At 63.6% G+C, this 57671-nt stretch carries 55 protein-coding genes and 2 pseudogenes (1 of these 57 running past the window's edge); 28 read left to right on the top strand and 29 right to left on the bottom strand.

Annotated elements, in window-relative coordinates; all coding sequences use genetic code 11:
• Window positions 1-124, top strand: the end of a protein-coding gene (locus tag D8Y22_RS07080; protein ID WP_141464009.1) for a GNAT family N-acetyltransferase. The gene continues 926 nt to the left of window position 1, outside the view; only the last 124 of its 1050 coding nucleotides appear in the window; its start codon lies off the left edge, out of view; its stop codon occupies window positions 122-124.
• Between the two features lie 126 nt (window positions 125-250).
• On the opposite strand, the gene D8Y22_RS07075 is transcribed toward D8Y22_RS07080, so the two are convergent.
• Entirely contained in the window at window positions 251-1219 is a 969-nt protein-coding gene (locus D8Y22_RS07075) for a winged helix-turn-helix domain-containing protein (RefSeq protein ID WP_174811796.1), read from the bottom strand.
• Between the two features lie 160 nt (window positions 1220-1379).
• Here D8Y22_RS07075 and D8Y22_RS07070 point away from each other — a divergent pair, with 160 nt between their 5' ends.
• The gene (locus tag D8Y22_RS07070; protein ID WP_141464007.1) at window positions 1380-1670 is read left to right on the top strand and encodes a DUF7576 family protein; all 291 of its coding nucleotides are present in this window, start codon (window positions 1380-1382) and stop codon (window positions 1668-1670) included.
• 32 nt (window positions 1671-1702) lie between these two features.
• On the opposite strand, the gene D8Y22_RS07065 is transcribed toward D8Y22_RS07070, so the two are convergent.
• The 6 genes from D8Y22_RS07065 to D8Y22_RS07040 form a co-directional block, all read right to left on the bottom strand.
• The gene (locus tag D8Y22_RS07065; RefSeq protein WP_141464006.1) at window positions 1703-1981 is read right to left on the bottom strand and encodes a hypothetical protein; all 279 of its coding nucleotides are present in this window, start codon (window positions 1979-1981) and stop codon (window positions 1703-1705) included.
• Window positions 1982-2161: 180 nt separating this feature from the next.
• Complete coding sequence (locus tag D8Y22_RS07060) at window positions 2162-2845, bottom strand: class I SAM-dependent methyltransferase (RefSeq protein WP_141464005.1); 684 nt, start codon at window positions 2843-2845, stop codon at window positions 2162-2164.
• 101 nt (window positions 2846-2946) lie between these two features.
• Entirely contained in the window at window positions 2947-3720 is a 774-nt protein-coding gene (locus D8Y22_RS07055; RefSeq protein WP_141464004.1) for an NAD(P)H-hydrate dehydratase, read from the bottom strand.
• A 179-nt stretch (window positions 3721-3899) separates the two neighbouring features.
• Entirely contained in the window at window positions 3900-4514 is a 615-nt protein-coding gene (locus D8Y22_RS07050) for an ArsR/SmtB family transcription factor (RefSeq protein WP_141464003.1), read from the bottom strand.
• 158 nt (window positions 4515-4672) lie between these two features.
• Complete coding sequence (locus tag D8Y22_RS07045) at window positions 4673-5980, bottom strand: S8 family serine peptidase (protein WP_141464002.1); 1308 nt, start codon at window positions 5978-5980, stop codon at window positions 4673-4675.
• A gap of 149 nt (window positions 5981-6129) precedes the next feature.
• Complete coding sequence (locus D8Y22_RS07040; RefSeq protein WP_217350868.1) at window positions 6130-7443, bottom strand: BGTF surface domain-containing protein; 1314 nt, start codon at window positions 7441-7443, stop codon at window positions 6130-6132.
• 184 nt (window positions 7444-7627) lie between these two features.
• Here D8Y22_RS07040 and D8Y22_RS07035 point away from each other — a divergent pair, with 184 nt between their 5' ends.
• From D8Y22_RS07035 to D8Y22_RS22815, 14 genes and pseudogenes are all read left to right on the top strand, one after another.
• Window positions 7628-8257, top strand: coding sequence for a phosphoribosyltransferase (locus tag D8Y22_RS07035; RefSeq protein WP_141464000.1), 630 nt, complete (start codon window positions 7628-7630; stop codon window positions 8255-8257).
• Between the two features lie 193 nt (window positions 8258-8450).
• Window positions 8451-8837, top strand: coding sequence for a DUF5789 family protein (locus tag D8Y22_RS07030; RefSeq protein ID WP_141463999.1), 387 nt, complete (start codon window positions 8451-8453; stop codon window positions 8835-8837).
• Window positions 8838-8929: 92 nt separating this feature from the next.
• A complete protein-coding gene (locus D8Y22_RS07025) occupies window positions 8930-9541 on the top strand; it encodes a translation initiation factor IF-2 subunit beta (RefSeq protein ID WP_141463998.1) in 612 nt (203 codons plus the stop codon).
• A 145-nt stretch (window positions 9542-9686) separates the two neighbouring features.
• Window positions 9687-10322: an HAD family hydrolase gene (locus D8Y22_RS07020; protein WP_141463997.1), complete on the top strand. Its 636-nt coding sequence runs from the start codon at window positions 9687-9689 to the stop codon at window positions 10320-10322.
• Between the two features lie 43 nt (window positions 10323-10365).
• Window positions 10366-11322, top strand: a complete 957-nt coding sequence (gene cbiB, locus D8Y22_RS07015; RefSeq protein ID WP_141463996.1) for an adenosylcobinamide-phosphate synthase CbiB — start codon at window positions 10366-10368, stop codon at window positions 11320-11322.
• On the top strand, window positions 11319-12110 hold the full coding sequence (cobS, locus tag D8Y22_RS07010; RefSeq protein ID WP_141463995.1) for an adenosylcobinamide-GDP ribazoletransferase: 792 nt from the start codon (window positions 11319-11321) through the stop codon (window positions 12108-12110). Before cbiB ends, cobS begins: the two co-directional genes overlap by 4 nt.
• Window positions 12110-12781 (top strand): NTP transferase domain-containing protein, encoded by a 672-nt coding sequence (locus D8Y22_RS07005; RefSeq protein ID WP_141464023.1) that lies wholly within the window; start codon window positions 12110-12112, stop codon window positions 12779-12781. The genes cobS and D8Y22_RS07005 overlap by 1 nt, the downstream gene beginning before the upstream one ends.
• Window positions 12772-13851: a nicotinate mononucleotide-dependent phosphoribosyltransferase CobT gene (gene cobT, locus D8Y22_RS07000; protein ID WP_141463994.1), complete on the top strand. Its 1080-nt coding sequence runs from the start codon at window positions 12772-12774 to the stop codon at window positions 13849-13851. Before D8Y22_RS07005 ends, cobT begins: the two co-directional genes overlap by 10 nt.
• Window positions 13841-14902 carry an aminotransferase class I/II-fold pyridoxal phosphate-dependent enzyme gene (locus D8Y22_RS06995; RefSeq protein WP_174811795.1) on the top strand — a complete coding sequence of 354 codons (1062 nt, stop codon included), beginning with the start codon at window positions 13841-13843 and terminating at the stop codon, window positions 14900-14902. Before cobT ends, D8Y22_RS06995 begins: the two co-directional genes overlap by 11 nt.
• 33 nt (window positions 14903-14935) lie before the next feature.
• Window positions 14936-15733 (top strand): adenosylcobinamide amidohydrolase, encoded by a 798-nt coding sequence (locus D8Y22_RS06990; protein WP_141463992.1) that lies wholly within the window; start codon window positions 14936-14938, stop codon window positions 15731-15733.
• Between the two features lie 189 nt (window positions 15734-15922).
• Entirely contained in the window at window positions 15923-16441 is a 519-nt protein-coding gene (locus D8Y22_RS06985) for a hypothetical protein (RefSeq protein ID WP_141463991.1), read from the top strand.
• A gap of 145 nt (window positions 16442-16586) precedes the next feature.
• Complete coding sequence (locus D8Y22_RS06980) at window positions 16587-16796, top strand: hypothetical protein (RefSeq protein ID WP_141463990.1); 210 nt, start codon at window positions 16587-16589, stop codon at window positions 16794-16796.
• Between the two features lie 169 nt (window positions 16797-16965).
• A complete protein-coding gene (locus D8Y22_RS06975) occupies window positions 16966-17244 on the top strand; it encodes a HalOD1 output domain-containing protein (RefSeq protein WP_246084374.1) in 279 nt (92 codons plus the stop codon).
• A 260-nt stretch (window positions 17245-17504) separates the two neighbouring features.
• Window positions 17505-18662, top strand: a pseudogene (locus D8Y22_RS22815) (iron-containing alcohol dehydrogenase family protein).
• A 35-nt stretch (window positions 18663-18697) separates the two neighbouring features.
• Here the strand turns inward: D8Y22_RS22815 and D8Y22_RS06965 are convergent.
• From D8Y22_RS06965 to D8Y22_RS06960, 3 genes are all read right to left on the bottom strand, one after another.
• Window positions 18698-19945: a hypothetical protein gene (locus tag D8Y22_RS06965; RefSeq protein WP_141463989.1), complete on the bottom strand. Its 1248-nt coding sequence runs from the start codon at window positions 19943-19945 to the stop codon at window positions 18698-18700.
• Between the two features lie 107 nt (window positions 19946-20052).
• Window positions 20053-20220, bottom strand: a complete 168-nt coding sequence (locus D8Y22_RS22285; RefSeq protein ID WP_174811793.1) for a hypothetical protein — start codon at window positions 20218-20220, stop codon at window positions 20053-20055.
• 111 nt (window positions 20221-20331) lie between these two features.
• Window positions 20332-20868, bottom strand: coding sequence for a hypothetical protein (locus D8Y22_RS06960; RefSeq protein WP_141463988.1), 537 nt, complete (start codon window positions 20866-20868; stop codon window positions 20332-20334).
• Window positions 20869-21229: 361 nt separating this feature from the next.
• Here D8Y22_RS06960 and D8Y22_RS22810 point away from each other — a divergent pair, with 361 nt between their 5' ends.
• Window positions 21230-21736, top strand: a complete 507-nt coding sequence (locus tag D8Y22_RS22810; RefSeq protein ID WP_449421049.1) for a helix-turn-helix domain-containing protein — start codon at window positions 21230-21232, stop codon at window positions 21734-21736.
• Between the two features lie 78 nt (window positions 21737-21814).
• Here the strand turns inward: D8Y22_RS22810 and D8Y22_RS06950 are convergent, their stop codons facing one another.
• The 6 genes from D8Y22_RS06950 to D8Y22_RS06925 form a co-directional block, all read right to left on the bottom strand.
• Window positions 21815-23026, bottom strand: a complete 1212-nt coding sequence (locus tag D8Y22_RS06950) for an outer membrane protein assembly factor BamB family protein (protein WP_174811792.1) — start codon at window positions 23024-23026, stop codon at window positions 21815-21817.
• Between the two features lie 156 nt (window positions 23027-23182).
• Window positions 23183-24721 (bottom strand): hypothetical protein, encoded by a 1539-nt coding sequence (locus D8Y22_RS06945; protein ID WP_141463986.1) that lies wholly within the window; start codon window positions 24719-24721, stop codon window positions 23183-23185.
• Between the two features lie 6 nt (window positions 24722-24727).
• On the bottom strand, window positions 24728-26185 hold the full coding sequence (locus tag D8Y22_RS06940; protein ID WP_141463985.1) for an acyltransferase family protein: 1458 nt from the start codon (window positions 26183-26185) through the stop codon (window positions 24728-24730).
• Window positions 26182-29400: a tubulin-like doman-containing protein gene (locus D8Y22_RS06935; protein WP_141463984.1), complete on the bottom strand. Its 3219-nt coding sequence runs from the start codon at window positions 29398-29400 to the stop codon at window positions 26182-26184. Before D8Y22_RS06935 ends, D8Y22_RS06940 begins: the two co-directional genes overlap by 4 nt.
• 221 nt (window positions 29401-29621) lie before the next feature.
• The gene (locus tag D8Y22_RS06930) at window positions 29622-30833 is read right to left on the bottom strand and encodes an MFS transporter (protein WP_246084372.1); all 1212 of its coding nucleotides are present in this window, start codon (window positions 30831-30833) and stop codon (window positions 29622-29624) included.
• Between the two features lie 111 nt (window positions 30834-30944).
• Window positions 30945-31262 carry an Hsp20/alpha crystallin family protein gene (locus D8Y22_RS06925; protein WP_141463983.1) on the bottom strand — a complete coding sequence of 106 codons (318 nt, stop codon included), beginning with the start codon at window positions 31260-31262 and terminating at the stop codon, window positions 30945-30947.
• A 205-nt stretch (window positions 31263-31467) separates the two neighbouring features.
• On the opposite strand from D8Y22_RS06925, the gene rqcH reads away from it, so the two are divergent.
• The gene (rqcH, locus tag D8Y22_RS06920; protein WP_141463982.1) at window positions 31468-33669 is read left to right on the top strand and encodes a ribosome rescue protein RqcH; all 2202 of its coding nucleotides are present in this window, start codon (window positions 31468-31470) and stop codon (window positions 33667-33669) included.
• Here the strand turns inward: rqcH and D8Y22_RS06915 are convergent.
• Entirely contained in the window at window positions 33666-34667 is a 1002-nt protein-coding gene (locus D8Y22_RS06915) for a DMT family transporter (protein ID WP_141463981.1), read from the bottom strand. The genes rqcH and D8Y22_RS06915 overlap by 4 nt on opposite strands.
• 239 nt (window positions 34668-34906) lie before the next feature.
• On the opposite strand from D8Y22_RS06915, the gene D8Y22_RS06910 reads away from it, so the two are divergent.
• Window positions 34907-35701, top strand: coding sequence for a helix-turn-helix transcriptional regulator (locus tag D8Y22_RS06910; protein WP_141463980.1), 795 nt, complete (start codon window positions 34907-34909; stop codon window positions 35699-35701).
• A gap of 106 nt (window positions 35702-35807) precedes the next feature.
• Here D8Y22_RS06910 and D8Y22_RS06905 read toward each other — a convergent pair whose 3' ends face one another.
• The 7 genes from D8Y22_RS06905 to D8Y22_RS06880 form a co-directional block, all read right to left on the bottom strand.
• On the bottom strand, window positions 35808-37391 hold the full coding sequence (locus D8Y22_RS06905; protein ID WP_141463979.1) for an HTTM domain-containing protein: 1584 nt from the start codon (window positions 37389-37391) through the stop codon (window positions 35808-35810).
• Window positions 37392-37436: 45 nt separating this feature from the next.
• Window positions 37437-37913, bottom strand: a complete 477-nt coding sequence (locus D8Y22_RS06900) for a pyridoxamine 5'-phosphate oxidase family protein (protein WP_141463978.1) — start codon at window positions 37911-37913, stop codon at window positions 37437-37439.
• 97 nt (window positions 37914-38010) lie between these two features.
• Window positions 38011-39537, bottom strand: a complete 1527-nt coding sequence (locus D8Y22_RS06895) for a hypothetical protein (RefSeq protein WP_141463977.1) — start codon at window positions 39535-39537, stop codon at window positions 38011-38013.
• A gap of 623 nt (window positions 39538-40160) precedes the next feature.
• Window positions 40161-40289: a hypothetical protein gene (locus D8Y22_RS23120; protein WP_281282381.1), complete on the bottom strand. Its 129-nt coding sequence runs from the start codon at window positions 40287-40289 to the stop codon at window positions 40161-40163.
• Entirely contained in the window at window positions 40286-40702 is a 417-nt protein-coding gene (locus D8Y22_RS06890; RefSeq protein ID WP_246084371.1) for a hypothetical protein, read from the bottom strand. The genes D8Y22_RS23120 and D8Y22_RS06890 overlap by 4 nt, the downstream gene beginning before the upstream one ends.
• Window positions 40703-40938: 236 nt before the next feature.
• Window positions 40939-41190, bottom strand: coding sequence for a hypothetical protein (locus tag D8Y22_RS06885; RefSeq protein WP_141463976.1), 252 nt, complete (start codon window positions 41188-41190; stop codon window positions 40939-40941).
• Between the two features lie 182 nt (window positions 41191-41372).
• Window positions 41373-41984: a methyltransferase family protein gene (locus D8Y22_RS06880; protein ID WP_141463975.1), complete on the bottom strand. Its 612-nt coding sequence runs from the start codon at window positions 41982-41984 to the stop codon at window positions 41373-41375.
• A gap of 137 nt (window positions 41985-42121) precedes the next feature.
• Here D8Y22_RS06880 and D8Y22_RS06875 point away from each other — a divergent pair, with 137 nt between their 5' ends.
• Window positions 42122-42757 (top strand): helix-turn-helix domain-containing protein, encoded by a 636-nt coding sequence (locus D8Y22_RS06875; RefSeq protein ID WP_394348194.1) that lies wholly within the window; start codon window positions 42122-42124, stop codon window positions 42755-42757.
• A 346-nt stretch (window positions 42758-43103) separates the two neighbouring features.
• Window positions 43104-44642, top strand: coding sequence for a hypothetical protein (locus tag D8Y22_RS06870; protein ID WP_141463973.1), 1539 nt, complete (start codon window positions 43104-43106; stop codon window positions 44640-44642).
• Between the two features lie 739 nt (window positions 44643-45381).
• Here D8Y22_RS06870 and D8Y22_RS06860 read toward each other — a convergent pair.
• Window positions 45382-46341 carry an alpha/beta hydrolase gene (locus tag D8Y22_RS06860; protein ID WP_141463971.1) on the bottom strand — a complete coding sequence of 320 codons (960 nt, stop codon included), beginning with the start codon at window positions 46339-46341 and terminating at the stop codon, window positions 45382-45384.
• A 121-nt stretch (window positions 46342-46462) separates the two neighbouring features.
• Between D8Y22_RS06860 and pyrE the strand changes: the two genes are divergently transcribed.
• Window positions 46463-46993, top strand: a complete 531-nt coding sequence (gene pyrE / locus D8Y22_RS06855) for an orotate phosphoribosyltransferase (protein WP_141463970.1) — start codon at window positions 46463-46465, stop codon at window positions 46991-46993.
• A gap of 110 nt (window positions 46994-47103) precedes the next feature.
• Window positions 47104-48009: a hypothetical protein gene (locus tag D8Y22_RS06850; RefSeq protein ID WP_141463969.1), complete on the top strand. Its 906-nt coding sequence runs from the start codon at window positions 47104-47106 to the stop codon at window positions 48007-48009.
• 130 nt (window positions 48010-48139) lie between these two features.
• Here D8Y22_RS06850 and D8Y22_RS06845 read toward each other — a convergent pair whose 3' ends face one another.
• Window positions 48140-48424 (bottom strand): DUF5808 domain-containing protein, encoded by a 285-nt coding sequence (locus tag D8Y22_RS06845; protein ID WP_141463968.1) that lies wholly within the window; start codon window positions 48422-48424, stop codon window positions 48140-48142.
• A 424-nt stretch (window positions 48425-48848) separates the two neighbouring features.
• Between D8Y22_RS06845 and D8Y22_RS06840 the strand changes: the two genes are divergently transcribed.
• The gene (locus D8Y22_RS06840) at window positions 48849-51161 is read left to right on the top strand and encodes a BGTF surface domain-containing protein (protein ID WP_141463967.1); all 2313 of its coding nucleotides are present in this window, start codon (window positions 48849-48851) and stop codon (window positions 51159-51161) included.
• A 390-nt stretch (window positions 51162-51551) separates the two neighbouring features.
• The gene (locus tag D8Y22_RS06835) at window positions 51552-53999 is read left to right on the top strand and encodes a DUF7827 domain-containing protein (RefSeq protein ID WP_141463966.1); all 2448 of its coding nucleotides are present in this window, start codon (window positions 51552-51554) and stop codon (window positions 53997-53999) included.
• A 442-nt stretch (window positions 54000-54441) separates the two neighbouring features.
• On the opposite strand, the gene D8Y22_RS06830 is transcribed toward D8Y22_RS06835, so the two are convergent.
• From D8Y22_RS06830 to D8Y22_RS06820, 3 genes are all read right to left on the bottom strand, one after another.
• Complete coding sequence (locus D8Y22_RS06830; protein WP_217350866.1) at window positions 54442-54810, bottom strand: type II toxin-antitoxin system VapC family toxin; 369 nt, start codon at window positions 54808-54810, stop codon at window positions 54442-54444.
• Window positions 54811-54820: 10 nt separating this feature from the next.
• Window positions 54821-55045 (bottom strand): antitoxin VapB family protein, encoded by a 225-nt coding sequence (locus D8Y22_RS06825; RefSeq protein WP_141463964.1) that lies wholly within the window; start codon window positions 55043-55045, stop codon window positions 54821-54823.
• Window positions 55046-55274: 229 nt separating this feature from the next.
• Entirely contained in the window at window positions 55275-55562 is a 288-nt protein-coding gene (locus tag D8Y22_RS06820) for a transcriptional regulator (RefSeq protein WP_394348193.1), read from the bottom strand.
• 244 nt (window positions 55563-55806) lie between these two features.
• Between D8Y22_RS06820 and D8Y22_RS06815 the strand changes: the two genes are divergently transcribed.
• The 3 genes and pseudogenes from D8Y22_RS06815 (at window position 55807) to D8Y22_RS23325 (ending at window position 57211) form a co-directional block, all read left to right on the top strand.
• Entirely contained in the window at window positions 55807-56193 is a 387-nt protein-coding gene (locus tag D8Y22_RS06815; RefSeq protein WP_141463962.1) for a hypothetical protein, read from the top strand.
• A 121-nt stretch (window positions 56194-56314) separates the two neighbouring features.
• Window positions 56315-56659 (top strand): annotated as a pseudogene (locus tag D8Y22_RS23330) (toxin-antitoxin system TumE family protein); the annotation flags it as partial.
• Window positions 56660-56761: 102 nt separating this feature from the next.
• Window positions 56762-57211, top strand: a complete 450-nt coding sequence (locus D8Y22_RS23325) for an HVO_A0114 family putative DNA-binding protein (protein WP_141464020.1) — start codon at window positions 56762-56764, stop codon at window positions 57209-57211.
• The last annotated feature ends 460 nt before the right edge of the window (window positions 57212-57671 follow it).

The raw sequence follows: 57671 nt of genomic DNA, 5'->3' as shown, positions 1-57671 counted from the left end.
CTACGATCCGCGAGGGCGAGTGGGCGAGGTTCTCGACCTCGAGGACGGGGTCGGCGAGATGACGCTTTCCGTTGGCGTTACCGGCGGATCGATTCGGGACGAGCCGATCGCGCCGCTGTTCTAACGGCTCGGTCGTCGTGTCCGGAACTCGTGGCCCGCCGGCAGACTCATACGGTTTACTGTACGTCGTTTCCGGTGCAACCGCGTCCCCTCCTGCGGTTGCACCGGTAAACCGTTACAGCAATCCGTATCACGGATTGCAGACGGTGACCGAAAGCGATTCCTCGAGTCGGACGCGGATGTCCTCGCCCGCCGGAACGGGGATCGTATACTCGAGGACGACCGGGTCGCGCTGGGCGTATCGACAGGGCCAGTCGGGCGGCCGCGAGAGGGCACTCCAGGTCTGGTCGGTCACGTCGCGGCCGCGTTCGTACATCACGGCGACGACGTGGGGATCGGTGGCGACGACGATCGCCGGAAACGTCATCAGCGACCGGTTGCAGATGTCACACGAGACGGCCAGGAATTCGTCGGTCGTCCGGCCGCAGTGCTCACACAGCTGCTCGGCGTTCAGTTCGTGCTCGAGACAGGTCTCGAGGGTTTCCGTGGTCGTCGTTGCGCCACACTCCGGGCAGATGCCGGCGGCGAACGAGCGGTGAACCTGTAAGCCGAGTTGGAACGCGACCGCGAATATCTCGAGGGGGTCGCGGTCTCGAACGCTGGCCGGCGAGACCTCGAACCCGGCCAGCGTTCCGTTGGGAAGCGTATCGTCCTGGACGAACGCACCCGGACACTCGAGACAGCGGATAAACAGCCAGTCGTCCTGCAACGAGATCGCGGACGACCCGCCACAGTACGGGCAGGGCTCGTCGATCGGCAGCGTCTCGAACTGCGTCTCGTCGGCGATGTTACCCGTTCTGATCGCCCGAACGATCCGGACGCCCGCTTGACTGATTCGATAGCCGCCGTCGACGCGCTCGATAAACGACGCATCGCGCAGCGTTCGGAGGTGGTAGTTGAAATTTCCCGAGTCTCGAGTGAAGTCGCCGTCGAGTCGTTCACCGACTTGGCCCGCCAATTCGGCGTAGGCCAGGGGGTCGGCGGCGAACGAACCTGCGTCCTGTGCGCTCTCGAGGACGTCGAGAACGGCGAGTCGAAGATCGTGACTGAGGACACGAAAGGCATCGTCCGGCAAGTTGCTGCCGGAATCACCGGTCATAGGCGTGCCTCTCGCCGAAGGATGGTAACGTTTTGTCATTGAGCTAGATTTGTGGGGTAGTTTGCTGTCCTCCGTTGGCGAGAGTTTATCGCGGTCCAGACAGTCATCAGAAATTGACGGTCAGGGCGGCTTATTTATCGGTCCTCGTGGTGGATCGCGTATGGGAGATCCGAACACCGAATCGGGATCGGTGGCAGCCCCGCTCCGGCCTGGCGACCGCGACGGCGCGGACGACAGCGGCGGTTCGGACGCCGATCTCGACGCCGGGAGCGTTCGCTGTGACACCTGTGAGACGACGATCGGCCCGCAAGAATTCCGACTGACGCGACTCCTCGAGGACGGTTACACGACCCACGAGCGCCACTACTGTAGCGAGATGTGCTTCCCCGACGGTCAGGCACGCTCGAGTGGGGCCTCGGACGGCGTTCGCGACTGGTCGTACTGCCGATAGGCCGGTCGACCACAGTCGGTGAACACACGAGGCTACCCGACGAACGAACTCCAGCTCCAGCCGGCGATGGCGACGACGATCAGTGCGAGGACGCCGACGGCGGCCCACTGCTGAGTCTCGGTCGTCGCGATCGGTGCAAAGACGTCGACGACGCCGGTCGCTTGCAGTAACCCGACCGCGAGCAACAGCAACGCCAGAATCGAGACGACGGCGATCCCGACCCAGTTGCGGGCCATCTGCTTTCCATCGTGTTCGGCTTGGACCTTGTCCTCAGTCGGTCCCTCCGGTGGTTCTCGATCGGGTTCGGACATGTCGATACCTCCGTCTGTGAGACGGGAAACGGTTCCACCTGCAGACTCCGGCCGAAACCGGCTCACCGTCGGTTGCTCGAGCCGACTCCTGCTCCCGTCATACGGATTGTTGTAGCGTTTTACCGGTGATCACCGACCCCGTTCCGGGTGATCACCGGTAAAGAACTACAACGGTCCGTATCAGAGTACCGCCTCGAAGCGTCCGCCACGAGAGCGACGCATCGTTCCGCGGAAGATTGGATCGACCGGAAAGACGCCGAGATCGAGCCGTTCGACTTCCTCGACGGTCAGTGCGTCGTGGGCGACGAACCGATCGATCGTCTCGCGGTCGAGCTGGCAGCCGCCGGCGGATCGCGCCCACAGCGGCGTCAGTAGCTCCTGGACGGTCGCCCGCCAGCCGGTCGAACGGACGTGCTCGAGAAACCGAAACTCGCCGCCGGGTTTCAACACGCGCACGACCTCCTCGAGCGCCGCGTCGGGATCCTGTATCGTACAGAAGACGACGCCGGCGACGACGGTATCGAACGACGCGTCGGGATAGGGTAACGATTCGGCCCGCCCGCTCCGGAGGTCGACGGGAAAGTCGAGTTTGCGAGCGGTTCGGACAGCTCGCTTTCGCATGTGTGGGTCCGGTTCGATCGCGTGGTACTCGAGCTCCTGGCCGCTTTCGGCGACGACGAACCGAAACTGGTCGCCGGTGCCACAGCCGAGCTCGAGGACGCGACCGGAGAGCCCGCGAGCGAGGTAGCGTCGGTGGGGGTCGACCAGCGGTGACTGGGGCAACAGATCGTACAACCTCGCGAAAACCGGGTGAGCGATGTCGTGTTCGCGGCCGCACTCGGACGTGGTCGTGGCGTTGGGCATACCCTGCCTACGACGACGGCTGCTAAAGATTTCGGGCCCGGAACTGGTCTGTCCCGGAAACTGCTTGGACGGCCGCAGCTACGGCGGGCCGGTGGCTCCCGCTACCGGATCGTATCCGGAATCCGCTCGATCACGTCGGTCGCGACCATCCCGGGGCCGTACTCCGCAGTGGCCAGTTCGCCGCTCTTGCCGAGGATCCACGCGCCGAGTTCGGCAGCATCCGCGCGCTCGAGCCCCTGTCCGAGCAGTGAGCCGACGATGCCGGCGATCGTATCGCCGGTTCCGGCGACGGTAAGTGCCGACGTGCCCGTCTCGTTCCGGTTGCGATCGCCGTCGGCGACGATCTCGTCGACCTCCCCGGTGAGCGCGACGACGGCGTCGGTTTCGACCGTACAGGACTCGAGCGATCCGTACGCATCGCGAATCGGATCGTCCTCGGAGCCACTCGGGGTGAGCACTGCATTCGAGAGGTCGGCCTCGAGTGCGGGCTCGATCGCGAGGGCGTCGACGACGACCGGCACGTCGATGGCGTCGACGGCATCGCGGAGAGCGCCCGGGTCGGCGTCGACGAGGCCGGGACCGATGATCACCGCGTCGGCCCACTCGCTCAGTTCGCGCGTGCGGTCGACGGCGTCATCGTCGAACTGCTCACCTGCGTAGCGATCGACCAGCAGGTTCGGCGAGTGACTCGCGACGATCTCGTAGATCGGCTCCGCGACGAGCGCGCGGACGTGGTCTGAGCCGGTTCGCAGCGCTGCTTGTCCGACGAGAGCCGGTTGATTCGGATACGCGACGGCCCCGCCGACGATCCCGATGCAACCGTTGTCGTTTCCGCCTTCGGAGACGTTCGAGAGCGTCCGTTGGAGACGAGTCATAGCGCGTCTATCGGATGCGTGCGGGTAGCCGTTTGGCACGCGTGTTCCGGTGTCGTCGGTACTAGTACCCTCCCAACCGTCGACTGCTGGGTCGAACCGACACCCGCCAACTGGTTCGACCCAGCAGTGCAGGCTTGGGAAGCCACTAGCGGGCTCGCGGCGGTCGTCGAGAAATCGAGTCAGCGGTAGAGCGTCAGCGAGACGAGTCCAGCGATCAGCAGACAGCCGACAAAAAAGATCAGTCCGGGTTCGCCGGCCTCGAAGACGAGCCACGCGAGCAGCCCCTGCGTTCCCTCGAGTTCGGTCGCACGACTCGCCGTCTCGATCCCAGCCGCATTCGTTCCCTGGCGGGCGAGCAACTCGTAAATACCCCATTGGACGAACAGCGACCCTGCGGCGATAATTCCCAGCCCGGTGACGACCTCCGAGAGTGAGCGGTCGACCTGCGGCCGGATCTCTTCCCGGCCGACGAATACGAGGGGATCGCTCGCTGGTCCGTAGACGACCATCTCGTTGCCTTTCTCGGAATACCGTTTCCCGACCGGTTCGACGAGTGTCGCCTCCTCGAGCATCGAGACGTGATGAGAGACGTTCTGGACCGAGGTATCAAGTCGCGTCGCTAGCTCCGACGCCGTTGCCGGCTCGTCGAACAGACATCGGTAGGCGTTACGACGCGTCTCGCTCGAGAGCACGTCGAAGAGTTCGTCAGCCTCGTCGTGATCGACGTCGACGACCCGGAGGCTGGCCTCGGGCGTCTGTGACTCCGACGGGAGAATATCCGTAAGCGTCGACATTACGCCGCGATTAGTCGTAGAGGGAAACATAGTTTTCCATACGTTAAACGACGATTTGAGCGGTATCCGAACGGCGTTCCACAGGGTGGACGGAGTTGGCACACCCTCGTACTGGCCCAGGCAGCTCGGAGTCCGTATGACTCCATCGGTCTGAAAGATTACCTCGAGTCCGCAGACTCGGCTTCCGGAGGCGGTTCTCGGTCGGAATCGGCGGCCTGGACAGCAGCCAGTGGATCGATCACCCCATGTCCGCTCTCGGCATCGACGCCGTCGATCGGTTCGGCGCTCGAGGCGATGGTCCAACGGACGTCCCGTGGCTCGAGGTCGGGTGCTGTTTCACAGACGAGCGCGACGACGCCGCCAACGTACGCTGCCGAGGCCGACGTTCCCTCGAAGGATTCGGTTCCGGGACCGTGGTTCCCGCTCGGAGCGACGACGTAGACCCCGAGTCGACCGTCCGTCGTCGGACCGCGGGAACTGAACGGTGCTACCGACTCCGACGACGGATCGTATGCACCGACGGCGATTGCCTCGGGGGCTGTTGCGGGTGCGGTAACGCTTCGTTCGGAACGGGCTTCGTCAAGTGAATGTGTCGGTGACGCGATCCGAACCGTGGTGTTGGTGCCATCCCCGGCTCCTGGCCCACGGACAACGAGCGCGTATCGATCGTCCTCCAGTCTGACAGTCAGACGCTCGGCGGATTCGGGACGGTGTTCCCGGGGAAGCGACCTGGCCACGAGATCGGTCGTTCCGTCGTCGCCGAGCCGGTGGAGTTCGAGGTGATAGGATTCGTCCGGATCGTTCCAGGCGAGGTGAAACTCCGCGTGCCCGGTTTGGCCGTCGATCCCGTTGAGCGGTCCGTGATCGAACGAGTGAACTCCGTCCTCGTCCGGGTCGTACGTACCGATCCAGTGTCCATCACCGATATTGCCGACAGGAGCAACGACGATGACGCCCTGATCGATTGCGGCAGTCGTCGATCGAGCGATATCAGCGGTCCCGTCACCGACCGTCCCGGCGTCGACCACGGGTGTGACGACCACGTCGACGTCCTCCTCGACCAGCCACTCGAGTCCTGCCGCGTAGTCCGCGGGCGTCTCGACCGTCCCAAGGTATAGCTCCGCATCCGGCGCGGTCCGGGCGACTGTGATCGCTGCCGCGGTACCGTGGTTGTCGGTCGGGTCGTCGACGGCAACGCCGTCACCGAACCCACGGGACGTGACGACCCGATCCTCGAGCAGCGGCTGTTCAGCATCGAAGCCAGTCACGTCGAGGATACCGACGGAGACGTTTTCGCCGGTGATTCCCGTTTCGTGTACCGCCTCGGTCTGGACGGTCGGTTCGCCGAGTTCGGCGTCGGCGGCTGTCGACTCGAGCGAGATCGCGAGCCCAGCGAGGCCGCCGGCAAGCGAGCTAACGACGAGCACGATAGCGACCAGCACGGCGACCTGTTTCGTTCGTCCCATCGATGCTACCCGTCACTGGGAATTCGGCTGGACTGCTCGTATCGGTTTACCGATCGATTCGCCGCTGGTTACTACCATGGCGATTCGGCCCACATGAGTGTTGGGCCGTTCTGGATCGATCGGGAGCAGCGTTGACGGTCGTGACATCGTCAGGACGAACCGAGTCCGGGCAAGCCATCCCGACGAACACCGACTATGACGGCGATACCGACGCTTGCAAGCACTGTGCCGAACGCGATTGCGCCGAGTCCTCGGAGGCCTGAAGCCGTGCCGAGGAGGGATGCGTTGTCATCGAGATCGGCCGACTGTTCGGTGGCCGGTGTGTGACTCCCGCCGTCGACCGGCTCGAGCACTATTCCCGGTGCTGTGCCGTTCACACGCGGCTCACCACGGGCGCTGGCAATTACCTCGAACTCAGTTCCTGGCTCGACGATGTCGAGGTCGATATTCGCTTCGAACGTCCCACGGTCGTCGACTGTCGCCGTCTCGCTGACCAGAAACGGCGTACCGTCAGTCGACTCGAGTCGGACGTCTACCGTTTCGCCCGCCTCGAGAGCGGCTTCTCCGGTGATCGCCTGACCGGGGGCTGCCTCGAGTTCGAGCATCTCGTCTTCGTAGACGATCACGATGCCGTGGCTCTCCTGTTTGCGTTCGTCTTCGCCAGTTACGTCATCTTCGACGATGACCGGGACCTCTGCTTTGACCGTCCCGTCGTGTTCGGCTACGAGGGAAAGCCAGGCATCCTCGGGAACGTGGCTCAGGTCGAGCGCTACCTCGAACGCACCGTCGTCGTCGACTACCGTCTCGGTCTCGAACAGCGGGGAACCGTCGTCTCTCGATTCGAGGCGTACCTCGAGTGGCTCACCGGACTCGAGCCCGGTCGTGCCTTCGAACGTCTCCACCGGATCGTGTTCGCTGTCGGAATCAGAGATGGTCCCGCTCGTCTCGAATCGAACCGTCGGTTCAGCGAGGAGGGTGCCTGCGTGATATCCGTCGCCGTCGTCGACGGAGACGCCGTAGGATCCACCCGGCAGCTCGCCGTCGATGTCGTTCTCGTGGACAGTAACGTTTCGCACCTCGGCATCGGCGGCCGACAGCGATTCGGTCGGGTCCTCACCGACGGTACCAGTCGCTAGTTCGATCGTCACGTTCTCGGCAGTAGGCTCGAGTTCGACCTCGAGGTGGAGGTCGTCGCCGACGTGGTCGAGTTCGAAGACGAACATGTCTCCACCCGTGTTCGTGACGTCGATCTCGACTGTCTCACCAGGGTCGACTTCGATCGACAGCTGTCCGTCCGCGAAGCCGAATCGATCGGCCTCGTGGTCGTGCTCGGCGTCGGGACCGTCGGCCACCACCGGAACCGCGAGAACGGTCGCCCCGACCGCGAGGACGAGTACTGCAAGCAGTAGTCGATGGGACTCGAGTACGGCGTTCGTTCGTTGGAGGGCCGTCGTTGGCATCATCCGATCGGTACGCGCCAGTGGATAGTCAAACTCGGCATAACTCAAATGCCGCGTTTAGTCGTCCCATCGGGGAAGCTCGGGTGATCACCCGCAACACATGACGACAATCCGTATCACTGCCCGCTGACTGGTATCTTACTCGATAGGCAAGCAACCCATATCCCTCGTTCTCGTAGTGTGATCCATGTCCACGTTCGACGATAGAACCGACGCCGGCGAACGACTGGCCAACGATCTCGAGCGACGGGGACTCGAGGCAGATATCGTGCTGGGCATTCCCCGCGGCGCGTTACCCGTCGCGCGTCCGGTCGCCGACGCGCTCGAGGCCGACCTGGATGTCGTCGTCGCGCGGAAGTTGGGCGCGCCGGAGAATCCGGAACTCGCCCTCGGCGCGGTCGCGAGCGACGGCACCGTCTGGTACAACGACGGCCTCGTCGACCGAGTGGGCGCGTCGGCGGGCTATCTCGAGGACGTTCGCGAGGCGGAGGCCGAAAACGCACGCCAGAAGGCCGACCGCTACCGCGAGACGCCGGGGCTTGCGCCGCTCGAGGGCAAGCGCGTGGTCGTCGTCGACGACGGCGTCGCGACCGGCGCGACTGCGAGGGCCTGTCTCCGCCAGGTGCGGGCGGCTGGCGCGGGATCGGTCGTGCTCGCGGTTCCCGTCGGCTCGCCGCGGTCGGTCGAGGAACTCGAGGGCGACGCCGACGACGTGGTCGCGCTGGAAACCCCGGCGGACTTTCGAGCGGTCGGCCAGTACTATCGGGACTTCGGGCAGGTGACGGACGAAGATGCGATCGCGTACCTCGAGCGGTGATCCGTCGCTCGTCCGGAAACCCGTCGCTCGCCGTCCGAAACGCCCTGGAAAACAGGTAGCCGTTGGGCAACGCGCCACCGTCCAGGGTCTGGTCTCTCTTGGTTCCGAAGCCACAGAAACAGTCGCTGAACAGTTTCCGGGGTATGCACACGCTGGCCGACGGCTTTTTTCGAGGCTGGTGATAGCGCGGTACATGAGTCAGGACGGCCGCGACCGCGACCGTGTGCAGGACCGCGCCGAACAGCGCACATCGAGTCGCGCCGAGACCACCGAATCGATCCTCGAAGACGTCGAGCGCGACTTGGGCGACCTCGAGTATCCGACCACGAGTGAGGAACTCGCGACGGTGTACGCCACCGAGCCGATCGATCTGCCCAACGAGACGGAGTCGCTGGGCAGCATCTTCGATCTCTTGGGCGGCGAACAGTTCGAGGACCCGCAGGCGGTCCGGGAAGCCGTCCACGGCGAGCTTACCGGCCAGGCTGGCAGTCCGGACGAGGCCAATCCCGAGCGCGATCTCACTCGCCTCGAGGACGACAAACAGGGGGCCCCGAGCGAGGAAGCGACTCGCTGTGACTGACCGGAAACGGATTGGCGACCCAACCGATCGCCGGGAACGACGGTCGCCGGTATAGCAGAACGGATTTACGTCAGCGTCGTCTGCTCTCGTGTATGGATTACGAATCGAGTCTCGACCGTGCGATGGAGGACGTTCCGGACATCGGTGGCGACGAGGAACGGCTTCAGATCCCGGACGCCGAGGCCCAGAAAGACGGCGCCTTTACGCGGTTTACGAACCTCGGAGATATCGCCGATACGCTCTCGCGCGAGGCCGAGCACCTGCACCGGTTCATCCAGCGAGAGATGGGGACGAGTGGCAAGTTCGAGGACGGGCGTGGCCGGTACAACGGCACGTTCACCGACCAGGACTTCGACGCGGCCGTCGACGCCTACGTCGACGAGTACGTCCTCTGTTCGGAGTGTGGCCTACCGGACACCCGCCTCGTCCGCGAGGATCGGACGCCGATGCTTCGCTGTGACGCCTGTGGTGCATTCCGTCCGGTGACCAAGCGCTCGACGAGCAGCCAACAACAACAGCAAACCGAGGCCGTCGAAGAGGGCAAGACCTACACCGTCGAAATCACCGGCACCGGCCGCAAGGGAGACGGTGTCGCGGAAAAAGGAAAGTACACGATCTTCGTCCCGGGCGCGGACGAGGGCGATGTCGTCGACATCTACATCAAGAACATCTCGGGCAACCTCGCGTTCGCTCGACGCGACTGATCACCCCCTGCCGATCCGGTCGCTGTCGACTCTCCTCTCGTCGAACGATTTCCGACGATTCACCCACCGAAGATCGCCGCTCGGCGATCGGTTGTGCTGTGAGTCGACCGCGAAATTAAAGTCCACTTGGGCTAGTCACACGGACGTGGGAATCTCGTTCGATCTCTTCGGTACCCTCATCGCTGTCGACCAGCCGACCGACCCCGCGACAGCCGTCGCGACCGAACTCGAGGCCAGAAACATTCCGGTGCCCGACGACTGGGGGGATGCCTACACCGAGGTCCACGTCGATTCGCCCGCGGGTGCCGAAGTGCCGCTGCCAGCTCACGTCGCTCGAGCGCTCGACAGCCGCGGGATCGACGCCGACCACAACGCCGCCAGACGGGCGGTCGTCGCGGCGTTCGATCCGACCGTCGAGACCAGAGACGGCGCCCTCGAGGCCATCGAGACCGCCCGCGCGTACGGGCCGGTCGCGATCTGTTCGAACTGCTCGGTGCCGGAACTGGTCGGGCGGACCCTCGTCAGGGCCGCGTTCGGGCGCGACGATGTCGACGCCGTCGTCTCCAGCGTCGGCTGTGGCTGGCGCAAGCCGGCACCCGAAATCTTCGAGCGGACGGCAGCCGCACTCGATGTCGCACCCGAGGCGTTGATCCACGTCGGCGACGACCGCCGGACCGACGGCGGCGTCGAGTCCGTCGGCGGCCAAGTCGTGTTGCTCGAAGAGACGCCGCTCACTGCGGTTCCCGCTCGGCTCGAGACGCTCCTGGAGGCTCGAGAGTAACAATGAAACGGGTCGGCGCGAAACGGCTCCTGGAGGCCGGATCGTGACGGGGACGACGCTCGCGCTGCTCGGACTCGCGTTCAGCCTCGACCTGTTGGTCGGCGAACCGCCGAACGCCGCCCACCCGGTCGCGTGGTTCGGCCGGCTCGTCGACGCGCTCGATCGACGGTGGCTCGAGACCGACCGCGGGCAGCGACTCGTCGGGGTAGCTATCGCGGCGTTCGCGCCGCTCGTGCCGGCCGTTGCGGCGGGCGGGGCCGTCGTTCTCGTCGGCGGCGTCAGTACGCTGGCGGCCGCAGTCGTCGCGGGGTTGGTACTGTTTCTGTCGATCAGTCTCCGATCGCTGCTCGAACTCACCAAGACGGTGATCGAAGCGACCGAGGACGACCTCGAGACGGCTCGCGAACAGATTCGTGGGCTCGTCGGCCGGGAGACGGCGACGCTCTCGCCCGGTGAGTTACGGAGCGCAGCGATCGAAAGCGCGGCCGAGAACCTCGCGGACGGGCTGGTCGCGACGCTGGTGCCCTTCGCGCTGGTCGCCCCGATTTCGCTGCCGGCCGCCGCGGCGGTCGCCGCCTGGGTCAAGGGTGTCAACACGCTTGATTCGATGCTGGGGTATCCCGACAAACCGATCGGAACGGCGAGCGCCCGTCTCGACGATCTCGTGATGTGGCTGCCGGCCCGGCTTACCGCTGGCACGATCGCGATCGCGGCTGGCGATCCGGCTGCACTCGGACGGGCCCGCAGGTGGGCTCGTGACCCACCCTCGCCGAATTCGGGCTGGCCGATGGCCACGCTGGCCTGCGTCCTCGAGCGTCGATTGACCAAGCCGGGCGTCTACGATCTCAACCCCGACGCCGCGTTGCCGACGCTCGCAGACGGCGAACGCGCGATCACGCTCGTCGGTTTCGCGGCCGTCGTGGCAGTGATCGTCGCCGTCGTCGTCGCAGCGGTGACGACAGCGGTCGGGATAGCGCTCGAGCCGGGGGTGGTGCCGTGACCAACAGTACCCTCTCGCCGGGAGCCGTAGCCGGGCGCTGGCTCGGCGCGATCCGCGGCGGTGTCGGATTTCTGACGCGGCTTCCGGTGTCGTTTCGGGACGGCGACTGGGAGGCCCTTCGGGAGACGCCGGCAGCGTTTCCCGTCGTCGGCTATCTCGCGGGTGCGATCGCCGCGATTCCGTTGTTGGCAGTCGGGACGCTCTCGAGCGGGCCGGTCGCGTTTGCCTACCTGCTTGCGGTCTACGCCGTCGTCGGCATCCATCACCTGGACGGGGTCGCGGATCTGGGCGACGCGCTGGTCGTCCACGGCGACACGGAGCGCCGCCGCGAGGTGCTGAAGGATACGACCACGGGTGTCGGCGCGATTCTAGCCGTCGCCGTCGTCGTCGCCGGGCTCGCACTGGGCGGACTCGGGGTAGCCGGACTCACCGTCGCTGGGGCCGTCGGCGTCGTTATCGCCGCCGAGGTCGGGGCAAAACTCGGGATGGCCGCGATGGCCTGTCTCGGTCACGCGAGCTACGAGGGAATGGGAAAGTCGTTCACCGAGGCCTCGAGTCCCGCTTCGGTGCTCGGACCGATCGCCGTCGCCGTGCCCGCCGTTGGCCTGACCTGGCCACATCCGGCCGCCGCCGTCGCGGTCTGTGGGGCGGTCGCCGCCATCGCGTTACCGTGGTACTGGGCGACCCACCACCTCGGGGGGATCAACGGCGACATCTTCGGCGCGGCGAACGAAATCGGGCGCGTGGCCGGCGTCCACGCGGGGGTGATCGCGTGGACGCTGTTGTGATGTGTGGCGGCGAGGGAACTCGTCTCGAGAGCCACCACGAGAAGCCACTCCACCCAATCGACGGCGTCCCGATGGTCGATTGCGTACTCGCGGCCCTCGCGGACAGCCGTGTCGAGACGATCTACGCGGCCGTCTCGCCGAACGCACCGGAGACGAGAGCCTATCTCGAGGGAAGCGACGACGGGATAGACGACTCGCTACCGGGGTCCCCAACGCCCGTCGAAACCGCCGGCGAGGGCTACGTGGCCGACCTGCTGGCGCTGCTCGAGCGCCCCGCCCTCTCGGCGCCAATAGTTACCGTCGCCGCCGATCTCCCACTGCTCGAGCCGGCCGTCATCGACCGGCTGCTCGCGGCCCACGGCGACAGCGCGGCATCTCGAACCGTTTGCGTACCGGTATCGTTGAAACGCCGACTCGCGGTCAGCGTCGATTCGACGCTCGAGTCACACGACTACCTCGCGCCGACCGGGGTCAACGTCGTCGGCAACTCCGCACAATCTATGCACCACGTCAGTTACGACCCGCGACTCGCGGTCAACGTGAATCGACGTACAGACGCCCGGACAGCGGCGAACCACCTTCGACGAACCGACCAGGGGGTGGCTCGTCGAGACGGGACCAGTGGCGAGGCACACGGCCAGCGACGGGGAGGTGACGATCCGTGCGCGTAATCCTCCCGGCCGGAACGACCGAGACAGCGCTCATCGAGGGTATCAGCGCGGCTGGCGCGGCTCCCGCGCTGATGGCACACACTCCCTCAGCCGATGTCGAAATCCTCGAGTACGGCCGACCGACCCAGTCGCCGGTGACGCCGGTTTCACCCTCGGGCTGTCCGACGCCCGCAGCGATCACGCGCGCGGTTCGGGAGGTCGTCGGTTTCGATGTCTCAGTCGTCGACGCCGGACTCAGCGAGCCGACGGCTGCACCGACGGTCGACGTCGGCGCCACGCCGGGACGGGACATCCGCGACCCCGTCGCGGTTCCCGACGCCTCGTCGATCTACGATCGCGCACGTGAGTTCGGGGCGAGCCTGCCGGACGAGGCGCTTCTGATCGGCGAGACGGTCCCCGGCGGGACGACGACCGCGCTCGCCCTCTTGACGGCCCTCGACGAACCCGCTGACGTCTCCTCGTCGCTGCCCGCGAACCCCCTCGAGCAAAAGCGCGTCGTCGTCGAGGACGCCCTCGACGAAAGTGGCCTCGAGGCGGGCGCCTGCGTGGGTGATCCCCTCGAGGCGATCCGCGCGGTCGGCGATCCGGTCCAGCCGACGGTCGCCGGCATCGCTGCGGGCGCGCTCGAGGCGGGTATCGAGGTCACACTCGCGGGCGGCACGCAGATGGTCGCCGTCGCGGCCGCACTTCGCCACGCCGGCCTCGAGGCGCCGCTGTCGATCGCGACGACCTCGTTCGTCGCCGACGAACGCGACGGCGGACTGCAGGCGGCCTGTGACCGACTCGACTGTGATCTCGTCGTGACCGATCCCGGGTTCGATGCCCGCGATCACGTCGCGATGAACCGCTACTGCGCCGGCGAGGCCAAAGAAGGCGTCGCGATGGGGGGTGCGTTGTCGCTGGTTCCCGACGGCGAGATGGCCACCGTCCGCGACCAGTTCGAAACGATCTACGCGCGTCTCGGGATGGGGGACGGCGAGTCCGTCGACGGGGGACTCCCGGATCGATCACCCGCCGACGATGCGGGCGACCCCGACGCGCCCGCCACGGAGGGCGGTCGTGGATCCTGAGGCCGTTCGAGCCGGGGAGCGTGTCCCCCACGGCGGCGAGACCGATCCGGCCGTACTCGACTTCTCGGCCAACACGAACCCTCACACGCCGGACGGTGTCGCCGACATCTACGCCGACGCTCTCGAGGCGTCCCGTCGCTATCCGGACGACGCGTATCCGGACTTTCGAGCGGCGGCGGCCGCGTTCGTCGGGTGCGAGCCCGAGGCGGTGGTCCCGACGCCCGGGGGGCTGGCGGCGATCCGGCTCGCGATCGAGACGTCCCTCGCGGCCGGCGACGAGGTGCTCGTTCCCGCACCGAGTTTCGGCGAGTACGCCCGTGAAGTCGAGCTACAGGGCGCGAAACCGCGGTTCGTCGCTCACGACGAACTGCTCGCGATCGAGGACGCTGCCCTCGAGTCCGCGGCGCTGGCGATCGTCTGCACGCCGAACAATCCGACGGGCGAGGCGATCGCGTTCGAATCCCTTGAGGCGTTCGCGAATCGCTGTCGAACGGCCGAGACGACGCTGCTGATCGACGAGGCCTTTCTGGGCTTTACCGACCGGCGATCTGCGGCGACGCTCGCGGCGGATCACGTCGTCGTCGCGCGTTCGCTGACCAAGCTGTTCGGCTTGCCGGGGCTGCGAGCCGGATTCACGGTTGCGAGCGGAACGAAACGGGACACCCTCGAGACGGCCCGTCGCGCCTGGTCGCTCGGGACGCCAGCGGCCCGCGTCGGCGCGTACTGTCTCCGCCAGCCCGCGTTCGTCGAGCGGACGCGTCGACGGGTCGAGCGCGAGCGCGAGCGTCTTCGCGAGGCCCTCGAGGGGCGGTTCGATGTCGCTCCCTCCGACGCCCCGTTCCTTCTGTGTGACGTCGGTAGCCGCGACGTCGATTCGATCCTCGAGTCGGCGCGAGCTGACGGCGTCGCGGTCCGGGATGCGCGCACCTTCCGCGGGCTGGACTCGCACGTCCGCGTCGCGATCAAGGACCCGGCGGCAAACGACGCGATGCTCGGCGCCCTCGGCGTCGACAGAACCGGTTCCGACGGCGACGCGGACGATTTCGAATAGTTCTTTTCGGCGTCGGCCGGAACCGGTAGACGAATGACCGACGAGTCGCCGGGCTACGAGGGCCGTCGCCGCGACGGCGTGCTTCGAGTCGACAGACCGGGGACCGAGTGGCTTTCGAGCGGACCGGCAGGGGGGCGAGTCCGGGCCGACTGCGCGTACAACGTTTCGGTTCCCGACGGCTGGACTCGCACCGACCTCGAGACCTACGTCGACGAGCGCCTCGAGCGCGCGGGATTCGCCGAGCCGATCGGTGGGCAGCCGGGGACGGTCAGCGAGCGGCCACCGTCGCTACTCACGGGCGTCGATATCGCCGACGCTCGCGGCGCCCGGTGTGGATCGGTGACGGCTTACGCGACCGCTGGCATCTCGAATCCCGCCGCGTTGCCGATGGCGCCGACGGGCGGGTCGCTTCCGAGTAGCGTTTCCGACGCGGCGACCGGTGAGGGAATCTCGAGCGATTGTCCGGGGTCTGGCACGGTCAACGTGATCGTCGGGACGACCCGCGCGCTGGGCGACGGCGCGCTGGCGAACCTGCTCGCGGTCGCGGCCGAAGCCAAGGCTGCGACGCTGCTCTCGATAACCGGCGTTCCGGGGACGACGACCGACGCGGTCGTCGCCGGTCACGATCCCGCGGGCCGCCCGGCGGCGTTTACCGGCAGCGCGACGCCCGTCGGGGCGGCGACTCGAGCCTGCGTTCGCGAGGCCATCCGGGCATCGCTCGAGGCCCATTACGAGGGCTGTGACGCGACCGTTCCGGCCTCGGTCGAGGACGCCGAGTACGGCGTGTCGACGGACGTACGAGCGGACGTGTTTCTCCCCGATCGGTGCTGAGACGGATTCCTCTACCGATGTCCCGGCGCACCCGCGACGGGGCGGCGGGTGGGCCGGCAACGACGTACAGGAATCCGTATGACACTGTCGGCCAACTGCCGATGAAGAGAAGTTGCCGGACAGGGAAGACGACTGTTTACGACAGTTTCGTCCGACAGTATTAGTCACCGCGAGCCAAATGGACGGTCGATGACCGAGACCGATCCGAGTTCGATCCGGTCGCTCGCGATATCGCCGGCGGACGCCACCAACGCTTACGCCTACACACAAGAGAACCCCGGCGACGCCGTATTGCGGGTGACGCCACCGTTTCACGGTCGGATGCGCGCTCGCTTACACGTCTACCAGATCGACGATACGCCGGTTACCGGCGCAGTTCACGTCGATCCTGCAGCCGTGATCGACGACGACGTCCTCGCGGCGTATCCACACCTCCAGGACGAGGGTCACACGAACGCCGAGGACGAGGGTCACACGAACGCCGAGGACGAGGGTCACACGAACGCCGATGGCGACGATGGCACGATCCACGCAGACGAATCCGACGACGTGACCGCCGATACGTCGACGTCAACCGAACGTCGTCGAAAGCGCCGCGCCGAGGCGGTCGATCGCTGGCGGACGCGAGCCCAGGACGCGATCGTCGAGACAGTCGCCCTCGAGACCGACACGGAAACACACCGCGTCGATGTCAAACTGATCGGCTGATCGGCGGAGCCGATCGACGGCACGAACCTCGCGGTGACTCACTGCGCCAGTCGACGCCTCGAGGCGTCGACCCCGACGTATGCCGGCACTTTCACTTTCACTTCGGACGGATCGGTTTGACGTTGACTCACACCAATTGACTGGCATGACGTTGATCGTCGATCGAACGACAGCCCACGATCACACCGCCACGGAACGAACGTCTCCGACCCGCAATTCGAGCGAGCAACGGTACATCGACGTCTCCGACCTCGACCTCGAGGGGATCGAAGCGTTCGTCGCCTCGAGTCTCGAAACCGACCACGTCGCGCTCGAGCAACGGGGAACACGAACGTATCTTTGCGTCGAGTCATGAACCGCCAATCCCCGCGGCGCTATCTGGCCGGGACCGCCGTCGAGAGCGGTGTGTGCTCGACCGTCGTATTCACTGACCGGTTTGCCGGTGGAATTTTGGGACATATTCTTTACCGGTGCACGCAACAAAACCGAATATGGATGCGCAGCCGTGGTCGACAACAGTGGCAATGACTGACGAGCAACGACCGAGTATGGCGGTTATCGATCTCGTCTCCCGAGCCACTGGTGTCGATCCGCTCGAGCTCGAGCCGCTGTACGACGTGATCGATCCGGACGTACTCGATACGATATGTCGCGCCGACGGATTTTCGTCGTTGGAATTTACGTACGCCGGCCGAACGGTCGCGCTCCAGGCTATCAGTGAGGGCGTCGAAATTACGCTCGACGGTGGGACACAGCAAGGCACCGAAACGCTCGGGTTCGCCGAGACGGAATCCTCGGACTAGTTTTCGTCGACGACAGCACGATCCATACTGTCATACAGAGCGGTAGCTGTCAGTGCCGGCACGGCCGTGATTCAAGCTGTCGTTGTGCCAGTGTTCGGGACCCCCTCCCAGTGACGAGCGTCTCTCGATCGGTAGTACTGACTCTTTCGGCGAATTTATTATCTCTCTCCAGAGAGTTAACATACTTACGCGGATGTCGATGTCCGGATGATACGACCATGACCGATACTATCGAGCGGTGGTTCGTTCCGCCATGAAACATCTTTGGCTGGGGAACGGCACAGACGACCGGCAGGCAGGTACAACACCTCGAGTGCTCGAGGCCCCTCCTCGTGACCGACGACGGCGTCCGCGAGGCTGGTGTTCTCGAGCCGGTTACGGAATCGCTCGAGGCGGCCGATATCGAGTACGAAATCTTCGACGAGACGGTTCCGGACCCGACCAGTGCCGTCGTCGACGCGGCTGCCGAGCGATTCAAGGTGGTCGATGCCGACGGAATCGTCGGCGTCGGCGGCGGCTCGTCGATCGATACGGCCAAAGCTGCGGCTGCGATCGCGACCACCGGCGACGATGTCCTCGAGTACGCCGGCGTGGGTAACGTTCCCGCCGAGACGCCGCCCCTGGCCGTGCTGCCGACGACTGCCGGCACTGGCAGCGAGGTCACGAATTGGTGTGTGATCCGCGACGAGGACGCGGGTATCAAACGGTCGATTGGCAACGGAAAACTGGTTCCCGACGTTGCCGTCGTCGATCCCGAACTCACTGCGAGCGTCCCTGAAGCGATTACGGCTGCAACCGGGATGGACGCACTTACTCACGCGATCGAGGCGTACGTCTCGATCCATCGACAAAGCCGTACCTCCGCGCTCGCGCTGGATGCGATCGAGAAGATCGGTACCTACCTGCCACGAGCCGTCGATCGACGAGATACCGATCGCGAGGCGTTGACGGCGATGGCGACCGCGAGCAACTAGGCCGGCATGGCGTTCAACGGGGCCGGCCTCGGCGCCGTTCACGCGCTCTCACATCAGGTCGGCGCGGCGTTTCACGTCCCACACGGGCTCGCCAACGCGATCTTGCTCCCCTACGTCATGGCGTACAACCGCCCACAGGTCCCCGAGCGATTGACGACCGTCGCCGCGGCGCTCGGCGAACCCATCGACGACAGCCAGCTGCCGCGACGTGAGGCCGCCAAGGGCGTCCGTGCCGTCCGAACGCTCTGTGCCGACATCGACATTCCAGCGACGCTCGAGGGCGTCGACGCCGACCGCGAGGCCATCCCGGAACTCGCCCAGCAGGCACTCGCCGACGGCTCCCTGGTCAGCAATCCGCGGACGACCGACGCCGACGATCTCGAGGCGATACTCGAGCGCGCGTTCGACGGCGCGTTCGAATACGAGTCGACGCTCCACGCGTAGCGGATCGTCCTCGAGTCGGGCAGCCCGGAAACGAGTTACACCGGATGTCGAAGCGCCCACACGTCCTCGCGTGGCTCGAGGCGATGGGGCTCGGTTCCGCGGTCGGTCAGGATCCCGACGTGGTACAGCATGGTCTTTAGCTGGAACACCGTCGGCGAGTGATAGATCCCGCCGTCCTCGAGTGCGTCGGCCTGGAGGGCACCGTCCGCAGTCAGCACGCGGCGGCGCACCCCCTCGTCGTTGCGGACGAACAACTCGATCGCAACGGAGGGATGGAGTTCGTGGAGGTGTTCGACGAACTCGACGAGCGACGGCTCCGTGACCCAGTCGTCGTACAGCGTCTGTAGTTCCCCCACGAGCAACTCCGTGGCGGGATAGGCAAACAGGATGCGACGCGCGAGTCGCCCCCACGCCGGGGCGTCGTCGATGAATCGAGTTCGAGAACGATACCACGATTCGAACGCGCCTAGGGCTGCCTCGAGCGATCCGCACTCTGACATCCCAAAGCGGACGACTTCTCGGCCCAACGCCGTCAGCTCGGTCGTCGGGCCGGTCTCGATCAAGCCCAGAAACGCGGCGCCGCGTCTGGCGTCTTCGGCCGCACCGACGATATCGTGGGTCGATAGCAACCGCTCGGTCTCGCCGTCGGCCGCGAGTGCTAGCGGGTACCCCAAATAGTTCTTCGGATGGTTGAGGCCGAACGACTGCTCGGCGACGCCCTGGGCACTCGCCTGAAAGCGAACGGCCGTCGCCTCACCAGTCGTACGATTGCCGACGACTCGCGGGACTTCGATCGGGCGAACGGCACCGTCGGCGTCGACGCCGAGGACACCCACGTTCAGCTCCCGGGCGAGGGTGCGGTCGGTCGCCGAAATAGCGTCGGCCGGCGCGGCAACGTAGGCCGCGTTGGCCTCGTGGAGCCGATCGTACGCCTGGACGATTCCCTGGTGAGTGTCGACGCCGCGACTTGCGTACCCCTTGGCTTCGACGGCGATCAACGGCGGCTCGTCGCCGAGGCGATCGACCGCAAGCAGTTCCGACTCGAGACAGCCAACGCCGACGAGATCGGGATAGCCGCTCCCGACCTGAACGTGATTGAACGGCGCGAGTCGCTCCCGAACGGCCGGCGCGATCCGATGGCCGGGCCGCCACTCGTCCTGGGCGAACTGCGTATCGGCGACAGCGTAGGACCGCGTCGCTTCGGTCCGATCGTCGGGAAAGAGCCGCCGCTTGGTGTGAGCGAGCACTTGCGGCTCCGACAGTGACCGAACGTCGCTGCCCATGGGCTCGAATGCGCGAGGTATCCAAAGATCCTTTCGGCGATACCGGGACGACGGCCACACGAGCTGTCGACGAGACAGCGTGGAACGACACGCTCGAGCGAACCGCTCTACAGAAATTGGTAGGCGATACCTGCAAGCAGCGTTCCGCCGCCGAAGGCGGCCAGGGCCGCGCCCAGCATCCAGATCGCCGCGTGGGGGTCGTAGAAGTACGTCGTCCAGAGGCCGATCACGACGCCGATCGCACCGGTCGCAAGTAACGATGTAGCCCGTTCCATACCGGCCCATCTCACCCCTGGCTCAAGTAGACTGTCGATTCCGTGTCGGTGTGGTCGCGTTTCGTGTCGGTGTGGTCGCGTCGATCCGGCGGCCAAACTATCGGCTCGCGATCACTCGGTGTCGAACTCGGCTCGAAGTTCCTCGAGTTCGGCTTCCTCACCCATGATGCTGAACGAGCCGTCCCAGTTGTCGTCTTCCATCGACGCGGCAAAGTCCGGACCGAGCGCGTAGGAGCCGATCACCTCGCCGTCGACGTGGACCTGCAGTTCCTGGGCCATCGGATCGCTGAACCCGTCGACGGCCTCGAGTTCAGCGACGAAGTTGTCGACGGTCTCGTCGGCAAAGCGGATCGGGACGTGGTAGATCTCCCGGGTGTCGTCGTATTCGACGGTGCCGATGTCGTCGACGCCGCCGTACGTTGCGAGGACGATATCCTCGGTATCTTCGTCGTTGTCGTCCGCCGTTCGTCGGTCGACCGTCGTCACGAGCGGGGCATCGGGATCGGACACGGTAACGGCAGTGTCGTCGTCATCGGACTCGTCGTCAGCCGGTTCGGGGTCTTCCGGATCGTCATCATCGCCGAGGCAGCCGGCGGTAGCGGCGACCGCGAGGCTGCCGGCAACGAGAAGCTGCCGTCGTGAGGGCATAGCGGACGATTCGCCTGAAGACGCTTAAATTCCGGTGGGATTGCCGTCAACGATATCGACCGTCCGATATATTAGCTGCGAGCCGCCAGCCACAGGCCAGTCATCCCCATCAGGGGCCCCGGTAGCATCGCAATCAGTGCTACCGCAAATGGCCGGGAGATTTATAGGTCGAGGTGGTAGCCCGAGAGAGACCCACGGACCACCTGTATGAAACGCGTGCGACTCACGATCCGACCGCGAGGGTCCGACCTGCCGCTGACGTTCGAACGGACGACCGGCGCCGACGAGCCGTTCGCTCGCGTCGAGGTCGTCAACTGGAACGTCGGCGGGCCGACGGCCGCGTTCTTGCTCCGCGTTCGGGGTGATCGCTGCCGATTCGAAACCGCACTCGAGGACGATCCGGGGGTCGAGACATACGAGTTCCTACCGGTCGACGACGGCACGTGGTACTGCTTCGTCGCTGGCAGTGGCACGGCACGCGCGAGCCCTCTGGGAGACCTTCAAGCGTGGGAGCCTGCTAACGATCCCGCCGGCGACGTGGAACGGCGACGGCAGCTACACGTTCACGATCGTAGGTCGAGACGCCGATGTCCAGTCGGCCATAGAGTGCGTTCCGGACGACGTTCTGGTCGATATCGAGTCGGTCGGCGGGACACAGATCGACGCGGACAGCGTGCTCGATGACCTCTCGGATCGACAGCGGGCGGCCGTCGAGGCAGGCCTCGAGCTCGGTTACTACGACGAGCCTCGCGACGCGACAACCGAGGACATCGCCGCCGAACTCGGCTGTGCGCCGTCGACTGCAGCCGAACATCTCCGGAAAGCCGAGTCGACGGTCCTTCGTGGCCTCTTCGACGGTCGCCGATAGCGTTGCAGTCGCATCGTTGCCTCCAGCGATCGTAGTCAGTTGGCATACGAGTTCGAACCACACAGCGTGGCTCGTCCGTTAGTCGCGGGCCAACGCGTTGAGAAGGTATGTAAAGAGTCCGAGGCCGGCGATCGCGCCACCGATTCCAAATCCTGGGATCTCGAGTAGTACGTCCGGCTCGTCGGATTCACTGCCAGTTTCCGCTCCTGTCTCGTCGTCTTCGTCGCTATCGCCTTCGGAATCGTCGTCAGCCGCTTCGTCGCTGCCGTCGTCGTCAGCCCCGTCACCATCCTGGCGGTCGGTTTCGGAGACGACCACCGGAGCCGCTCGGACAGGTTCGTCGAACGTCGCTTCCCACAGTTCGCTCCCATCGTCGGCGTCGATCGCGAACGTCGACTCGATATCCGAGCCGACGTAGACGACGCCGTCGGTCGCGGTCGGCGAGGATCGAATCTGGCCGGCGGTTTGATACTCCCACCGTCGTTGCCCGTCTTCGGTGGCTACTGCAAACAGATTCCCACTATCCGAGCCGACGAAGACGGTATCGCCAACGACGACGGGGTTCGACCGAACCTCGTCGATCGTCGAAAACTCCCAGTTCTGTGAGCCGGTGGCGGGATTGAGCGCATAGAGCGTCGCGTCGTCGGAGCCGACGAACACGCTCGAGTCACCGACCGCCGGTGACGACCGAACCTGTCCCTCGGTGTCGAATCGCCACCGCTGGCGCCCGCTCGAGGAGATCGCGTACAGATAGCCGTCGTCGGAGCCCGCATAGACCGTCGTTCCGTCGACGGCCGGCGTCGTCCGTACGGCGTCGGACGTTCTGAACGTCCACTCGCCGGATCCCGAGTCGGCGTCGACGGCGTACACTCGCCCATCGTCGGACCCCACGTAGACGGTCCCGTTGGCGACCCGCGGCGACGACCGAATGTCGTTGCCCGTCTCGAACGTCCACAGCTCCGTGCCGTCGGTTGCGTCGAACGCGTACAGTGTCCCCTCGTAATCGCCGACGTAGACGACGCCGTCGTCGACGGCCGGTGGCGATCGAACGCGGCCATCGGTCTCGGCTGCCCACCGCTGGGAGCCATCTTCGGGCTCGAGCGCGTACACGCCCTCGTCCGAGGAATCGATGCCCGCGTACAGCGTTCCGTTACTGGCGGCGAGCTGTGGCGACGCGACGCGCGATCCCATGTCGACCGCCCACTGCTCGCGCCCCCGTTCGAGCTCGAGTCCACGAACGTGATTGTCTTCCGTGCCGACGTACACCAGTGGCTCGAACTCGTCTGCCACCGCGCTGTTCGAACTGCCCAATACTGCCCCGCCGAGTGTTCCGGCCCCGATACCTGCCAGAACCAACCGACGACTGTAGTTCCTCCCCATCGTTCTGTGTTGTTGAATTCGCTCGTGTCTGCGTCGCTGTGCTACTGTCCTCGTCGTGGCCTGGAATTACGCTTCGTCCGCCCCCTCGTCGTCTGTCGTCTCCTCGTCCGGATCCGAGTCTTCGTCGGCCGCTTGTTCCTCACCTGACGATTCGTCGTCAGTCGCTTCATCTGCTTGATCCGCCTCTTCATCGCCGCTGTCTGCCTCTTCATCGCCGCTGTCTGCCTCTTCATCGCCGTTGTCTGCCTCTTCATCGCCGCTGTCTGCCTCTTCATCGCCGCTGTCTGCCTCTTCGTCACCTGTTTCTTCGGCACCCGAATCACCGTCGTCCGGCGCGTCTTCAGCCGGCGAGTCGACGGCTACCTCGATAGCGTCGTATTCGGAGTCGAACGAACCGCCCGAGTTGTTACCAGCCTGAATGGTTAGATTACCGCTGTTCTGGATGTCTAAGGGTTCGGAATCGAACTCTCCATCGTCGACGGATATGTGTTCGGACCACTCGTCATCAGCATCCGAATCGAAATCGACCTGTACATCATCCTGATCTGTCTCACCATTTATCCAAATCGCGCCATCATTTGGGACCACAATCACTGACTCGTTTTCGAGTGGGTAGTGTTCGTCTTCGCCTTGGATAACGAGTTCGTCGAACCCTGTCTCTCCATCGTCGCCAATTATTCCCAACGGACCAAGCGCCGTCGGCACTGCCCCGCCGAGCCCAACCGCTATCAACACGTTGACGAGCAACAACAAGATGACTACGACCGCAGCGGCAGCGCCGACGCCTGTGACAGCAGCTCGAGTGGGCTTGCTCAACCCCGACAGCAATCCGCCCGAACTCGAGGAGCTGCCCGCGTTCATCGCGGGCGACTCGAAGATCGAGAGCTCCCGTTTGAGACGGTTGCGGATCTCGGCGTCACTTTTGTCGGTTTGCATCCGGAGGTCGCTGACATCTTGCTTGATCGAGGCGAGCATCGTCTGCGTGAACTGGCGTTCCATCTGGGAGCGCGCGTTGTCCATCTTCGCTTTCGTGTCCCCAATCGGTGTGAGCCCGCTGTGGTTGCCGACCTCGATCACCAGATTGGTGTCCGGGAGATCTGACGTATCGGCATTGTCAGCGATCGCGATGCGCTGGGCCGGATTGTTGCTGTATTTCTGGAACAGGCTCAACGCGGACTCGGTATCGCGAACCCCGAAACTGAGTCGCTGGCCGGAACTGAGGAGATTCTCGACTAGGTCGTGCTCGAAATCCGAGCCGGGAACCCGCGTCTGACTCTGCTCGAGTTTCCTGAACACCTCGACATCGTTCCCGGATGTCTGTAAGACCATCCCGTACTCCTGCTCGACGAGTTGGCGCAGATCGGATTTGAACTGCCGGAAGACGTTCTGTTGCTGGCGGGTCTGATACACCGCGTAATACTGCTCGGAGCGACTCGCGTTCGAATCGCTCGCTCGGAAGAACGCGGCGATCTTGATCTCCGAACCGAACTCGGCGTACACCTTGACCCCACTGAAAAAGAGGTCTTTGATCAGTTCGCTTTGCTGTCCACCACCGCTTGGGTCGTACGGTTTGCCTTGTGAATCGTAGATCGTTAAGTCAGTCATTCGTGGTCACCGCCCGAGTTCCTCGAGCAATTGGTCGAAGCCGATCGTCATCACGGATCCCGTCTCGTCACGCATGGGGACGCGGTCGCCGTCGTCGTTGACTCGCGTCTGGTAGTAGACCGGATGAATCTCGGTGCTGGTCGTCTGCCGGATAAGCGACTCCACCTGCTCGCTCTGGCGCAACTCCCTGCTGACGTACGATTTGAACTCGTCGAAGGCGAGATGGGCCTCGATCCCCTCTTCCTCCCGGAATCGGTCGGCGAGGATGTCGGCCTTCGTCGCGACCACGAAGACGCTGGTATCGTCGACGGATTGCAGGATGCTGAAGTACTCCTTGATGTCGAGCCCTTCGCCGTTGACGTGGCGCTCGGTGTCGACCAACAGGATGAGCGTGTCCGCGCTCTCGACACCTCCTGCGAGCCGAAGCAACGTGTTGTCCGTATCCTCCTCCGTAACCGCCCCTGCGAGAACGTCGGGCAACCGACTCAGATACTCGCCGGCGTAGTCGATACTGGCGATTTTCACGTTCTTCGGAAACGTCGATCCGTGGACGTACTGGAACTCGAGGTCTTTGATCTCGCCTTGCCCCGTCGCATCGACGATCCACCCCGAGGAGCGTCGGTCGAGGTTTTCGACCATCTCCATCAGATCCTGGCTCGGCTGCAGCGGCGTGTTATTCGTCGCTTCGTCGTTTGGATTCCGATTCAGGGCCGCGAGATACGACCCGATCAGGAACAGACTCTTGCCGGAAGCCGGTGGCCCCAGAACGAAGAAGTCCTCCTTGGCATCGTACTGGATGAACTGTCGTACCGTGACCAACACGACGGCTGCGACGCCGAGGTTGAACAGCAATCCATCAGTTTCGACGCCGACGTCCGGGTTATCGACGGCAAAGACGACCAGTCCCTCCGAGGAAATCTCGATGAACTCCGGATACAGCACGTGATACTCGACCAGCGAGCCGAGGATGAGCACGACGACCATGACGTAGATGCCGAACGACGCTCGCCTGAACTCCCTGGCTCTGGCGGTTTCGGCCTGTAACAGTTGCCGTCCGCCCCCGGCGAGAAAGCCGAGCACGACGCCGACGCCGAGCCAGCCGAGATTCGCCGTATCGGTAAATTCGATATTTGGAATGAACAGCCCCATCGACTGGAGCCCGAGCATCGCGATCGCGAGCCCGATCCACAACAGGTATCCCTGCCACCGTTTCTTGGGGTCGATCGTCATCAGGACGAGCAGTCCCAGAAAGATGCCCAAGAAAAAGACGCTCACGCCCTCGAGGTCGATGATATCCACGAGATGCCGGAGATCGAGAAAGGCTCTCGAGACGTGGCCGTTCTCGTATGCGGCCCCGAACAGCCGTCCCAGCGACGGCATCAATACGAGCATGAGAATAAAGTAGCTCAGGAGCCGGACTTTCTCGCGGTGCTGATGGAGTGTATCAACGACGTCGCCGATCATTCCATTTCACCGCTGTATTCGAACGACTGCGCGGCGGTGCCGTCGTCCGACGCTGCCGACTCGTCTCCGGACGAGTCGTCCCCGCTTGAGGCCACTTCGACGCGTTCGACGTACTCCTCGAGCAGTCCGTCGACGATCTCGGGTTCCTCCTGGAGATAGAAGCCAACGCCGTCGTCGTCTTCTAAGTTGAGTGTGTCCTGGCGTCGAACGTAGAATCCGTCGTCGAGGCCGTAGTTGTGGTGGATGAGGATGTCCTCGCCCAACTCGGTCGCTCGCTTCTCGTATCCGGATCGGTAGCCGTCGGGCTGGACCATCTTCCGGAGGTTGTCCAGGAAGATCCCATCGATAAAGACGCTCAGGCCGATGTCCCAGGTGTCGCCGATGGTGTGTTGCCAGCTCGTGTAGGGGTTCTCGACGCGGTTGCCGCTCGCGCCGAGGTCGAAGGCGTTGTTGAACCTGTTCTCGAAGTCGATCGCGTCGGGATCGATCTGATCGACGGCCTGGCTCAGTACGCCGACGCGGATTTTGATGTCGGTGTAGCGCTGCCGATCCTTGCTGAATCGCCGCTTTTTGATCCCCGAATACTGTTCGTTGAAGACGTTCTCGACGAGATCCTCGAGCGCGCCGTGGATGCGCTGGTTCTCCTCCCGACTCGAGAAGAGATCGCTCTCGCCGATATCTTCGTCGCCGGTCACCCGGAAGATATCGTTTGGCTTGGTGTTGGTGACGTAGGCCGACTCGTCGCGTTCCGTCGACACCGACCGCGTCGACTCGGTCTCGTACTCGCTGCGCCGTTGGTTGAACTCGGCGATCTGACTCGAGTAGGTCTCTCGTTGCTGGCTGAGCTCCTCGAAGACGTCGATCGTCGCCTCGTAGATCGCTTCTTCGTCGCCGAGTTCGTCGAGTTCGGTTTCGATCTCGTCTTTTCTGGTTTTGATTTCGTCGGTTCCTTCGATCTCCGCTTCGAACGCCTGACGTGCGATATCGCGCAACGCTTCGAGATCCGGGCCTCGGTCGAGCTCCGACTGGAATTCCCGACGGAGATCGTCGGATAGCTCCTCGATCTGTCCCCGGAGTCCCTCGAGAATCTCCTCTTCGAGCCTTTGCGTTCGGTCCTGCAGATCCGCGACGATCGACTGGCCGTCGAAGATGACTTCTGCGGTAAAGGTCTCGCCCGGCGGGCCGACGCTGAACACCCCTCGATCGTCGATCTTGTTCTTTTGAACCCGGAAGTTCCGATGGGCCTCCTCTTTGGCTTGCTCGGTCTTGCCGGACCACGGGGTGATCTTTTCGATCGTCCCTTCCTCCATGTTCATCGTCAGGAACGCCTTTCGAACCTCCTTGAGCGCCGTCGTCGAGGTCTCGATGTCGTCGCGCGTCTCGTGGAACGTCACGCCGACCTGGTCGAGTGTCGACTCGAGGTCGTCGAGGTGCTGACTGATGTCCTGGCTGGATACTTGGTTGACCCGCTCTTCGCTATCGGCGTTGACGATCTCCGATCTGAACTGCTCGAGCGAGCGGCTCAATGCCGTGAGATCGCCCTCGATTCCGTCGATGTCGATCGACTGCAACTGCTCGACCGACGACCGCGTCTCACGAACCCACGTCTGGAGGTTGCGATTGATCTCGTCTTCCTGTTCGGCCTGCAGGCTCTCGAGTTCCTCGACGGTCTCTTCCAGATCGGACTCGAGGCGCTCCCGACGGTCGGTCACGTCCTCGAGTTGGGCCTCCAGTCGATTGAGTTTCACACCGGGGTTGCCACTGCCGTCGTCGCTGCCGATCAAGAACTCGATGGTATCGCGCACTCGGTTGTCGTCGATCGATTGCTTCTGGACCAGCAGCCGGTGGCGCTGGATGATCGCCTGGAGGTCGGCTTCGATGACCTCCGCGAGATGTTCGTCGATCGTGTCGACGAACCGTCCGGCCTCTTTGCCAGTCGTATCCACTGCTCGAAGCGAGCCCGAAATAATGTCGATCTGATCGGAGATGTCGTCGCCTTCGTTTTCGGCGTCGGCGATTATATCGGTGAATATCGATACCGACTCGTACTCGAGTTCGTTGAACAGGTCGAACTCCAGCAACGACTGGACCTCCTCGAGTCGGCCGTTCAGATCCGCTCGATCGAGGTCGCGCAGGCCGTCGCCGCTCGGCCCGCCGTAGTGGGTATCGAGGAAGCGCTCGAGGGTCGTATAGATCTCCCGTTCGGCCTGAACCGCTTCCTGTTTGAGGTTGAGTATCTCACGAAGTGCCGTCCGACCCTCGTTTACCGCCTCGACGTTGTACCGCAGGATCTGCGGGATACCGATGGTAAACGGCGCGTAGTCCGGCGAGTCCGCGAACGGATCTTCCGTACCGACGGTGTTGTAGTACGCCGCCAGCAGGTAGATGATCCCCTCGTCGAACTCCTGGAGCAACTGGCTGTTCTGGATTTTGTTGCCGCCTTTGCCGTCGAAATCGGTCGGATCGATCGGCATCAGCACCCGGTCTTTGAACGCCGGTTCGTCGATCAGGTTCAGATACTCGAGTTCAGAGAGGACGGCGTAGGCGTTTGCGTTTTCGCGAACTCCTTCGGTGTGGTTGGGCAGCACGCCAAACAGCGTGATCTCGGCCGTTCGCTGTTTCTGCTGGAGGTGGCGTGCGAGGTCGATGACGACGCCCGAACCGGTACCCCCGCCGAGGCCGGCCAGGACGGCGACTTTCCCCTTGTCGGGGAGATCGATGTAGGTCGATAGCTCGTCGTCTTCGGCGTAGGCCTTGTAGTACATCGCCTTCCCCAGGCCGCGTTTTCGGACGACGCCGGTGGCGAAATCGAGGTTCTCGTTGATGTGTTGGCTTTCGACCCACCAGTCGTCTTCGTCCATCCCGTTGCCGGCCGTGATGCGGGGCACGGCCTTCTCGCCGATCAGGTCGTTCTGATCGTTGAGTTGAATATTTCGCGTGATGAGTTTGTACTCGACGTCGATATCGCCGGGTCGCCCGCGTTCGCTGTCCCGGAGTTCGGACTTGATCGAGGAGATGGTGTCACGAATGTCTGCGATTCGCTGGCGATCCGCATTCTCTTCTTCCTCCGCCGTATCCAGGATCGTGACTCGAACCGAATGTGGGTTCGGACGCGGCTCTAACACGTCACGAAGCACCCACTCCGATTCTAACAGTTCGAACGCTATTTCCTTCCCAGCTCCCCCAACTGAAAATATCCGCTCTGGTAAATTCATTTGCTGAATAGTTCTAAAATACTGATTGTTCTATCTCCACTTATTTCTTGTTGCCAGACGAGTTTGGGGTGTAAGCTGCCCGCAGCGCGTCGAATCGAACAGTCATACGTTGCCGCATATGTTCCATACCCTATAACGTTAAATTAACAAATCATTGGAATTCCCACATGCCGGAGCCCGGACCTTTTATCAAGCGGTATAGGAGAATACTCCGAGGCGATTCACACTGCGCTTTCGCGCCGTCGCAAGAGCGCCCCTGAGACCGCGACGACGAGACCGGACGCTGCAAGCAACGCGAATCCCGGGAGGAACGAGCCTGTCACGTCGTGGAGGACGCCGATCAACATCGGTCCGAGAAAGCCGCCGATTTCGCCGACGGCAAAGATGAAGCCAACCGCCGTCCCGGTCAGGCGCGCGCCGATCCCCTCGAGGGCCGGCGGGATCGCCCGAACCAGCGGCGAGATGCCGCCGGTCCCGAGCCCGGTGACGACGATGGCCAGTGCCATCAGGAGGCCGGTCCCGCCGACCAGCAGGCCCGTGCCACCGAGGAACGTAACGGACCCACAGCCGACCAGTGCGAGCCGGCGGATGCCAAAGCGATCGGCCAGTTCCGGGACCACGAGCACGCCGCCGACGTACGCGAGGACGAACAGACTCGTGGCCTGTCCGGCGAGGCCGGCGGCGAGCCCGCGGCTCTCGAGGACGGTCGGGAGCCAGCCCTGGACGCCGTGGTTGAGAAAGAGGTACATCGTCCCGATGACGACGACGAGTTGGAGATCACGGTGGGAAAGCACCAGCCGGAGGTCGGACAGCATGCCGGTGACCGAGAACTCGTCGTTGTCGGCGACGGCCGTCGCGTCGATGCGCGAGGCGAGTGCGATCAGGAGCCAGCCCACGCCGTAGCCGACCGAGACGACGCCGCTCCAGAAAAACAGCGCTCGCCAGCCGCCGAGGGCAGGGCCGAGGATCGGCCGGCCGATTGCAAAGACGAGCGCCGAGCCAGCCGACGCGCCGACGAGGTAGATGGCGGAGGGGCGACCGGTCTCGTCGGCCGGAAAGAGCACGGAGACGAGTTTTGGCAGGCCGAAGGTGATCGTCGTCGCGCCGACGCCGATCAGCAACGTCGTCGCGAGCAAGGAGAGGAAGTCGGGCGCGAGGCTGCGCCCGATCTGGGCGAGGCCGTAGATCACGACGCCGACGCCGACGACGCGGCCTGGCCCGACGCGGTCGACGAACAGCCCCGTTGCCAGCGCGAGCGGAATGTACGTCGCCGGAATTGCGCCCGCCAGAATTCCCGCCTGCGTACTCGAGAGGCCGACCTCCTCGATGATCGTCGGCAGATACGCCGGCAGCGAGAACCAGACGAACATCAGACAGGTGTAGCTGAGCGTCGCAGCGACGACCAGCCCGTAGGCGCGACGGGTGTCGGTCACGGTTCTACTCGGATCGAGCCGCGAGAGCTACATAAGGGCGGTCAAAGCGGCAGTTTCAGCGGACGGCTCACGGGGACAACAGGGGCGGAGAGTGTCGTCCGGTGTCGGCAGCTACCGGTGGAACGGATCGCGGACGGCTCGACGCCGCGAGCGCTCCGCCCCGACCGTCACCGTGAGCACGCCGTTGTTGAACCACGCCTGCCGGTCGTCGGTGAAGACGTGGGCTCGAGACGGTGGCGAGATGTATCCGTCGGAGACGCCGTCTGCTCGGGAAATGGCGATCTCGATGCACCGCCGGCCGACGGCGACCGAAACGTCTTCGATGCTTGCGGGGAAGGCGTCGACGACGACGGTGAACTCGTCGGCGGTGGCGTCGTAGGACGTTCGAGCGTGAACCGACTCCGTGTCGGGCGACGACGTGCGGGACACGTCCCGGCGTTGTACCGATAGTCGGAAGTCAGCTACCGTGTCAGTATTCGCGCTTGATATGCCATGACGGTCGTGGCGACCGGTATGCCGACTCGAGGCGGCCGTCGCGATGTCGTCGCACACGTCCCAGTAGCTCGACGCGTCGAGCGCCGACCGCCGCCACAGGAGCGACACGTCTTTTTGACAGCGCGGGGCAGGCTATTGTATGGATCCAAAGCGGGAGCTTACGAGCGTCGACCTCGCGGCCCTCGTCGGGGAACTCGGCGCCTACGAGGGCGCGAAGGTCGACAAGGCCTACCTCTACGGCGACGACCTGCTCCGATTGAAGATGCGCGACTTCGATCGTGGCCGGGTCGAGCTCATTCTCGAGGTCGGCGAGGTCAAGCGGGCCCACACGGTCGCCCAGGAGCGAGTGCCAGACGCCCCCGGCCGGCCGCCCCAGTTCGCGATGATGCTTCGCAATCGGCTCTCGGGCGCCGACTTCGCCGGTGTTTCCCAGTACGAGTTCGATCGCATCCTCGAGTTCGTCTTCGAACGCGAGGACGGGACGACCCGGATCATCGTCGAACTGTTCGGGCAGGGCAACGTCGCGGTCACGGACGGCGAGTACGAGGTGATCGACTCACTCGAGACGGTGCGGCTCAAATCGAGGACGGTCGTTCCGGGCTCGCGCTACGAGTTTCCCGACACGCGGACGAATCCGCTGACGATCTCGCGGGAGGCGTTCGGCCACGAGATGGAAGAGTCCGATACGGACGTCGTCCGCACGCTGGCGACCCAGCTCAACTTCGGCGGGCTCTACGGCGAGGAGATCTGTTCCCGCGCCGGCGTCGAGAAGGGGATGGACATCGGCGAGGCCGACGAGGACGTTTACGACCGTCTCTACGAGGCCATCGAACGCCTCGCGCTGGACATCCGCAACGCCAACTTCGAGCCGCGACTCTACCTCGAGCGCGAGAACGAGGATGGCGAGGACAGTAGCGACGATGGAGGGGCCGGCGAGGACGGTGACGACGATGCCAACGGCGACGACTCGAGTCCCGCCCGTGAGCGCGTCCTCGACGCGACGCCGTTCCCGCTCGAGGAACGCGCCGAGTACGCGGCCGAACCGTACGACACCTTCCTCTCGGCGCTCGACGACTACTTCTTCCGGCTCGAACTTGAGGACGAGGAAGAGCCCGACCCGACCGACCAGCGTCCTGATTTCGAGGAGGAGATCGCCAAGTACGAGCGGATCATCGAACAGCAACGGGGCGCGATCGAGGGCTTCGAGCAGGAAGCCGATGCGATGCGTGAGAACGCGGAGTTACTGTACGCCGAGTACGGGCTAGTCGACGACATCCTCTCGACTATCCAGGACGCTCGCGACCAGGATCGCCCGTGGGACGAGATCGAGGAGCGGTTCGAAGAAGGAAAAGAGCGCGGCATCGCGGCCGCCGAGGCGGTGATCGACGTCGACGGCAGCGAGGGGACGGTCACGGTCGACGTCGACGGCGAGTACATCGATCTCGTCGCCCACGACGGCGTCGAACAGAATGCCGATCGGCTCTACACCGAGGCCAAGCGCATCGCAGAGAAAAAAGAGGGCGCACTCGCGGCCATCGAGGACACTCGCGAGGACTTAGAAGACGCCAAACGCCGCCGCGACGAGTGGAAGGCCGACGACGGCGAGGACGACGACGAAGACGACGCGGACGACGAGAGCGCGGACCGCGACTGGTTGGCCGAGCCGTCCGTGCCGATCCGGGAGAACGAACCCTGGTACGACCGCTTTCGCTGGTTTCACACGAGCGACGGCTACCTCGTCATCGGCGGGCGTGACGCCGACCAGAACGAGGAACTGGTCAAGAAGTACCTCGAGCCGGGTGACAAGGTCCTACACACCCAGGCCCACGGCGGCCCCGTCACCGTGTTGAAAGCGACCGATCCCAGCGAGGCGTCCTCGTCGGACATCGAACTGCCGGACTCGAGCATCGCGGAGGCCGCCCAGTTCGCGGTTTCATACTCGTCGGTCTGGAAGGACGGGCGTTACGCGGGCGATGTCTATGCCGTCGACGCCGATCAGGTGACGAAGACGCCCGAGAGCGGGGAGTACTTGGAGAAGGGCGGCTTCGCCATTCGCGGCGACCGAACCTACTACCGCGACACGGCCGTCGGCGCGGTGGTCGGCATCCAGTGTGAACCCTATACCCGCGTGATTGGCGGGCCAGCCCCAGCTATCGAGGGCCAGGCGGAGACGACGATCGAACTCGAGCCCGGTCGCTACGCCCAGGCCGACGCGGCCAAACGCCTCTACAGACGATTCCGCGAGCGGTTCGCCGACGAGTCGTTCGTCCGGAAGATCGCCAGCCCCGACCGTATCCAGCACTTCATGCCGCCGGGGGGCAGTCGGATCGCGGACGACTAGTCGGCTTCGTAACCGCGAGCGTGATCGGTCGGTTCGCGACCCGAATCGGAATCGCGAGTCGGGCCCGTGATGGGGTCGCGAGTGGGCCTCGATGGGAGGCGCGAGCGCAGGTCGATCGACTCGCTGCCAAGCACCGCAAAGCCCGCGAAGATCGTCAGGAAGCCGACGACCGCCAGCGGCGCGATTGATTCGCCAAGCAGCGCCCAGCCCCCGACCGTCGAGACGGCCGGGACGACGTAGAACACCAGGTTTGCACGGATCGCACCGGTTTCGTCGAGCAGGGCGAAGTAGGCGACGTAGGCGAGCACGCCGGCGACGAGACTGACGTAGGCCAGGGAGACGACCGCGGCCGGCGTCCACTCGATCGCCGTCGCCGATTCGCCGGTGAGCCAGGAGAGGCCGTGGGAAAGCGCCGCCGCCAGCGGGAGCCCCCACGCGATGCGAACCGTACTCGAGAGCGTCGCGTCGACGCGGCGGATGAGCACGGCACCGAGGGCGGCACATGCCGCACCGGCGAAGAGGATCGCTCTGCCGAGGGCGTCGCCCCCGAGCAGTGTCGCGGGGTCGGGACTCACCACGAGGCCGACGCCAACGAGACCGAGCCCCATGCCGACGGCGCCGCGGGGAGAGAGTCGTTCCGAGGAAAGCAAAACCGCTGCGAAGACCGGCGTCAGAATCGGATTGAGGCTGAAGATGATCGCGCCGACCGCGCTGGTGGCGTACTGCTGGCCGATGAACAGCAAGGCGTTGGCCAGCCCGATCACGAGCACGCCCGTCGCGACGATTCCCAGCGCGTCACCAGCCGTCGAGGGACGGAGCTCCTCGCGGCACCGGGTCACCAACACGTATCCGATCAGGATGACGGCCGCGATATCGAAGCGCAACGCGACGAACAACAGGGGCGGAAAGTACTCGAGGCCGGCTTTCGCGGCGACGAACGTCCCGCCGAAGAACAGACTCGAGAGCCCGAAGAGCGCGATACTGCGACGCCCCATCATAGAGAAACACCACGAACAGCAAGCTGGAGGTCAGAATCCAAAATGTTTGGGCACTCGGTTCCGGAAATCATCGTAGTATCTAGTAGCGGATGCTCACCCATAGTTTCGTTCAGAAATTATTTCACGGTGAGAAACTCGAGTGGCGCAATCCACGTACGTAGCGGGGAGCGAAACGGCACACACTGTGAAATTATTTCAGGGGTCGAAAGCGGTATACGGCGGCGGGTGCTGTACAGCGTATGGAGTCGGCACTCGAGGAGATCGAGTTTCTCGCGCTCTCGGCGAACCGAGTGGAGGTGCTCAGGCTGCTGTCGGCGGATCGATACACACGCTCGGAGCTGGCCCACGAGACGGGGGCCTCACAGGCGACGCTCGGTCGTATTCTGGGTGATTTTGCCGATCGGGCCTGGATCAGGAGAGATGGCAGCCAGTACACGGCGACGGCGACGGGCGAACTCGTCGCGGCGGGGTTTACCGACCTCTTAGAGATCGTCGAAACCGAGGCGACGCTGCGAGGGATCGTCGACTATCTCCCGACGGAGACGCTGACGTTCGATCTTCGACGGCTCGCCGACGCGACGATCACGACGCCGACGCGGACCCGACCGAACGCACCGTTGGGTCGCCTGCTCGAGTTGCTCGGCGACGCCGAGGCGGTCCAGACGCTGTCACACGCGTTCAACGAGCAGACGCTTTCGGTCGTCCAGGAGCGGACGACCGATGGCCAGCAAACGTTTCGGGGCGTCTTCTCGCGGCCGGCCGTCGACGCCCTCGCCGAGGACCCCGAGCTTCGGGACCGGTTCGAGACGGTACTGGAGTCTGCGGATGCGACCGTCGGCGTCGTCGATTCGGTGCCGCTCGCGGTGATGGTCCTCGACGAGACGGTCTATCTCCTCTTGCGCGACGAGCAGGGCATCCTGCGAGCCTCGGTCGACACCGACGATCCCGCGGTTCGCTCGTGGGCGATCGAGACCATCGACGACTACTGGGCCGACGCCGACGCGCTCGCGGCCGCCGATGTTCGGTCGAACTAAGCCATCGTCGATCTAGTACCCTCCCAAGCGTCGACTGCTGGGTCGAACCGACACCCGCCAACTGGTTCGACCCAGCAGTGCAGGCTTGGGAAGCCACTAGGCGTGCTCAAAACGGCGGCGACGCGACGGTCGTCGGCTCGCTGTCGTCACAGCTGTACCAGTGGAAATAGGTGCTCTCCCGGTCGCGGTCTGCCGGCGCGTCGATCGTCTCGAGGGTCACAGACTCGTCGACGCGGTACATGTTGACGGTGACGAGGTCGTCGTCGTTGGCTTCGTTCCACTCGGTACAGAGTCGTTCGGCCAGGCGGTCGGCCGTTCCCGGCGGCTCGTCGGCGCTGACGCTGTTCATGTAGAATCGCTCGCGATAGGTGTCGTACTGTTTCTCGAGGCTGCCCTCGGGGCGCTCGAAGCTGAGTTCCCGGTCGTTGTAGACGTCGATCACCTCGCCGGATTCGGTCTCTGCGGGAAAGACGTAGTAGCGGTCGGTCGTCCGGGGTTGTGGGGCGAAGATTCGCCACTGGGTCTGGTGGGTGACGAACGCGTCCGCGCCGTCGGTTGTCGTCTCGACCGGGCCGGCGTCCGTCTCGACGATGCCGCCGGCCGACAGCGCCGACAGGATCGTGAGGGTAGCGAGCGTGACGACCCCCACCGCGAGCAGTATCTTGTAGGGGTTGGTGACGAGCCACGACCCGATTCCGAGCCACCGTTTCGGTCGTGGAATCACCTCGGCGACGCGCTCGAGGCCGGCCAGTCGCGACTCGAGGGCGGCAACTGGAACGCCTCCCCACCTCGCGACGGCCTCGAGGTCGGTCCAGAACGACGACTGGAGAAAGAGTAGCAGGCCGGCGATGGCGACGAAGGCGAACGCGCCGATCCGGACGGTGACCGCGAAAGCGAGGTGACCGGCCAGAAAGAGCCCGACGAACGCCGTTCGTGCCCGCCCGCGCAACAGGATCAAGAGCCACGCCCCGAGTAGCATGACAAACCACGTGAGCCCGCCGACCTGGAGCACGGTCGGGACCGAGCGTACGAGGTCGGCGAGCAGGAACGTCATATCGTCGAGCCCGAGCACCAGCACTGCTGCCTCCCCCGTCTGCCAGAGTTCAGACGTCGTCTTGTGGTAGCCGTTGACGACGTACATCGTCACCATCTGACCGAGGATCGCTGCCGACCCGAGCGTCGCGACGCTCGCCCTGGGCGGCCTGTCGCGGTGGACCGCATCGACCGACCAGCGCTCGCCGAGCGGGAGGAATATCGCCCAGAACAGCAGCCAGGCAAACAGCACGTCGGCGTAGCTCACCACGAGCGGATTCCGGAGGTCGAGCGAGACGACAAACACGACCGACACCACCGTCGCGATGCGGGTCCGGTAGCCGACGAGTAACGCCACCGCAACGAGTGCCTGCACCGCAAACAGCGCTGCGGTCACCGCCGGCTCCGTCGAGAGAAAGTAGACCGATACCCCGTTGACGTGCTCCATCCCGGTAGCTAGCGACTGGGGGACGAGGCCGTCTTCGGTGTAGAACTGCGAGAAGTTGCGCGACCGTAATCCGAGGTCGGCCAGTATCAACAGCGCGACGAGGATCCGAAAGAGTGCCAGCGACCGCGTCTCGACTCGCACGCACTCGCGAAGAACCGACCAGCCACTGCGGACGGCCGCGTTCGCACGCTCCCGGCTGGTCGACTGCATCTATCGGTGGCGGACACGGCTGGATGATAGGTGTTACTATCCGCACTATTCGGATCGCCCGGTGTCGCCCATTCGGTCGGCAAAATTCCAGCCGTAGACGGTCGACGGCGAGATCGTGATCGTCACCTCCGTTCGATCCTCTTTAAGGAGATTCGTCGCCAGTTCCGAATCAGTCCCTCCGAGATAGCGCTCGAGCAGCGCCCGGAGGACGGTCTTGTCGGGATCGGGGTCGATCGTCGCCGTTCCCCGGCCCCGGACGCCCCGATACGGCGGCCGGTTCGTCGACACTTCGAACGCGACATCGGGACTCTCGCGAAGGTAGGTTACGACCTTCGCATCCGCGTTGGTCGCACATTCGAGTACCCACTCGTCGTCGGTGTCGTCGGACTCGCGGTGGCGATACCACATCGAGAGCATCCACAACTCGCCCGCGGGCGTTCGACAGCCGAGCCGTATCGGGATCGGATCGTCGGTCAGAAAGTCCGCGATCTGTGCTCGAGACAGGGAGCCACTGACGTGCATACCACGACGTACGACTCCGGAGCGAATATATTGTTGCCCAACGATGCCCCCGGTCGCGACGCGAAGAGAACGAAGAGGTTCGAGGCTGGCGAATCGACTAGCAGTCGACGGACGGATCGCTCGTCGCCGAGGCGATCGCTTCGTCTTCGTAGTAGATCGTCGTCGTCACTTCGCCATCCGGCGCCTCGACCCAGAACGTCTCGGAACTGGTCATATCGTCGGGTACCGTCACCGCACTGAGTTCGCCGGTTTCGGCGACGTGATAGAAGAACGTCAGGTCGGTGTCGGTACCGTTGTGGATGTAGAACTTCGCCGCTCCTTCCAGCCGTTCGACGCACTCGGCGTTGAACGGAATCTGCCCGCGTGGCAGACACTCGACGTCAGTTCGGCTGTCTCGAGTAGCGATCACCTTGCCGTCGGCGATCAGCGAGACCGTCGCGTCACCGTCCGGCGCGGCGACGTGGATGTACGTCGCGCTCTCGGGCTCGACGAAGACCGAGCCCGCCCGATCCGTCCCCTCGACTGCGTACGCCGCTGCGACGGGCTTCTCGTTCGCGTTTCGGACCCGGAACCGCGCCATGTTCGTTTCCGAGTCGACACAGACGGGAGACAGCGAGAGTTTCTCGAGGTCGAGGTAGCCTGCCGAGTCGTAGCCGACCTGATACTCTGTCGCGCAGTCGTTGGGGTTCTGGACGGTCGCCTCGCCGATCGAGACCGAGAGGATCTTGTCGCCGGTGTTGTAAACGTGATCGTAGAACTGGAAGACGGTAAACGTCCAGGTGTACTGACTGCCGTAGACATCCGACCCGTACCGTCCGGATGGAGTGAGATCGTCCGCGGTGATCGTCCGCTGGACGTTCTCGATGCGTCCCTTCCGGCCGTTGTACGTTCGGATCCGAAGGTTCGCCAACGGTGCGTCGCCAACCTGGACGACCGGCGTCACGAGCGCCCCGCCGTCGTCGTCGTGTACCGGGAACGTCGCGTACCCGTTCTCGAGAGCGATTACGAGCGCGTCCTTTTCCTTGCCGCCGGCAGGCAGGGGGATGTGGCCGCCGCCGATCAGCGGCAGCTTATAATAGCCGTCGTACGGTCCCTCGGCCGGGAGCGTAATCGAACCGTCCTCGAGTTTTCCGAGTGGGACCCGAACGTAGCGGCTGCTGTCGACGATTTCGGTGTCGTTCTGGACGAGAATCTCGACGTAGTCGTCGGTCACCTCGCCGATCGGAATCTGGAGGAACGTGTTCGCGCCCGCGGTGGGGATCGTGATCGCGTCGTCGACGTCGCCGACCGTCGGCAGCGTCATGAACCCGTCTTTGGTCGTGATCGGGATCGCCACGGAGCCATCGGCTGTCGGATCGGCGTAACTGCCATCGAAGTGGACGGCCATCGTGTGACACGCGTCGAAGTCGATGCCGGCGACGCCGGGGATGCCGTCGCCGTTCGTGCCGTCCTTGTCGTCGCCGTGCTTCCCTTTCTTGTGCTTGCCGTCGTGTTTGTCGCCGTGGTGTTTCTTCTCACCGGCGCTGGCGCTGTTGATGCCGAGACCGGCACCACCGAGGAGCGCACCGGTCGCTGCGATACCTTTGAGACTCGTCCGCCTGGAAATGGGGTCGTCGTCTGTCATGGTCACCTCCGGCCAACGGCGCCGTGCCGTCGGGCCGGCGAGTATCGATCACTCCACCGAACGGACGTTTTGTAATCAGTGAGCTACCGGCGGACACGACAGTTCTAACGCGGTGAGCCTCGCGCGGCGATCACAGTCACGAGAAACGACCAGCACGGGGCATCTGTAGCGGGAGCGAAACCAGCGGCTAGGGTCTCGAGTGAGAGGCTTCTCCCCCAGAACGGCCGGGAAGCCTGGGCCTATGTCGGCGAGACCACACGCCCTCATGGACGTGTCGGGCGGACAACTGGATCGGGGTGTGTCGCCGATCGAGGAGGGCCGCAATCGACTGCCGATCGCTATACCGCTTTCGAGCGAACCGATAGGGATCCCGTACCGTCGGTACGAGCACCGTACTCGGCATCGAAACCGCGGTAACGGTCACCCACACGTGACTGTTGGCGGTCGTCGCTCTCGTGTGCGTGCCGAGGAACGCGTCGAAACGATTCTTGGACGCCCTCCAAACCGTCCGTGGTCGGTCTGATCCGGACCGCTGTCCGTCTCATACGGTTTACTGTAAGTCGTTACCGCCGAAACCGCGACCCGTCTGCGGTTTCGCCGGTAAATCGTTACAGCAATCCGTATCAGGCTGGCGCGTCGATCTCGACGTTCGGCCTGTTCCGGTGCTCGAGCGTCACCAGGTTGTACACCGGGGACCGCTGTGGATACTCCCGGACCATGGATCGCTCCTCGGCGGTGAGATCGCCGGTCACCGCGACGTCGATCTCGAGTTTTCGATGTCGATCCCCTCGCGAATCGCGTTGTAGACGATCGTCCCGTTGAGACACGCCGTGAGCCCCGCGAGCGCTCCTTCGATCGCCTCGTAGCGATCGGTCGGTTCGACGTACCCCATCGCCGCCTCGAGCTCCGGCGGAAGGCCGAACTCGAGCGTGTGGTTGCGCTCGGCGCCCATCTCCTCGCCGCCCAGCGCCCAGTCGCCGATCGTCGCCGTCGTGCGGTTGGCGACCGCTTCGGTGTCGCCGGTGGCGCGAAACTCGACCCTCGCCGCGTCCGGATTCGCGTCGACCCACTCGATGAACTCGTGGTGGTCGCCGGCGTCGACGCCGTGCTCGATGTCGCCCGTTCGGTGCGTTTCTGTGTGTTCCAGTTCGTCTGTCGTCATCATCGATCCCTCGAGTAGAGAGAGGTCGCTCGAGGTCTTAGGATCGTATTGCGTATTTCGGTACAGTCGTGAAAGCGGACGCAGCGTACGCCATCTCTGGACGAACGTCTACGGTTTACGGCGATAGTTGTCGTAGCCTCTCGTCGTGTTGAACTGCCGGCCAGAACCAGTACGAGAATTCGCTGCCCTCATCCGGCGAATGCTCTCCGGTGACTGTTACCCGCCAGTAGACGTATCGATCACGCGTTCAGGCCCCAGTCGACATCTTCCTCGACGATTTTACGCTTTCGCTCCGCTCGCTCGACCTTCGTCCGACCGACACGCTCGATGGCTTCCTTGCCGTCGAGTTCGCCGTCGAGGTACTGTGCGAGCACGAGGTCCTCCCACAGATCTTCGAGACCACGTTCGAGTGCCTGTTCGAACACTTCTGACTCTGGAAGGCCGCGAGCCTCCGCGATTTCTCGTACCCGGTCGGAAATTTCGGCGGCCATACCGTATGATTGCTCGGCAACGTTCTTCAATCCGAGTCTACCTGATCGGCGAGAGCCTGATTGAGGCCGATGTCTACTGTGGTCACAACCAGATCCCCAGAGACCTGTTCTCCCGTCAAAAATAGCGGCTTCGGCACTCAAATCTGGACGACTTACCAGTACGCCACTAAAACCACATAATATTACTTATTATTCTTCCCTTTCATCCCTGCGTCGGTCAGCAGTCGTCGCACCGTATTCCCGCCCACAAACCGTGGGATCTGCTCGGCATATTGTTCGTACTCGTGTCCGAACTGGTCACGCAACCACGGCTCTTCGGCAAACGGAAGCACGAACCACCAAACCAGCCAGACAGCACAGATCGGCACGACAAACGGCGCATCGGTGAATAGCACGTAGCCGATCGTAACCGGAATGTACCCGACGTACTGTGGATTCCGAGAATACCGATATAACCTATCCGTCCGCAGACCGTCCGTTATTCCCTGCGTCTGGGAAACGCCGAGGTCGGACGTCGCAACGATCACGATCGCGAACCCACCGACGAACAGTACCAGTCCGACCGGAAACGCCCACCAGGGAAGTCCGAGTTCTCCGAACTGGATGTAGGCCAGTCCGAGCAGCGCACCGTTGCTCACGTGTGCCAGTCCCCAGAACACGGTGAAGCGCCAGTCTTTCTCGCCGAGGGGATAGTATGATGTCCATCCACGGATGCTCGAGACGACGCCCGCGAGGTTCGCGAGCATCGCACCCAGTCCGGCTCCCAACAGCACCCACTCGAGTGTTTCTGTCATTGCTGGCCGTGTGTCGGTCCGGCGTTACCGAGGAGATTGCTTCTAGCTCGCTAGATTATTTATATAGCCACAACACAGTCACAATTGTGAAGTATCTCAGATTCTCCTTGCGACAGCCCGACTGGATGCTCCACCCAATGCAGCAGTTCATCCGCGAGCGCGATGTCGTCCAGTACGAAGAGCTGCTCTCGTGGAACATCGAGACGGGAAATGAAACGGAGTACGAACTCTTTTACGTCGAAGCGGACCGGGAACCCTACGAGGAGGCGATTGCATCGGTCGCGTCGATCCGGTGGTATCGGATCACCGAAATCGACGACGAGTCGTTTTATGTCTATCTTTGCCAGGAGACCCGACCCGAGGACAAAACCTGGCGTGAGGCCTACACGACACTCGATCTCGTCGTCCTGCCACCCATTATCTACGACAGCGACGCATCCTTCGAGATGACGCTCGTCGGGGCAGGTGACGATCTCCGGACGCTACTAGAAACACTACCCGACGATCTCGAGGTGACGGTCGATGCAATTGGCGAATTCGACCGCCGTCACAAGACAATCGCAACTGATTGCACAGAACGACAGTTCGAGGCACTCCAGGTCGCCGTCGAAACCGGCTACTACGACGTTCCACGGAACGGGACACTCGCGGATGTCGCCTACGAGCTCGACTGCGCCGAAGGGACGGCGTCACACTTACTCCGTCAGGGAGAAGCTGCTGTAATCAAAAGGTTGACACAGCGGTATCGGGCCACAAGTCGTTGCGGTGGATGATTCTACGGTAGGATTTGTACTGGTGAATCGAGCCCCTCGGCACTCACGACTCATAATCTCTCTACAGTTCAGTATGACTCGACCCGAACCCGAGCCTGCAGAAGTGCTCGATTTTCGCTGTGAGGACCGTTCTTCGTAGGTGTCTGACGTTCCTGCGTTCGTCTTCATCGCCGAACTCAGCACCGTAGTGGTTGCTGACCCCTGACCGGGGGCGATCTGTTGTCTCCTGCCCTACTCCACACACAAAACATACGATTTAATAAATGATTTAATATATATTTATATACTTATAGCCCCCTCCCTTCACTGAAACGTGATGAGTCAGAGTCGCCGTTCTTCGAAACTAATGAAGGATCGGACTGAGAGCAATACTGGAACGACGAGACGGCGGTTTCTCGCAGCGGGCGCTGGGGCGGCGCTCGCTGGGATGGCCGGTTGTCTCGGCCAGGTCGCCGGTCGGATGACCGATACCTCGGCCTCGCCTGCCGCGATGATTCCCGCAACGCTCACGGGCGGCGGTGTCGAGCAGTTGCAATCCGGCTTTCGCTCGCCCGGCAGCCGCGTGTTCGACGTGACCGACTTGCGGGCCCAGTCGGTGCCCGCCAGCATCAAAAGCAGCGGCGTGCTCTCGGCCAGCCTGGAACTCGACGGCTGGTCGGTCGATACCATACAGCCGGCAAATGACTACAACTCTGTCCGCTCGAACAAGCGTCGCAGTGCGGTCGGCATCGTTCCCGACGAGATCAACGGGGACGACCCGGACGAGGACGACGACGGGTTCGACGAACTCCGGGAGGCGCTGTACGCATATCTCGAGATCGAATCGGTCGCCGGCGAGAGCGTGGCCGTCTCGCTTCCGGATGCGGATATTCCGCGCGGGCCGGCTATCGCCGACGAAATTACACCCGAACGGATCTTCCAGTACATGACCAGCGACCAGCTGTGCGTCGAGCGCGAGGGGAGGGTGTACTGCTGGGGGAACAACTCCTTCAAAAGTGTACGCGACGGCGATATCGACGTGATGGCGTGGTCGTGGGGCGCGAACCGCGCTGAGTTACTCGTGCCCGAACGGAGCGACCGCTCGATTGTGGCCCGGACGCGTGGTTCGAGCGTCGTCGTCACCGTCCAGAACGACCCGCCAGAAGCCGGTCGCGAGAGCGGGTCCGGGATGGTCTCCAATGGTGGCTTTACTCCCGACTACGAGTGGGAGGACTCGACAGCGTCCGACGGGTGGGGCGAGGAGAGCGAATCGGGCGGTGTCACCGCGACGCCGGTGATCGTCGCGCCGGCGCTTGCGCTTCCCGAGGGTGCACCCATGCCGATTCCGGCGGTGGCATACGTCCGCCGTTGCAAGCACGAGGGCGAGTACATCTACACCGGCGGGTGGGTCATCGACGACGGCGCGCTCTACGAGGACTCGTGTACGCTGCTGACGCTTCAGGGGCCGAACGAGGTCGTTTCGTTCACCCCCGAGGACGTGGCCAGCACCGATGGCCAGCAGGCACTACTCCAGCGAATTCGCCGCGACACCCGCCACCGCCGCCGCGGGGCGTCACTCCACCGCGGCAACATCGACGAGGACTTGCTCGGTGCGCTCCCCGAGGAATTTCATTCGGATCAGGGCCGGCGTGAACTCTTCTCGCTCGTCGAGGAGACGTTACAGCAGAAAAATCGTGGCCGCAACCCCCAGACCGGCAAGGAAATCATGATTCCACTCCGTGATGGGCCGGCCAGCGACGACCACGACGTGATGAGCGGTGTGACGGTGGCGCTCGACTGTCCGCTCGTTCATCTCGTCGACGCCGACGACGATCAAAAGGCCGAAGCAACCGATATGTACCTCAAAATCGTCATGGTTGGGGAGGAGGACACGCGACGCGAATGACATCCTCTGGCCGTGAACAGAGCGGAGCAAAGCTCCGCAAGCTCTCGGGCTTCGCCCGACGACGCCGGGATTCTCTCGCTGTGTCAAGATAGAGTAGACATTTTCGACTGAACGGGGCCTCTGTCTACTGTGGCCACACCCAGATCCCCTCAGAGACGCGTTCTACCGTAAAAATGGCGGCCTCGGCACTCATAGGGCTCGTCACGACCGGATGCCGAGTCCGGCTCGGAAGGAGTGAATCGTCATTGGCCAGTGCCCCGTAGGGCCGTGGCTACAAAGACGGTTTTGACTCGAGATCACTGCAAAAACGACCGAATTACGACGATTGAGTGACCGAGATTGCGGCGTTGTACTTGTCGATGAGGTTCTGAAGTTTGTCGCTGCGGCGGTGCGAAAACGTCTGTGGCGCCCGCGAACTTGGCGGCTGTGTGACGGCCGACGTGGCTGTCGTTCGGGTCGGGGGTTGGCTGGGTGTCGATTCGGTCTCGGTCTGGGGCTGGAAGTGTCGTGTGCTCATGTCGGTCGGGTGTGGTCGCGTTGTCGGCAATCGGTACTCGTCGTCGGGGCGGCGTTAGGCTCGTACGTGTACGACCGACATCTGTGATTCCTGCTACTGGCTCCACATACATAAACGTTCATGATACATAATCCGAGCAACGCTCGAGGGTCGAAAATTATGTGATCGAGTAGCATAGTCCTGGACGGCAGAACGGCGGTGGACGGTCACGTGCACGCGATATTACTCCAAACTTGCCTGCAGATCCGCGACGGCGGCCTCGTAGGCCTCGTGGGCCGGCTCGAGGTCGATCGGCTTGGCGATCATGCCGAAGAAGCCGTGGATCATGTCGTCGTAGTGGTGGTGGCTGGTCGGGACGCCGGCGTCTGTCAAGCGCTCGGCGTAGGCCCCACCGTCGTCGCGAAGCGGATCGAAGCCCGCGGTGATGACGGTCGCGGGCGGCAGATCAGAGAGGTCGTCGGCGAGTCGGGGCATCGCGTAGATGTTGCCCTGGTCGATCTCGCGCTCGAAGTAGTGGCCGCGAAACCAGGCCATGTCCTCGGCGGTGAGGAAGTAGCCCTCGCCGTTTTCCTCGTAGGCGTCGGTCTGGGTAACGTCGCCGGTGCCGGGATAGACTAACAGCTGGTGGGCTACCGTCGGCCCGTCGCGGTCTCGAGCCAGTAGTGCGGTCGCCGCCGCGAGATTGCCGCCGGCGCTGTCACCGGCCAGCGCGATGCGGTCGGGGTCGGCCTCGAGGTCGGGTGCCGTCTCGCTGGCCCACTCGAGAGCGGCGTAACACTCGAGGAGCCCTTCGGGAAACGGCTGTTCGGGGGCGAGCCCGTAGTCGACGCTGACGACGGGGTAGCCGGTCTCGTCGGCCAGTTTTCGACAGGTGTTGTCGTGGGTCTCGATGCTGCCGATCACCCAGCCGCCGCCGTGGAAGTACACCAGAAGCGGCCGGTCCTCTCCGGCAGTGCCGGGGTCGTAGATTCTGATCGGGATCTCCCCGTAGGGGCCGTCGATCGTCCGATCCTCGACGGACTCGAGGTCGACGATCGGGTCGCCGCCGACGCGCATCTGTTCGAACATCTCGCGAGCGCGCGTCGGAGATACCTCGGTGAACTCGGGCGCGTCGAGTGATTCGTAGAGCTCGAGAAACGACTGTACGTCGGGATGGGGTTGGGGTGCCCTGTCAGGTGTCATCGGTAAATATTGTCTATCGATCGTGATAAAAACCTTCGCGATCCACCGGTCGCTGCAGTGGCGGCGGCCGGCTCGAGTCGTTTCACACCGCTTAATTTGGTGGGGCACGCCCGTACCGCCAATGGCAAATCAGCAGCTCATCGATGCCCTTCGGGCGGCCGATGCCGTTCGATTCGGGGAGTTCGAACTCTCACACGGGGGGACGAGTGAATACTACGTCGACAAGTACCTCTTCGAAACCGATCCCGCCTGTCTGGAGGCCGTCGCCGAGGCGTTCGCCCAGCGCGTCGGGCCGGACGACAAACTCGCGGGCGTCGCGCTGGGTGCCGTGCCGCTTGCGGCTGCGACCAGCGTCGCGGCCGAGGTTCCCTACGTCATCGCCCGGAAGCAACGCAAGGAGTACGGCACCGGGAACCTGATCGAAGGACGACTCGAGGAGGGCGAGGAAGTGATCGTGCTCGAAGATATCGTCACGACGGGGACGAGTTTAGTGGATGCGATCGAGGCGCTGCGGGAAGCGGGTGCGACGGTCGATCGGACGCTGGTCGTCGTCGACCGCGAGGAAGGCGGCCGCGAGAACGTCGAAGCCGCCGATGTCGAGATGGAAGCGTTAGTCACCGCAAGCGAGCTACTCGACGCTGCCGATCGATAGCGACCCACGGACGAGACAGTGGTTTCGCTCGTTCTCACTGTCCGAACAGCGTTCTCACTGTCCGGACAGTCACGAGTTGTTATACGTCAGTTCGTGGTTGCCGGCGATAGATGCCAGACTCGAGACTCACGCGTCGATCCATGCTCGCAGTCACGATGGCCGCAATCGCCGGCTGTACGAGCGGTGGCGACGATCCCGAGGAACTGCCACCGGACGCCGAAACTGGTGGTGACGAGAGCGAGCGGGACGCCGACGAACGCGAGATCCCCGACCGCGATATCGACGCCGACTGGGACGCCGCCGCGCCGTTTCGAACGTGGCTACTCGACAGCGATCCGGTCAGCGGCGGCAACCGACGCTTCGATTACACGGCCGTCTTTCCCGAAGGCGTCGACTTAGAACCCGTCCTGCCCGGCTTTTCGGACGTGACGATCGACGACGTCGACGGCCACCTGGTACAGGCGTTTACCCAGGTGTTTTTCGGGACGTTCGATGTCGACGCGATTACCGCCGACGCAGACCGTGACGACGATACCGAGATCACGGGGACGTACGGCGGCTATACTGTCGTCACCGAATCGCTTCCCGACGGTGAGCGGACGCTCGCGATCGGCCCGGAGGCCATCGTCATCGGCGACGACTACGAGGCACGAATCGACGCCCACCAAGGCGAACGCGACCGCCTCGAGGATGTCGACCCCGAGTTCACCCACCTGTTCCAACAGTTACCCCACACGGAGACCGTCACCGGAGAGTACGACGCACCCGCCGGCAGCAACGTCGACATCGACGAGATCTACCTCTGGGGCGTCTCGAGCGAGTCCCCGATGGCCGAGGAGATGACCTGGGTCTTCGTCTTCGAGAGCGCAGACGCACTGACTGACGACGCCCTCGAGACGCTCGAGGCCGTCTCGAGTGACGTGGCCAGCGCCGAGCGTGACGGACGGACGGCGACGATCGTCGGCACGCCGCCGGCGATGCCGGAGGACGCTCCAGGTGCTACCGACGGGACTTAGCCGTCCAGTAGCTATCGTTTCAGCAATCGATCGTGGGTCGATCTCGGTCGTCCGACGAGCGAGACCGACCGAAAACGGTCGGGACGATTTTGCTTGGTCGCCGCCGGCGACGGTGGCGACGGGACGACGATCACTCCTCGCCGTCGTCGACGATCACTTCGACCGGTTCGTCCGTCGTCTCCTCGTCGGTACCGGTCCCGGATCGTTCTTGCTGCCAGAGGAGCGCACCGGCGACGGCGACGACGACCCAGGAGCGCCAGTTGGCGAGATTCAGCGTATAGCCCACGCCGAACGGTTTCTCGACGAGCATCCCCTCACCGGGTTGCCAGTACGACGAGAGCATGCGGCTCAGCTGCGGGCGTTCGAAGTTGTACGGTACGCCGAGTATCTCACCGGATGTCGGTTTGTCTGCCATGGCCGGTGATACGTCCTCCCCTCCTAAGAGTATTGTGTGCTCGCTTCGCCCCTCGAAAAATCGTCCGTCGTCTGTTGTGGATCCGGCCGACGAGCGACGGTTAGGCCGGTGGTTCGGCTCGCACTCGAGGCAGATAGTCGTCGACCAAGTACACCTAACAATATGATATATTCACATACAAGTGAATGGTGTGGTATCCGGTTATACGGTTCATGTGTTCTATAGGGCTCATTTAGATCTATATCTGGAGAACACTTTCAATGTATGATATATTACTTAATTACAGAAGGCTTATACCGGGGTGCTCGGAAGCGGGGGGTACCTCACACCGGTCGTCGACCATCGGCGATTCGGTTGCGCTGGCGGCGGCGGACGCCGCTGTATCACACTCCGTCCACACGAACGACCACAGCACCTAGGATCAATGACACCAAACCGAACCTACCGCGAGTCGGGGCGTGCGCTCGTCCTGGCTACGATCGTAATTCTCTCCGTCGTCGCGACCGCGACGGCGTTTGCGGGCGCAGCGACGACGACCAACGACGTCACCTACACCGTCGACGGCGAGGAATCCTCCCTGCTCTATCAGGGACAGACAGTAGTCGTATCGGGCGACTTTCGAGACACTGCAGCGTACGACCTTCGCCAGGTGACCGCCAGCAGCGGTGGCACGGTCCAATCCAGCACCTACGTCGAAACGGTGACGACCGATGGCACCGGCCAGATCGAACTCGAGACGTCCGACCTCGCGGTCGGGCAGTACTACCTCGCCGAACCCGGCGATACGAGCCCCGTCACCGTCGGCGACACGTTCGAGGTTACGATCCAAACCATCCGCACGGCGCTCGAGGCCGATGCCGTCGCCAACGCCGGGCCGGACGCCACGACAGCCCTCGACATCGTCTCGAATCGCGGCTCGTACTCGCTGAACGTCAGCGCCGACGGCGACATCGATGCCGAGGAGCTGTTGGCTATCTTTGGCGACGAAGGCGAGTACGGCGACCTGCAGCCCCACACCGCCGCCGACCTCGACGGCGACACCGTCGGCGCGTTCGACGCGGGCGTCTACGACGAGAGCGAAGCCGATGCCGACGAGAAAATCGTCCTCGTCGATGTCGACGATCGTAAGGCGGAACTGGACTTCACTGGCGTCGACGACGACGCGTACGACCTCGCGTTCGAGGTCGTCGATTCCACGGCCGTCGACACCACCGCCGTCGACGTCGGCGAGATCGATCTCGATGCGTCGTTCGACCAGCACCACTACACGCAGTCGGCTGGCGACATCGTCGAGTTCACCGTCGACCTCGAGGACACCGACGACGCCTACGTCCAGTTCGGTGACGAGAACGCCGGCTACGTCGACGTCCTCTATCTCGCTGACGACACCGGCTCCGGCGACGTGACCGTCCAGGTCAACACCCGCACGGCAGGCGCTCCCGGCACGTCGACTGCGGACGCCTTCTACGCCGGGGACGATGTCGTTCAGAGCCTCGTCCACGACGGCGGCGACGAAGTCGAACAAGCCGCCTTCTACGACAGGGAGAGCGACTCGAGCGCCGAACTCGAGGGCGGGTTCAGCGAATACCTCGAGGAACTGGACCTCCTGAGCGACGGCGACGAGCCGGACGACCAACTCACGCGACCGCTCCAGCCGACGGCGTACGATCTGACCGTCTCCGCGACCGGCACCTTCGTCGTCGACGACGGCGAGTCCGACACCGACGACGAACTCGACCGGGCCACGCTCGATCTGACGCCGCCGAGCGTCGATGCCGTAACGACGTCCGTCGCGTCGTCCGACCGTGCCGACCGCCACGACCGGGACGAACTGCACGAATTCGCCATCGAACGTACCGAGATCGCCGAGGGTGATCGGCTGATCGTCGACGTCGACGCCAGCGGTCTCGTCGGTGCCGTACTCGCCGCGGGGGGTGACTGGGACGCCCTCGAGGACGGCTTCGCGGCCGACTCGCTGTCCGAACTGACCGCAAACGACGGCGAGGGTGTCTCTTTCCAGGTCGACGCCGCGGATCCGATCGGCAACCAGGGGCCCACCTCGCTCGTGCTCGAGGACGCCGATACCGAAGCTGTGTCGGTCTTCGCGGATACCGAGACGGGTGTGCTCTCGGTGGTCGTCGACACCAGCTCCAGTAGCGCCTTCGACGGCAGCCTCGAGGACGGCATGGAGTTCACCGCCACCCTCGCGTACGAGACCGACGACGACGAGCGTTACGCGTTCGGCGACGAGGCCTTCGACGGCGGCGCTGCTGGTGAAGCCGAGCCAGCATACCCGTACGCCGACGCCGACTCGGACGAGGCCGTCAGCACCGAATTCAGTCTCGTCGAACCCACCGTGAGCTTCGACGACCGCGACGCGAACGACGCCGTGGCACTCGAGGCCAGCGAGACCGTCGTGACTGGGGAGACCACCATCGCACCCGGCACGGTCGCCGAGGTCCGTCTCGAACACACCGACGGAAGCGACGAGGTCTTCCTGCAGACGGCAGCCACCACGGTCGGCGCCGACGGCGACTTCGAAACCGAACCCGTCGATCTGCGCGACCGCGAGGTCGACGGCGATGGCACACTCGCGTTCCGCGTCGACGGCGACACGATCGACGAGGCAGACGGCGTCTTCGTCGAGGCGATGGCCGACGGTGGCGAGCGGCTCGCCGAGCCTGACGACGGACTCCTCGTGGCCGACGACGAACCGGTCGAATCGGGCGACGATTAAGACGGTCTGTTCGGCTCCCAGGACGTGACCGTCGATCCCTCGAGTTGGAGCACCACAGCCTGGTGGCTCGAGCGCTCCCTCAGTGAGCGGTCAAATGCTTTCTGATTTGTTATTGAAAATAGACAAATTATTCCCGCAGTGAATATTCTGGAGGCCGAATATGGTGGATAGGAGATCTAGTTATGCCATCCTTACTCGTGCTATATCTGAACATTCATTGTAAGAAGAATGACTAAAACACAGAAGGCTTATGCCGAGGAGGGGGAAAGCGAGGGGTACCCCTACCCGGACGATCGACGCCGGCTGGCGCGGAGCCAGTCGGGCGTAACCGGGACTTACCCCCGTAGTACAGTCCGCCAACCAATCGAAACACGACACTAACACCATACAATGACACACGAACGAACGTATCGCGAGACGGGACGTGCACTCGTCCTGGCCGCGATGATGGTCTGTTCCGTCGTTGCCATGTCCGCAGCGTTTGCGGGTGGGGCGACAGCGAGCGACGAGGTCTCCTACACGGTCGACGGCGAGGACAGAACCCTGGTCTTTCAGGGCCAGACGGTAGTTGCATCGGGCGGCAGTGATGGCGGTATCGACGACGACGAAGTCTACGACCTCCGCGAGGTCACCGACACGAGCGGTGGCGAGGTCGATGGGACGAGTTTCGTCAGCGAACTGAACCCGGAGAACGGCGACATCGAAATCGAAACGGCGGATCTCGAGGACGGTAACTACTTCCTCGAGGGGCCCGGTATCGATACCAGTACCGTCGCCACGAGCGACACCTTCGAGGTCGTCACACAGGATCTCACCGTCGAACTCGAAGATGAGGCCGTCACCGACGGCGGTCAGGACGCCTTCACGGACCTCGATATCGACTCCAACCGCGGCACGTACTCGCTGAACGTCAGCGCCGACGGCGATCTCGACGACGAGGAGCTGTTTGGCATCTTCAGCGACGACGGCGAGTACGACGAGATCACCACCCAAGACGCCGACGAACTTGACGTCGGCGCGACCTACGGCGAGTTCAACGCGGGCGTCTACGACGAGGACGAAGACGACGCCGACGAGACGATCGTCCTCGTCGACCTCGACGACCGCGAACACGCGCTGAACTTCACCGACATCGACGACGGCGAGTACGACCTCGAGTTCGAGGTCGTCGACAGTGATGCCGCCGACAGCGTCTCCGTCGAGGTCGGTGCCGAAGATCTCGACGCCGAGTTCGACCAGAGCGTCTACACGCAGTCCGCCGGTGATGTCGTCGAGTTCACCATCGACCTCGAGGACACCGACGACGCCTACGTCCAGTTCGGCGACGAGGACGCCGGCTACGTCGACATCCTCTACGTCGAGGACGACAGCGACTCCGGCGACGTGACCGTCCAGGTCAACACCCGGACCGCAGGCGCGCCCAACACGGCCACCGAGGACGTCTTCCACAGCGAGGACGACATCGTCCAGAGCCTCGTCCACGACGGCGGCGACGAAGTCGAACAGGCCGCCTTCTACGACGATGCGGTCGACTCGAGTAACGCACTCGAGGGCGGGTTCAGCGAATACCTCGAGGAACTGGACCTCCTGAGCGACGGCGACGAGCCGGACGAACAGCTCACGCGACCGCTTCAGGCCGCTGACTACAACGTCGCCGTCAACGGCAACGAGAACTTCATCGTCGACGCCGACGGCGACTCCGAGCTCGACGACGAGCTCGCACTGGCCACGCTCGATCTGACGACGCCGACGATCGAGTCCGTGACCACCTCCACCGCACCGTCCGACGACGCCGACGAACACGAACTCGACGAACTCCGCGAGATCGCTACCGAACGCACCGAGATCGCCGCAGACGATCAGCTGATCGTCGCAGCCGAAACCGGCGGTCTCACCGGCGCCCTGCTCGCCCAGGAGGGTGACTGGGACGCTCTCGAGGACGGCTTCGCGGCCGACTCGCTGTACGAACTGACCGAAAACGACGGCGAAGGCATCTCCTTCGAGGTCGAGGCCGACGACGCGACGGGCAACCAGGATCCGACCACGCTGGTGCTCGAGAATGCCGATGACGACGACGTCTACGTGTTCGTCGACACCGACACCGGCGCTCTCTACGTCGTCGCCGACACCAGCTCCAGTAGCGCCTTCGACGGCAGCCTCGAGGACGGCATGGAGTTCACCGCCACCCTCGAGTACGAGACCGACGACGACGAGCGCTACGCCTTCGGCGACGGTGCCTTCGACGGCGGTGCCGACGGCGACGCCGAGGCGGCCTACCCGTACTTCGACGCCGACTCCGACGAGGCCGTCAGCACCGACGTCACCATCGTCGACCCCGCCGTGAGCTTCGACAACCTCGACGCGGACGAGACCGTCCAGCTCGAGGCCGGCGAGATCGTCGTCACGGGCGAAACCAACGTCGCACCCGGCACGACCGCCGACGTCCGCATCGGCCACGTCTCGGGCGCCGACAACACCTTCCTGCACACCGCAGACGCAGCGATCGACGCCGACGGCGTCTTCGAATCCAACGAGATCGATCTGAGCGACCGCGAGGTCGACGAGAACGCCACCCTCGAGTTCCGTGCTGGAGGCAGCACGATCGGCGATGCCGACGGCATCTTCGTCGACGCACTCGAGGACGACGACGCGGACGAGACAGATGACGAGCCCGAAGAGACCGACGACGAACCCGAGGAGACCGACGACGAGCCAGTCGAGACCGACGACGGCACGGACGACCCAGCCACGGGCGACGACAGCGTGCCCGGTTTCGGCGTCGCCGTCGCAGTCGTCGCACTGCTTGCCGCCGCGATGATTGCGCTCCGACGACAGTAGGAAGCGACCTCTCTCTCCGAGCCGGCATTCGGCTCACCCGATCGCGGTCGTTCTGTAACGGATAGGCGACCGTATGGAATTTCAAACTTAGAATATAAAGACAGTATTTCCACAATACATTTCAAAATATTGGCTATGCACGTTTATGATTGAACAAGTTAATAAGTACTCATTACCAACGCCGAAGCGGCGGGGACGGATGGGGTACCGCCCTGCTCTCCCGCGTTTCGCCTTCCCCGCCGTAGTGGGTAGGGGTACCAGGGCGACGTACCGTTAACCATCCGCCTTTCGACCACGCGTCTCTTGTCATTCCGTTCGCCGTCTTTGGGTTCCGGCTTCCGAGCAGGGGTTTACAGAATCGCAAGGCGAATGCCACGGGCCGTGATCTCGAGAGGGTTCACGTACGCGCGAGACAACTCCATAGTAGTTATCTCACCTACGATTATCTACTCCCGATCAACGCCACATCTAGGTCGTCGACGCGCTCGAAATGCTCGTCTCGCGTGACGACAGTCCCACCGGCCTCACGAACAACTCCCGCGATGAGCGTGTCGAGCGGTCCGATCGGTTCACCGGCGCTGTGAAGTTCGCTGTCGATTCGGGCGGCTTCTGCAGCGCCGTCGACGGTCAACGAAACGGGTTCGACCCAACCAAGATCGGACCGTGCTTGCTCGAGTCCGTCGTCGCCACGAGTTCGAACCGCACCGATAACCGTCTCGTGCAACGCCGGGGTCGGTGCGAACAGTGGCTCGCTCGCGTGCGATTGGATAAACTCGCCGACGTACGCTTTTCCCTCTAAGTAGTCAATCAAAATATTCGTATCAAGACCGTTCAGTCAGCCGTTTCTCGAGGTCGCGGTCGTACTCGTCACGGTAGTCGTCGACGGCGTTCCGTAGGTCGACATCAGCCCACGAGCCGAACCACTTCATCTTGTCCTCGTGCGCACCCGAGAGGCGCTGTACGACGTCGCTGAAGCTCTCGTCCTCCCGCTTGAGTGCTTTCAGGCTCTCGTAGGCCTTTTCGGTGAGACTAATCGTCGTCGCCATACATGCATGTACGTGCATTACTCACTTGAGCGTCGCGGTTCCTCGAGTCGATCTCGTGACGCTCTGGAGCGTACCCTGGCATCGGTTCGAACGGTTGCCCACCCATTCGCCGGCTGGCCTCGGATACCGGGTGCACGCTCGAGGACCTCATACGGTTTACTGTACGTCATTGCCGGCGCAACCGCCGCCCGGGTCGCGGTTGGCCGGTACATCGGTACAGCAATCCGTATCAGTCGTCGGTTCGCTCGAGGTCACTCGCGTCTATCTCTCCCTCGAGATACGCGAGTCCGCGATCGGTAATCCGGTAGTAGCCACGTTTGTCACTCGTTTTTTCGAGTAGAGACGCATCTGAAAGCACGTTCATCCGGCGAGAAATCGTATTCTGACTTCGATCGAGTACACCGAGCTCCTCGACAAGGTTGTACCAGACAGCAGTTGGTGGAAGCGATATTCGATGGCCCGTCTCGGTCTCGAGTTCCTGTAAGTACTCGAGGATAGCGTCGTCAGCCTCGTTCATCCAAGAGACACGGGCCCGCATACCCCGCACGTCGGCGGATTCGTGATTAACTGCACCGGATCGACCGCTTCTTAAGGTATATATCTCAAAAATGGAGTATATAAACTAATATTTAAGTGTCTGTAGAGGGCCTCTATTTTCAGGGACGCTATACGCCGATTTGGCTCTCCGAGACCAGAAATTGCGGCTCGGTGCTGGAAACACCAACTCCGCGGGAAACTCCCGTACCCACACGACGGAAGCCATGCCAACCGATGAGTTACGGGATCACGAACCTCCCGACAGCGCAGACGAGGCGTCTCGAGGCGACGACCACACTGCGATGGAGATGCAGCCGGACGGTGGCCTGGGGTATGCAGCGCGACTCGAGGCGATCGACCGGATCGCGGCGGCGTCGGTGACGGATCTCAAAACGACGGGCGCGATCGAGGGCGAGCACAGCGAACTCGTGGTTCATCTCGAGGCAATTCGGACGGCGGTCGAGGCCGCCAAGCAGACGGTGCCCGACGCGGCGAGCGACGACGAGATTCGAGCGGTACTCCGTCGGGGACTCGGCACGACGACGTGTCTCGGTCCCGAGCCGGCGGCGTTCGATCGAGTGCGTGGCGACGACGCGGTGGACGACGAGTGACGGGACGTGTCTCCGTGGGGAACTCGAGGCTCTTGTAACCAGACTGTCGAACTCGCCGATCGTGTTCGGGAGACAGTTGGAAGCCAAACGAACCAATTTTGTGAGTTCTACAAAGTGAACGATTCGCGTACGTCGAGGCCGTACAGAGACTGGGCTATGTTGGGTATTCCACCAACACGTATGCTGTTGGGCGCAATACCAACAAATAGGGATCGCCGGATACACAGTCATCTATGAACACCGATACCTCGAACAAGGTCTCATCGAGAAAGTCAACGTCGGCTACGCAACCGACGTCGAGACCTATCCGTCCGGTGTCCGGTACTCGATGCATATCGGCACGCTCGAGGGACTGACACTGCTCCGGTACGATAACGCTCACGAAGCGACGAACGGGCACGAGAAGCACACTGCTACCGGCGAGACGACCATCGACTTCCCCGGCGTCGGGCCATTGTTGGTGGAGTTCGACGCCGAAGCGGATGTCTACTGGGGCGAACTCGAGAACGCTGACGGGCCAGAACGCCCGTCTGAACCGTCGCTGGCCATCCACACAACCCACACACCCATGCCATCCACACTCCACATCACCGTCGGCGACCGCGAATCGGCTCGCGAGGACGCACTCGAGGTCGCTCGGGCGATCGACAGTGCTGACTCGCCGGACGATATCGGCGAGTCGATGCCCGACCACCTCGACGGGCGATCCGTCTTGCAGTTTGGCAGTTACGACGACCTCCACGAGCACCTCTCACCGCTGCGGCTCGAACTCATCCAGGCGATCGTCGAGACGGAACCGTCGAGCATCCGCGAGGCAGCTCGTCTCGTCGATCGGGACGTCTCCGACGTCCACGCGGATCTCCAGCGACTCGAGATGCTCGAGGTCGTTGCGTTCGAAGACGGCGGCCGTGGCGGCGCGACGATCCCGATCGTCCCTTACGAGCGCATCGAGATGCACATCGAGTATCCACTCGTGGACGACGACGTCGATACCGACGCTGCTGCCAGTGCCGATTGACGAGTCCGTCGAGTCGGTCGGGTGCGTCGTGATCTGCACTCGGGCGACTCTCGATGGGCCACACCATTGGTCCAGTTGTACTCGCTCGGCGACGACTCTCTTCGTGGCGACAGCAGGTGATCGGAGACGATTTCGCCACCATCCGACCCAGTGTTTATAGGCTGAACAGGCGCAATACCACGTCGTTCACGGCGTGGATACGCGCCGTCACCCTGGGAAACGTACCGCCATTCAAACGCCTTCCCCGAGTTTCCAACGGTTGCGTTTAAGTGACAGGCCGCCCTACACTGATGTAGGAATTGGTCGGAACGGAGCGGATTCCGAACCGTCCTTCGGAGGCGGCCTGTCCGCCCACGTAACGAGGCAGTATCCGAAAGGGTAGTCGGTGAACGCACATGCTCGAAGCGTGTGTCTGTGCCGACTGCTCAAAGCGAGCAAGACGATACCCCCGACTCTGCTG

Origin of the sequence: Salinadaptatus halalkaliphilus, assembly GCF_006543045.1 — an archaeon.
Taxonomy (GTDB): domain Archaea; phylum Halobacteriota; class Halobacteria; order Halobacteriales; family Natrialbaceae; genus Salinadaptatus; species Salinadaptatus halalkaliphilus.
The sequence above is the reverse complement of the archived record's forward strand: the minus strand, read 5'-3'. Positions and strand labels throughout refer to the sequence as shown.

Coding starts and splice junctions, on each gene's coding strand:
- D8Y22_RS07075 (WP_174811796.1), bottom strand. CDS start 1,219: ATGACCGGTGATTCCGGCAGCAACTTGCCGGACGATGCCTTTCGTGTC.
- D8Y22_RS07070 (WP_141464007.1), top strand. CDS start 1,380: ATGGGAGATCCGAACACCGAATCGGGATCGGTGGCAGCCCCGCTCCGG.
- D8Y22_RS07065 (WP_141464006.1), bottom strand. CDS start 1,981: ATGTCCGAACCCGATCGAGAACCACCGGAGGGACCGACTGAGGACAAG.
- D8Y22_RS07060 (WP_141464005.1), bottom strand. CDS start 2,845: ATGCCCAACGCCACGACCACGTCCGAGTGCGGCCGCGAACACGACATC.
- D8Y22_RS07055 (WP_141464004.1), bottom strand. CDS start 3,720: ATGACTCGTCTCCAACGGACGCTCTCGAACGTCTCCGAAGGCGGAAAC.
- D8Y22_RS07050 (WP_141464003.1), bottom strand. CDS start 4,514: ATGTCGACGCTTACGGATATTCTCCCGTCGGAGTCACAGACGCCCGAG.
- D8Y22_RS07045 (WP_141464002.1), bottom strand. CDS start 5,980: ATGGGACGAACGAAACAGGTCGCCGTGCTGGTCGCTATCGTGCTCGTC.
- D8Y22_RS07040 (WP_217350868.1), bottom strand. CDS start 7,443: ATGATGCCAACGACGGCCCTCCAACGAACGAACGCCGTACTCGAGTCC.
- D8Y22_RS07035 (WP_141464000.1), top strand. CDS start 7,628: ATGTCCACGTTCGACGATAGAACCGACGCCGGCGAACGACTGGCCAAC.
- D8Y22_RS07030 (WP_141463999.1), top strand. CDS start 8,451: ATGAGTCAGGACGGCCGCGACCGCGACCGTGTGCAGGACCGCGCCGAA.
- D8Y22_RS07025 (WP_141463998.1), top strand. CDS start 8,930: ATGGATTACGAATCGAGTCTCGACCGTGCGATGGAGGACGTTCCGGAC.
- D8Y22_RS07005 (WP_141464023.1), top strand. CDS start 12,110: ATGTGTGGCGGCGAGGGAACTCGTCTCGAGAGCCACCACGAGAAGCCA.
- D8Y22_RS06990 (WP_141463992.1), top strand. CDS start 14,936: ATGACCGACGAGTCGCCGGGCTACGAGGGCCGTCGCCGCGACGGCGTG.
- D8Y22_RS06985 (WP_141463991.1), top strand. CDS start 15,923: ATGACCGAGACCGATCCGAGTTCGATCCGGTCGCTCGCGATATCGCCG.
- D8Y22_RS06980 (WP_141463990.1), top strand. CDS start 16,587: ATGACGTTGATCGTCGATCGAACGACAGCCCACGATCACACCGCCACG.
- D8Y22_RS06975 (WP_246084374.1), top strand. CDS start 16,966: ATGACTGACGAGCAACGACCGAGTATGGCGGTTATCGATCTCGTCTCC.
- D8Y22_RS06965 (WP_141463989.1), bottom strand. CDS start 19,945: ATGGGCAGCGACGTTCGGTCACTGTCGGAGCCGCAAGTGCTCGCTCAC.
- D8Y22_RS22285 (WP_174811793.1), bottom strand. CDS start 20,220: ATGGAACGGGCTACATCGTTACTTGCGACCGGTGCGATCGGCGTCGTG.
- D8Y22_RS06960 (WP_141463988.1), bottom strand. CDS start 20,868: ATGCCCTCACGACGGCAGCTTCTCGTTGCCGGCAGCCTCGCGGTCGCC.
- D8Y22_RS06945 (WP_141463986.1), bottom strand. CDS start 24,721: ATGACTGACTTAACGATCTACGATTCACAAGGCAAACCGTACGACCCA.
- D8Y22_RS06940 (WP_141463985.1), bottom strand. CDS start 26,185: ATGATCGGCGACGTCGTTGATACACTCCATCAGCACCGCGAGAAAGTC.
- D8Y22_RS06935 (WP_141463984.1), bottom strand. CDS start 29,400: ATGAATTTACCAGAGCGGATATTTTCAGTTGGGGGAGCTGGGAAGGAA.
- rqcH (WP_141463982.1), top strand. CDS start 31,468: ATGGATCCAAAGCGGGAGCTTACGAGCGTCGACCTCGCGGCCCTCGTC.
- D8Y22_RS06915 (WP_141463981.1), bottom strand. CDS start 34,667: ATGATGGGGCGTCGCAGTATCGCGCTCTTCGGGCTCTCGAGTCTGTTC.
- D8Y22_RS06910 (WP_141463980.1), top strand. CDS start 34,907: ATGGAGTCGGCACTCGAGGAGATCGAGTTTCTCGCGCTCTCGGCGAAC.
- D8Y22_RS06905 (WP_141463979.1), bottom strand. CDS start 37,391: ATGCAGTCGACCAGCCGGGAGCGTGCGAACGCGGCCGTCCGCAGTGGC.
- D8Y22_RS06900 (WP_141463978.1), bottom strand. CDS start 37,913: ATGCACGTCAGTGGCTCCCTGTCTCGAGCACAGATCGCGGACTTTCTG.
- D8Y22_RS06895 (WP_141463977.1), bottom strand. CDS start 39,537: ATGACAGACGACGACCCCATTTCCAGGCGGACGAGTCTCAAAGGTATC.
- D8Y22_RS06890 (WP_246084371.1), bottom strand. CDS start 40,702: ATGATGACGACAGACGAACTGGAACACACAGAAACGCACCGAACGGGC.
- D8Y22_RS06885 (WP_141463976.1), bottom strand. CDS start 41,190: ATGGCCGCCGAAATTTCCGACCGGGTACGAGAAATCGCGGAGGCTCGC.
- D8Y22_RS06880 (WP_141463975.1), bottom strand. CDS start 41,984: ATGACAGAAACACTCGAGTGGGTGCTGTTGGGAGCCGGACTGGGTGCG.
- D8Y22_RS06875 (WP_394348194.1), top strand. CDS start 42,122: ATGCAGCAGTTCATCCGCGAGCGCGATGTCGTCCAGTACGAAGAGCTG.
- D8Y22_RS06870 (WP_141463973.1), top strand. CDS start 43,104: ATGAAGGATCGGACTGAGAGCAATACTGGAACGACGAGACGGCGGTTT.
- D8Y22_RS06860 (WP_141463971.1), bottom strand. CDS start 46,341: ATGACACCTGACAGGGCACCCCAACCCCATCCCGACGTACAGTCGTTT.
- pyrE (WP_141463970.1), top strand. CDS start 46,463: ATGGCAAATCAGCAGCTCATCGATGCCCTTCGGGCGGCCGATGCCGTT.
- D8Y22_RS06850 (WP_141463969.1), top strand. CDS start 47,104: ATGCCAGACTCGAGACTCACGCGTCGATCCATGCTCGCAGTCACGATG.
- D8Y22_RS06845 (WP_141463968.1), bottom strand. CDS start 48,424: ATGGCAGACAAACCGACATCCGGTGAGATACTCGGCGTACCGTACAAC.
- D8Y22_RS06840 (WP_141463967.1), top strand. CDS start 48,849: ATGACACCAAACCGAACCTACCGCGAGTCGGGGCGTGCGCTCGTCCTG.
- D8Y22_RS06835 (WP_141463966.1), top strand. CDS start 51,552: ATGACACACGAACGAACGTATCGCGAGACGGGACGTGCACTCGTCCTG.
- D8Y22_RS06825 (WP_141463964.1), bottom strand. CDS start 55,045: ATGGCGACGACGATTAGTCTCACCGAAAAGGCCTACGAGAGCCTGAAA.
- D8Y22_RS06820 (WP_394348193.1), bottom strand. CDS start 55,562: ATGAACGAGGCTGACGACGCTATCCTCGAGTACTTACAGGAACTCGAG.
- D8Y22_RS06815 (WP_141463962.1), top strand. CDS start 55,807: ATGCCAACCGATGAGTTACGGGATCACGAACCTCCCGACAGCGCAGAC.
- D8Y22_RS23325 (WP_141464020.1), top strand. CDS start 56,762: ATGCCATCCACACTCCACATCACCGTCGGCGACCGCGAATCGGCTCGC.